Here is a 55,513-nt window from a genome sequence, read left to right as displayed (position 1 = left end):
CGGTATATCTTGCCGTCGCGCATGAGTTCGCCAACGACTGGAACCCGTGCATCGCTAGGAATATCCGCATTTGCAAACGGCGCGACGTGCAGATGAAAGCCGCTGGTTGGGGCGAGCAATTCCATTCGCCGAGTAGGCCGCACGGCATCAAAGTTCCCGCAGCCGCCGACCAAAGCCACGGCCACGCAGACCCCTACCGCCCTTGCGATTGTTGATATTTCCATCTTGGATTTCCCCTGTTGACGCGCTCAATGCGCGGCCGAATCGTACCACTGCGCCGCTGTGGCGGCGTAGGACTTTGGTGCATTCCGATGTAGGTGTTTCCTACACCTATGCCTTGCGGAAGCGTTTCTCTGTGCGCTGCCGAAGGATGATGCTTGCTGCTGCAAGGCAGATAAAAGCCATACCGCATGCGACGGTAACCGTTTCACTCTGCCCGCGCGACCCGGCAAGAATGGCTGCACCGAACGAGAGCCATGCGGCATAGGTGGCGATGCCGGCGCGCAGCATGCCACGTTGGTAGAGGGCGAACTTCTCGGCGAATTGGCGCGGGAAAGATTCAAGCGGCGATGGTGTGGCGGTTGGCATGGCGACGATCTCACGGTGCAGTTGCCGCAATAGAACAAGCTCCTCGGGCGGATGAAGAAAGCGCCAAAACTCTGACGTTACAACGCCCCCAAGCCAGCCAAGGACCAAGCCGACGGTATCCTTAGTTTCCCAAATCATACGCGCCCCGCAAGGTAATCAATCTTCAAGCGCACGCTGAAATTGCACGTATCCGTCTCGCAATCGGGCGGCGGGAACACCTGGAACTGATCCCCGCTGACTTCACCATAAGACTTGAGTCTGCGACAGCCCGCGCAGTGGTTTGAGTTTCAGTACGTCATGCACGAATCGGATGCGCCACTGCTCGACTTGTGTTTGTTCGCGTATGGCTTGGGGCAGACAGTGGCGACCATAGGTGAACGTCGCGTGCAATAGTGCAACGTGCGCGCTTCGAGCGGCTTGTCGCGCCCGTGATCCGTCAGATCGTCGAATGCCTTGCGCGACATGAAGGCATTCGCGCGAAGCCCAAGTGCTTGCTTTTCGTCTCTGGATAGCTGCTCGCCCTCTTTGCGGTAGGCGGTACAAATCTTCTTCGGATGCTCGACAGGGATATCTTGCAGCATCGCAATCAACGCAGTTTCTGCGCTTGCCTTGATGTATCCAAGCGCCGCGATCGCCTTGCGCACGGCGCGGGATTGGGTGGAGTCCATTCTACAATCCCTTCGTTCCTTTCCGCTCGACAACCTTGCCGAGAACCGTGAATCCTTCCACATCGAACTCGACGAACTCGTCCGGGTAAAGCGTCTTATCCGGGTTGTCGCTGACGATACGCACGCGGCCATCCGCAAGCCGAAATAGACGTTTCATGCGCTCCTAATTGGCGCACTCAGTTCTTGAACATCCCGCGCAGCACCGCGCCCGCAATGCCGCCGGCGATGCCGGTTTCGACGTTCTCCGCCGCGGTTTCGCCGCCGAGGTACGGCGCCAGCGCGTGCGCGAGGTTCGGCACGGTCAGCGTCTGCAGCCAGACCTTGCCCGGCCCGGTCAGGCGCGCGATGAACAGGCCGTCGCCGCCGAACACGGCGTTGGCGAAGCCGCGCATCAGGGTGACGTCGAAGTCGACGGTGCCGGCGATCATGCCGACGTGACCGGGATGGACCTTGAGGGTTTCGCCCGGCGCCAGATCGTAGACGACCGCTTCGCCGCCGAGTTCGATCCAGGCCGTGCACGGCCCGGTCAGTTTCTGCATGACGAAGCCGTTGCCGCCGAAGATGCCGGCGCCGAGCGAGCGCTGGAAGCCGGTCGCGAGGGTGACGCCCTCGGTCGCGCAGAGAAAGCCGTGGCGATGGATCAGGTACGACTCGCCCGCGCGCACGTCGACCTGCTCGATCGTGCCGGGCACCTTGGCCGCGAATGCGATCACGCCGCGGCCACCCGGCGCGGAATATTCGGTCATGAACAGGCCGCCGCCCGAGAACGCGCGGCCGAGCGCGCCCCAGATGCCCTTCGCGCCGGCGGTGAACGCCGTCGTGCGCATCTGCACCGCGTCGGTCATCCAGGAAAATTCGCCCGGTTCGGCGACGATCCGGTCGTTGCCTTCCAGACCGATCTCCAGCACCGGCATCGTCGTGCCCGTGATCTTCGCTTGCATGACATTCCCCTATCGTCGATTCGCGCGGAATGTAGGCCGCGCGGCGTTAAGACTTGCCAATTTCGCGGTCGGCGAGATCTTGCGCGATCCGGCCGGCCGGCTTTGCATAATCCCGCAGGACGCTCCAGCGTTCGAACTTCCCGGCGCGGGCGATCGAGGCATTGGCAGGGCTCGTCGAGGGCAGGGCGAGCACATCGATGCGCGCGCGCAAACCGGCATCGAGTCGCGGTTCGATGTGGCGGCGGAATCCTTCGGCCGCCTTGCCGCCGTTGAGCGCGATCGCGCGGATCGTCGCATGGCGTTCGAGCAGGCGCGGAATCGCGTTCGGCACTTCGCTGGCCTTGACGATGCTGCTGTCGAGGCTGCCGGGGCGCTCGACCTGCTTGTACACGTCCCAGATGCCGATGCCCCGCGCGTGGAGCCGCCTGATCCGTTCCGCATACGGCAGTTCGCGTCCCGCATCGAACAGCTCGCCCATGAAGGTCCAGAACAGGTTCTGCGCATGGCCGTAGGACTGGCGCAGTTCGAGCGAGCGCAGTGACGGAACGGTGCCGAGCACGAGCACGCGGCAGTCCTCGCCGACCTGGGGAGGAAAGCTCTTCACGCGGTGCGATGCGGGTGGAGTCATGCAGCAGTTTCAATGTAAAAGTATATTTTTATTTTTTTTCGGAACTCGTGAGTGGTCGCTTCATTTACATGAACCTCGCGCGAACGAGCGTCCGCCGTAACTTGCGATTAACTTCGATCCAACCGCGTTTTCACCCGCACGGCGTAGCCTTGTTCGCACGCCGATGCAGTCAGAGGGCATTAGCGTTTCATCCCCTCCAGGAAAACGACCATGAATCAAGACATCATCCAGGGCAAGTGGCAGCAGATCAAAGGCTCGCTGAAAGCGCAGTGGGGCAAGCTGACCGACGACGACCTCGGTCGCCTCGACGGCAACCGCGAATATCTCGCCGGGCGTTTGCGGGAGCGCTACGGCTGGCAGAAGGACAAGGCCGAGCAGGAGATCCGCAACTACGAACGGGCATTCCAGAACACGCAGGACAAGGCAAAGGCAGCCTGATTCCGCCGACCTTCACGACCCGGCGCGGAAACCATGTTTTCGGGGCTTGCGCGGTTTTCGCACCGGCTCGTGCCGGCACTCAGACGCCTTTCTTCAATGCCGCGAGGTCGGCCAGCACCTGCCCGGAATTCTCTTTCGGATCGACGTCCACGTAGTGTTTGACGACGTTGCCGGCCGGATCGATCAGGAACGTCTCGCGCTTGGCAAAAGTCATCTTGAACTTCTCGCTGTAGGTCAGCACGCCGTAAGCCTTCGCGGTGGTCTGCGTGTTGTCGGACAGCAGCGGAAACGGTACGTGGTATTTCTCGGCGAAGGCCGCGTGCGATTGGATGTCGTCGAGGCTGACGCCGAGCACCTCGGCGCCGGCCTTGTGCAGTTTGAGCACGTCGTCGCGGAACGTGCAGACCTCGGTCGTGCAGCCCGGCGTGTCGTCCTTCGGGTAGAAGTAGAGCACGACCCACTTGCCGCGGTACTGGTCGAGCGAGCGCCAGTAGCCCTTCTGGTCCTGCAGCTTGAATGCCGGCGCGGCCGAGCCGACGGCGGGCGCATCGGCACGCGCCGGAACCTGGAATGCCAGTGCGGCGACCGCGACGGCGAAGCGGAGATGGATTTTCATGAGCGACCTTCTGTATGGGAAACGTGACAGGGCAATAGACCCGAGGTGACCGTCATTTCTTGCGCGAATTCGATCCTTTTCCGGAACGGATCCTGTTTTCCTACTTCTTCTTCGTCGTGTTCGGCAGGTGCGACAGGTCGAGCCCGCCCGTTTCGAACACGAGCGTCTTCCTGCCGTCGCCGACGAGATTCACGTCGATCGCGACCTTCTTCGTCTTCAGCACGCGCGCGATGAACGCTTTGTCGTCGTCGATGAACAACGCCGGTTCCCCGGTCGGCGGGATCGTCGCCTTCCACTGCTTCGCAGGCTCGCCGTCGAAGCTCACCGGCAGCGTCTTGCAGCCCGATTTGCAGTTGAACTTGTCGTTGTCGAGCATGAGATAGACCGTCTGGCCCCACTCGGGGTGCTGGCGCAGGATCAGGTGCGCGTGCTTGGCGTCCCCGCCGGTCAGGCCCGGCGGCACCAGCGGCGGATTGTTCTCGATCGATGCGGCATACTGCGTGCCGCCCTTCACGGACGCGACCGTGTACGCCCATAGGCCGGCGAGACGGCGCTTCTCGCTTTCCTGCTTCGCCTGCGCGGTGACGTCGGCGAGCGTCTCCCTGACCTTGGCCGCCGCCGCGCTGTCGGGATATTTCGCCGCGGTTTCGGCGCCGATCTGCGCGGCGATGTCGAGACTGCCGTTCGCGCGCGCCTGCTCGTAGGCCTTCAGGCCCTTGTCGGCCTGCGCTTCGGCGTTCGCCTTGACTGTCGCGGCATTCTGCGCGGGTGCGGGAGCCGGCGCGCCAGGCGGATTCGAGCCCGAAGAACAGGCGGCGAGCGCGAGCGCGCCGCCCAGAACCGTGATCGCGAAAAACCGTTCCGACATGACCCACCTCGCTGCGGAAACCCTGCCGCAACAATACCCGACCGCGGCGCTTCGCGACAGACGACGCGCCGCGAACGTCATCGGCACGGATCGCGTCCGAGATTCTTGTCGTAGGTCGACACGTCCTCGTCGTGCTCGCGCCCGCGGCGGCTCGCGGCGCCCGCGCGGCGCATTTCGTGGCAGGCGTCCTCGCGCGAGACGCGCGTCGAGGTGACCGCGACCGACTTCGCCGCGGTGCCGGCAGCGCGGCCGCGATGCGTCGATATTCCCTGATCGACCGCGGCGACCGAACGCGGGCAGGCGCCGTGACGATAGAAAACCTGGCCATCGGCCGTGCGACATTCGTAGGAACCGGCGCCGGCCGATTCGGCGCGGCGCGGCGCCACACGGGCACGCGCGGCACGGCGCGCGCCGGGCGCGTCGGATCGGCCGGCGGCGGAGTAGGCCGGCGACGGCGAATAGGCCGGCGCAGGCGCGATCGCGAGGACGGTTTGCTCCGCGGCCGCGGCGCAGGGCCGGTCCTGGAACGTCGCCGCGCCGTCCGCGCCGATGCATTTGTATACTTCTCCGTGCGTGCCCGCGGCGTAGCCTGCCAACAGCAGCAAAATCAGCCATTCGTACCAGCGCAGCGGCCGCGGCGCGCGATATAGATCGAACATGTCCCGTTCTCCCCGAGCGAGGGCACATCGTGGCCCGCACCGCGTCCGCCCGCCATGCGCGAATGGCATCGCGCCGTGTAGGAAATCGCCGACGGCGAATTCCCGCATAATGCCGCCCCATGCCATCGAATCCTTCGACCCCCGACTCTCTGCGCGCGTACCCGGCCTTCATGCGCTACTGGTGCGCACGCGGGGCCGCCGCCTTCGGCTTCCAGATGCTCTCGGTCGCGGTCGGCTGGCAGGTCTACGAAATGACCCAGCGCGCATTCGATCTCGGCCTGATCGGCCTCGTGCAGTTCGTGCCGTCGGTATTGCTCGCGTTGCCGGCGGGGCATGTCGCCGACCAGTTCGAGCGGCGCCGCATCCTCATCGTCAGCCAGACCATCGTCACGGCCGCGATCGCGCTGCTCGCGGCCGGAACCTGGCTACGCTGGTTCAGCGAGGCCGGCATCTTCGCGATGCTGCTCGTGATCGGCGTGGCCAAGGCGTTCGAGTTTCCGACGACGCAGGCATTGCTGCCGACGCTCGTGCCGCCCGCGCTGTTCCCGCGCGCGACGGCGACGGCGACCACGGCGTCGCAGGCCGCAACGATCGTCGGCCCCGCGCTCGGCGGCCTCGTCTACGCGTTCGGCCCGCACGTGGTCTATGCGCTGTCGACCGTGCTGTATTTGTTCGCCGCCGTGCTGTTCGCGACACTGCGCAGCGAGCGCCCGCCGCCGCGACGCGAGCCGGCGACGCTGAAGACGCTGTTCGCCGGCGTGCATTTCATCCGCGAGCGCCCGGTCGTGCTCGGCGCGATTTCGCTCGACCTGTTCGCCGTGCTGTTCGGCGGCGCGACCGCGCTGCTGCCGATCTTCGCGCGCGACATCCTGCGCACCGGGCCGTTCGGCCTCGGCCTGCTGCGCCTGGCGCCTGCGGTCGGCGCGCTCGCGATGGGCGCGTGGCTCGGCCGGCACGCGTTGCGCCGCCGCGTCGGCGCGACGATGTTCGCGTCGGTGGCCGGCTTCGGCGTCGCGACGATCGCGTTCGCGCTGTCGACCTCGTTCGCGCTGTCGCTGGCCGCGCTGTGCGCGCTCGGCGCGTTCGACATGATCAGCATGGTGATCCGCAATTCGCTCGTGCAGCTCGAAACGCCCGACGCGATGCGCGGCCGCGTCAGCGCGGTGAATTCCATTTTCATCAACACCTCCAACCAGCTCGGCGAATTCGAGTCGGGCGTGACCGCGGCATGGTTCGGCGCGGTGCCGGCGACCGTGATCGGCGGCGTCGGCACGCTCGCCGTCGTCGCGCTGTGGATGGGCTGGTTCCCCGACCTGCGCCGGCGCGAACGGCTGCACTGCGATCCGGCCGTCGCCGACGAGCAGATCGAGCGTGCCGCCGAAACGGCCTGACGCCCTCTCCCGCGCGCAGCGGGAGAAACGGTTTCAATAGAATGCGCGCATGCGCAAGATCGTGCACATCGACATGGACGCGTTCTATGCCTCGGTCGAGCAGCGCGACGACGCGAGCCTGCGCGGCAAGCCGGTCGTCGTCGCCTGGCGCGGCGCGCGCTCGGTCGTCTGCGCGGCCTCGTACGAAGCGCGCAAGTTCGGCGTGCGCTCGGCGATGCCGGCGTTGCGCGCGGCGCGCTTGTGCCCGCAGGCGATCTTCGTGCCGCCCGACTTCTCGCGCTATCGCGCCGTGTCGAAACAGGTGCGCGAAATTTTTCTCAAGCATACCGACCTCGTCGAGCCGCTGTCGCTCGACGAGGCCTATCTCGACGTTACCGAACCGAAGACGGATTTTTCTTCCGCCACCGCGATCGCAAAAGCGATCCGCGCCGAGATTTTCGCGACGACGCGGCTCACCGCCTCGGCCGGCATCGCGCCGAACAAATTCCTCGCCAAGATCGCCTCGGACTGGCGCAAGCCGGACGGCCTGTTCGTGATCAAGCCCGAACAGGCCGAGGCGTTTCTCGCGCCGCTGGACGTGGCCAGGATTCCCGGCGTCGGCAAGGTGATGAACGCGAAGCTCGAAGCGCTCGGCGTGCACACCTGCGCCGACCTGCGCGCGTTCGATGCGCGCGAACTCGAACGCCGCTTCGGGCGCTACGGCCTGCGCCTGCGCGAGTTGAGCCTCGGCATCGACGAGCGGCGCGTGAATCCCGACCAGAGCGTGCAGTCGATTTCGTCCGAGGACACGTTCGCGCACGACGTGCTGCTCGCCGAGATCGAACCGACGATCCGCCAGCTCGCGGCGAAGACCTGGGCGGCGGCGCGCAAGACGGATCGCGTCGGCCGCACCGTCGTGCTCAAGCTCAAGACCGCCGATTTCCACATCATCACGCGCAGCCACACACCGCCGCTGCCGCCGCAGACCGAAGAAAGTTTCGTTACGCACACGCTGGGCCTGTGCGCGCGCGTCGAACTGCCGCCGCGCACGCGCTATCGCCTCGTCGGCGTGGGCCTCGCCAATTTCATCGACGCCGAAGAATCCCTCGCGCAGTCGGAAATGTTCTAGCATCCGGTCTTCGCTTCCGGAATCGCAACCATGCGCAATCTCGATTTCAGTTCCCTGCCGGCGCTGCTCTCGACACTGTTCGGCTTGGCGCTGATCACGCTGATCGGCGTCGGCGTGCGCCTGCTCGCGATGCAGACCATCCAGCAGCGGCGCGAGCGCGAGAACCGCCAGATCAACGAACGCCTGCGCACGCTGATCGCCGCCTACAAGACGCTCGGCGGATCGTTCACCGGCAATCTCGCGGTCGATCCCACGCATCTGGGCGACCTGCGCCGGCGCGCTGCGTCGATCGATGCCGACGCGGCGGACGGCGGCGAGCCGAAGACGAATTCCGATCGCGCGCGGCGCGTGCGCGATGCGGTCGAGGCGGCGCTGTCCGACATCATCCTGCTCGGCACGGAGGAACAGGTGCGGCTGGCGGCGAAGGCGGCGGGCGAACTCGCCGCGGGGCGGCCGGTGCACACGCACGAGCTCGTCGTGACGCTGCGTGACTTCATCCGCCAGGTGCTCGATCTCGACGTGGTGCCGGGCGACGTGGCGATTCCGAAGCAGGGGCCGGCGCGTCCGTCCGCGTCGGGCGGGCGCGGCAAGGGCGACGGCGGTGCGAAAGACGACGCGCGCCAGGGCGGCGGCAAAGGCGGAGGCGGCATGGCCGCTGGCGCGGGCGGCCTGGGTTTCGGCGCGGGAGTCGGCAGCGGACTCGGCGTCGGATCGGCGGCCGACGACGAGTCCGAGCATCATCACTTCTAGGCGTCGATGCCCAAGGTCAGCGACGCGACGTAGCCGTTGGTGACGTCGCCGCTGATCGTGAGCATCTCGGTGGTGGTGCCATCGCTGAACACGTTGTCCTTGGCGAAACTCGACACCACCGTGTTCTGGCCGTGCGAGGTGTAATAGGTGGTGTTGTATACCGCCGTCGTGATGTCCTGCGGGAAGGCCAACTGCGTGGTGATCACCGCGGTGCCCTGCGTCAGCTTGTCGTTGAGGTAGGCCTGCACGTGGATGTGGGTGATGCGGCCGGTGTACCAGCCCGGATAGATCGTTTGGAACGTGACCTGCCCCTTCGCGTCGGTGACCTGGATGCCGCGCAGGAAGGTGTCGCCGACCGTGCTGATCTTGCTCTCCTGGTTGGCATAGCCCGAATAGTCGCCAAGCGCGTCGCAGTGCCAGATGTAGATCGCCGCGTTCGATATCGGCGCACAACTGTCGTTGACGTCGACGAGGGTCAGGGTCAGCGTGAGCGGTATGCCATCGTAGCCCTCGGTGATGTCGCTGCGCACGATGGCGCTGTTCGACAGGATCGAATACAGCGGATACGGGCCGTCGGTCTCGCTCGCAGTCAGCGCGCAGGTGCTCCCGAACACGCAGGCGGCCGGCGTCGCGCCCGTGCGTGTCAGCGCGATGCTGCCCGACTGGCTTGCGAGTTCGCCCGCGGTGAAGTCGTAGCTGAGCACAGCCGAGCCGCAGCTCGAATACGTCAGCGTCGCGGTGCCGACCTGAGTCGCGCTCACCTTCGTCGCCGACGAATTGAACGTGCCATTGGTGCCGATGTAGAGATTCAGGTTGATCGTGTCGTCGCCCGCCGCATAGTCCACGCTCTGCCCGGTCATCCAGCGGAATCCGGCATCGTCGTCGGTCGCGCCGTCCGCGGAGTAGGTGAACCAGCCGAAGAACACGTAGGGATATACCGAGTTCACCTCGATGACCAAGCCCTGGCCGCTGGTGTCGGCGTTGTACCACGCCCCCGACAGCGCGAAGTCGGCGACATCGGACGCCGCCGTGGTGTCGGCCGAAGTACAGGCCACGTTCTGCAGCAGGCGCGTGAGCGGAATCGTACCGGTGGTGCCATCGTCGAGCGTGAAGGCGAAGCTGCCCGACGTGCACGAGTCGAAGCTGAGCGTGGCGGTGCCGATTTCGATCGCGTAGGTTTTCGGCAGGCTATTGAACTTGCCGCCGCTGGACTTCCAGATCGTCAGCGTCGCGCTGTTCGCGCCGTCGCTGATCGTGCCGCCGAACGTGTACCAGCGCTGCGTGGTGACGTCGCCGGCCGTGGTGTCGTAGGTGAACCACGCGCCGAACAGGTACGACTCGTCGGGAATCACCTCGATCAGCATGCCTTGGCCGCTCGTGGTCGGATCGTACCAGGCGCCGGTCAGCCCTTGTTGATCGATGTTCGGCGCGGCGCTCCCAGTCGTGGCCGCCTGTGCGGTTTCGCCTTTCAGGCGAAGCACCCCGTCGCCAAGCAGCGGCAGCGCGGACAACGCGCCGAACGCGCTGAGCATGCGCCGGCGCGCGGGCATCGCGGGCGGTGATGGATCGTTCCGCTTCAACGGCGGAGGAAAAACGCTGGCCGGGGACAGGGGTTTGACGGGCATCGGCATGGCTGGCTCCTTCTTGGAATTGGCTGGGGCGTATGGACGGTGCTTGAATGGCACGCTGATTATTCCGTCCCGGCGATGAGCAAATGTGGATTTTTTCAGCATTCACGGTTCGCTAACGCGATCGCGAACGCAACCGCGACAACGGCGTATGCACATTGCCTGCGCATTGCGCGGCTTTGTGGAATCTTCGTGGATTCATTCGTTTTCAACGCCATCGCGCTGATCTATTCGCTACCCTGCGCTCGCCCTGTGGACCGCCTACCCGGACACAGGACAGCCGTCGCACCGGTGCGGTTTTCCGGGCGCACGATCGAAGACAGGCCGGCAGGCTCGTGCCGGCGCCGTGGTCCCGAGATCGGACGCGCCGGTGCACCGGTGCGATGGTTCCCTTCCCTTGCTTTCGGGCCTTCATCATGAAAACCAGACCGCTCTCCCTACTCCTCGCGTTGCCCCTCGTCGCGGTCGGGCAAACCTCCGCACAGGCCGCCACCGTACCCACCGCCGTCACCACCGCAGCCGCCGCGGTCAAGACCGCCTGCACGCAGGTGCGCGCGGACGAACTGCAATATCGCATCCAGGTCGCGCTCGGCGACACCAGCGCGGCGAGCGCCGCGCAGACGACGCTCAGCACCGATCACAGCACGCTGAAAACCGCCCAGCAGACGCTGCGCACGGCGGTCCAGTCTTATCTTTCCACCGACGAAACCGCGCTGAAAACCGCGCGCAGCAAACTCGACGGCGACTTCACCCAACTGAAGAGCGATGTCGCCGCCGCCAACGGCAACGCATCGACCGACCAGACCACGATCGCGACCGATGCGACCGCGGTGCAGACGGCGCAGACGCAGCTCGACGCCGATCATCTCGCGCTCGCCAATGCTGGCGCGATGCCGCATTGCGGCGGCGGTCCGGGTGGCCCAGGTGGTCCCGGCGGACCGGGTGGACCGGGCGCCGCTCCGGACCTCTGACCCTTGCGACACGATGACAGGAGCAGGCCGCGGCCTTCTCCTCGTTCATCCCGCAGACTTCGGGCATGCGGCAGCCCCTTCACGAAATGCCGTCAACGCCGCTTCGAGTTGCCCGCCGCGCCGCGCGCGAATTCCATCTTGCGCGAACCCATGCCGCGCTCAATCCATCCATCAACCGCGACCATGACCACGGCCCTTGACGATTGGCGCGGCCGGGCATGCCCGCGTCCCGGATTTCCCGCTACGCGAACCGATGGAGCTGCGCCGATTCCCTACACCTTGTCCCACGCATGCGCTATTCTCGATGTAATCGTTTTCAATTCTGCCTGCGCGAGAAATGCCCGGAATCACCCGACGCGTGCGGTTCCCCGCCAACTTCCTCTGGGGCGCGGCAACGAGCGCGTATCAAATCGAAGGCTCGCCGCTCGCCGACGGCGCGGGACCGAGCATCTGGCAACGCTTCACGCGCACGCCGGGCATGATGGCGAACGGCGATACGGGCGACGTGGCCTGCGACCACTACCGGCGCTGGAAGGACGACGTCGCGCTGATGAAGCGGTTGGGCCTGCGCGCCTATCGTTTCAGCATCGCTTGGGCGCGCGTGCTGCCCGAAGGGCGCGGCCGCGTCAATGCGAAAGGGCTGGACTTCTACAGCCGCCTCGTCGACGAGTTGTTGCGCAACGATATCGTGCCGCTACCGACGCTGTTCCACTGGGACCTCCCCGCGGCGCTCGACGACCGCGGCGGCTGGCTCAATCCCGACATCGCCGACTGGTTCGCCGATTATGCGAACCTCGTGTACGCGAAACTCGACGATCGCGTACGGCAGTGGGCGACGTTGAACGAGCCCTGGGTCGTCACCGACGGCGGCTATCTGCACGGCGCGCTCGCGCCGGGCCATCGCAGCAAGTTCGAGGCGCCGATCGCCGCGCACCATCTTTTGCGCGCGCACGGCGCGGCGGTGCAGGCGTACCACGCGAATGGAAAACATCGCATCGGCATCGTCGTCAACATCGAACCGAAGTATTCGGCGACGCAGGGTGCGGAGGACCTTGCCGCGACGAAGCGCGCCGAGGCGTACATGAACCGGCAATACCTCGATCCGGTTTTCCTCGGCGCGTATCCCGAGGAACTGCGGGAGATCTTCGACGAGGCATGGCCGGCCTGGCCGGATGCGGACATGGCCCTGATCCGCCAGCCGATCGACTGGCTCGGCGTCAACTACTACACGCGCAACGTCACCCGCTTCGACGCGAACGCCTATCCGTTGCGCGCCGCGCCGGTGAAGCAGGACGCGACCTGTACCGAAACCGGCTGGGAAGTGTTCGCGCAAGGCCTCACCGACACGCTGACATGGATCAAGCAGCGCTACGGCAATCCGCCCGTCTACGTCACCGAGAACGGCGCCGCGTTCTACGATCCGCCGCGCGCCGCGGACGGCCGCATCGACGACCCGCTGCGCGTGGACTATTTCAAGACGCATCTCGCCGCCGTATCGGAGGCGATCGCGCAAGGCTGCGACGTGCGCGGCTACATGGCCTGGTCGCTGCTCGACAACCTCGAATGGTCGCTCGGTTTCGCCAAGCGTTTCGGCATCGTGCACGTGGACTTCGCCACGCAAGTGCGCACGATCAAGAACAGCGGCAAGTTCTATGCCGATGTGATCGCAACCAACGGCGACGTGTTGAACGGGGCCTGATTTGCCCTTTGCTCGTCATTCCGGCGAAAGCCGGAATGACGGAGTTGCTACGGCAATTTTCCCGGCACCGGCCGCTTGCCCGTACCGACCCAGTCGACGAGCTCGTCGAACGCACGGGTCACCTCGGCCGGCTCGAACACGCAATGGCCTTCGCGGTTGACGTACTGCTGCACGAAATTGTCCGCATGCCCGGCGCGCTCGGCGATCAGCGCATACTCGAACGCATCCCCCGCGGGCACGAGCGGATCGCCCGTGTCGTGCAGCGTGAGCATGGGCCGCAGCAGCGCGCCGGTCGGCGTGTACCAGCGCGCGACATACGCCGCCGCCTGCGCATCGGCGCGATAGCGCCTGACGCCGTCGTTGAGCGCGTAATCGTCGCCCGAGCCCGTGTAGATCAGATCGGCGTTGCCGAACGGATTGCCGTGCGTGCGCTGCTGAAGTTCCTGCAGTACCTGGGTGACGAACGCGACGATGTCCGGAAAGCTCTTCGCGGTCGCCACGCCGGACAGACGCAGCAGCGCATCGCGCGCCGCGGGCCTGGCTTCCAGCGCGGTGGCGACGCGCTTCCTCATCGTCTCGAAGTCAGGCAGCGTGTCCGGCACCGGCACCAGCGGGCCGAGCAGGTCGGGGAAGTAGTAGTCGAACGCGGCGCGCATCGCGAACGCCTTGCCGAGGATGCGGTTCGACGGTTCGATCGCGCCGCATAGCGCCAGCGCGCCGGCGTAGACTTGCGGCCGCGTTTCCATCGTCAAAGCGGTCAGCGCTCCGCCCATCGAATCGCCCATCACCCAACTGCGCACGGGACGTCCGTAGGTCGCGACGAAGTCGCGGCGCAGCGCTTCCGTTTCCGCATAGGCCTGCTCCACCGCCCAACCGCCGCGCGAATAGCCGGACTGGATCACCGCATAGCCCTTGGCGAGCAGCGCGTCGACTGCCGGCCAGTTGCGCCGGCCTTTTTCGAAGACGATGGGCCGGGGCTGATATCCGTGGTAGTAGACGATCAGCTCGTGGTTCCAGTTCTTCGGAATATCGATGCGATACGACGCGCCGTCGCGCGCGCCGATCGCGTCGACCGGCAGCGCCGGCGCCTCGCGCACCGCTTTGGCGCAACCGCCGGTCAGCACCGCGACCGCCGCCACCGCGATGATGGCGATGCGAGAAATTGCGTTGGCTCTCATTTTGTTTTCTCCGTTGTCGGATTTCTTTGCGGAGGATCGTCGCCGCGATGCGCTACCGATGGCGGCAATGCGCCAGGCACGGGCCGCATGCCGGAATCGATCCATCCGACGAGTTGATCGAATGCGCGCGCGATTTCGTCCGGCGTGAAGACGCAATGACCCGAGCGATCGACGTACTGCTGCACGAAATTCCCGGCACGACCGGCGCGTTGCGCGGCCAGCGCGTAGGCGAACGCGCCCGCCGCGGGCACGAGCGGATCGCCGATGTCGTGCAAGGCGAGCATCGGCCGGATGAGCTTGCCGCTCGGCGTATACCAGCGCGCCAACCACGCAGCGGCGTTCGCGTCGGCGCGATAGCGGCGCACGCCGGCGTTGAGCGCGGCATCGTCGCCCGAGTTGACGTAGATCAGGTCGGCGTTGCCGAGCGGATTGCCGCCGGCGCGATGCTGCAAGTCGCGGAAATCGGTCGGCGTGTCGGCGATTATGTCCGGCAGCGATTGCGTATCCGCCGTGCCGTACCAGCGCAGCAGCAACTGTATCGCTGCGGGTTTCGTGGCGAGCGCAGCGGCGATTTTCTTCGTCATCGCCTCATCGGCGACGTAACCTGCGGGTACAGACGCGAGCGGCGGTAGCACGCCCGGAAAATAGAAATCGAATGCGGCCGCGAGAGCGAAGTCGCGATTGAACATGGCATCGCTGGGCTCGATCGCGCCGCACAGCGACAACGCGCCGGCGTAGACGTCGGGATGCTGCTCGATCGTCATCGCCGCTAGCGTGCCGCCCATCGACATGCCAGTGACGAGGAACTGCATCGGCAGGCCATGCTTTGCGACGAACAACTGGCGCAGGCGTTCGGTGTCCTGCGCGGCTTCTTCGAGCGCCCATCCGCCGGCCGAATAGCCCGACTGGATCACGGCGTATTTTCGCTGCAGCAACGGCGCGAACATCGGCGAAAGCGCTTCGCCCACACGGAAGGTCACCGGCGTTTCCGACGTGCCGTGGAAGAACACCACGACGCGATAGTTCCAGTCGGCGGGGATGTCGATGCGATAGGACGCGTGGGCAAGCGTGCCGATTTCGGTGGCGGTTTTGGTCTCGGCCCAAACCTGTGGAAATGAGAAAGGCGCGAATAGCAAGAAGAGCATTCTGCTCGTCATTCCCGCGAAGGCGGGAATCCAGTTCTTGTTTCTGAAAGCGTCAAAAGAAAAAACTGGATTGACTCGCCGCATCCGTGGCTCGCGCTTCGCGCCATCCGCTGCGCGAATGTTCGCTTCGGCATCCTGCCTCCGCAGTCCGCCTTCGCGGGAATGACGGCAAAGAAAGGTCATCCCTTCACACTCCCGAGCAACAACCCCTGCAAATACTGCCGCTGCAGCACGAGGAACAACAGCAGCACCGGCAGCACGGTCACCACGGAGCCCGCCATCATCAGCTCGTTGTCCTGCACGTGCTCGCGCGACAGGCCGGCGAGCGCGACGGGCGCGGTCTGCCAGGCCTGATCGCTGAGCACGATCAGCGGCCACATGAAATCGTTCCAGCTGGCGAGGAAGGTCAGCACGGCCAGCGTGACGATCATCGGCTTGAGCAGCGGCAGCACGATGCGCAGGAAGATCGTCCACTCGCCGGCGCCGTCGATGCGCGCGGCTTCGATGAGGTCGTCGGGAATCGAGCGCGCGTACTGGCGCACGAGGTAGATGCCGAGCGCGGTGGCCAGCGCCGGCACGATCACACCGCCGTAGCTGTTGACCAGGTGCAGCCATTTCATCAGCAGGAACAGCGGCATCATCGCGACCTGCAATGGAATCAATACCGCGGCGAGCACGGCCTGGAACAAACGATCGCGCTCCTTGAAGCGCAGCTTGGCGAACGCATAGCCCGCGCTCAGGTTGAAGGCGAGGGAGAACAGCGTGATCGCGCTCGCAATCAGGAAACTGTTGAACAGATAGCGGCCCATGCCGGCGCGTTCGAACAGCTCGCGGTAATTGGCGAACGTGGGATGCGCGGGCAGCAAGGGCGGCGGATAGTGGCTGGCCTCGCCCGGCTGCATGAACGACGCCGACAGCATCCACAACAGTGGCAGCAAGGTCAGCGCGCTGCCGGCGGCCAGCAGGCCATTGACCGCCCATTTCGCCGCACGCGGATTCATGCTCATGCCGCGTCGTCCTTCGCGCGCGCGAGGCGCAGCAGCCCGCGCGCGACGACGAGGATCAGCGCGAACAGCAGGAATGCGATCGCGCAGGCGCGGCCGAGATTCCACCAGCGGAAACCTTCCTCGTACATGTAGTACATCACGCTGACCGTGGATTGCAGCGGGTCGCCGCGCGTCATCACGTAGGGTTCGGCGAACAGCTGGAAATAGCCGGCGATCGTGATGATCGCGACGAGCAGCAGCACCGGCCGCAGGCCCGGCAGGGTGATGTGCCAGAACTGGCGGCCGCGCGAGGCGCCGTCGATGCGCGCGGCTTCGTAGAGATCCGCGGGATCGCCTGCAGGCCGGCGAGCAGGATGATCATGTTGTAGCCGAAATTCTTCCACACGGCGAAGACCACGATTGCGGGCATCGCCCAGTGCGGATCGCCGAGCCAGTCGATCGGACCGATGCCGAGGAAGCCGAGCGCGTAGTTGATCAGCCCGTAGCGCGTATGGAACAGGTAGCGCCAGATCACCGCGACCGCGACGACGGTCGTCACCACGGGCGCGAATAGCGCGGTGCGGTGCAGCCCCTTGAAGCGCGCGAGCGGCGAGTTGAGCAGCAGCGCCGCGCCGAGCGAGGTCGCGAGCGACAGCGGCAGCGCGAGCGCGACGAACCAGATCGTGTTGGCCAGCGCCTTCCAGAACAGCGGCGTCTTCAACGTGTCGAGGTAGTTGCCCAGACCGACGAAACGCAGGTTGTCGAGGTTGGCCAGCGCGTAGATGTCGAAATCGGTGAAGCTCAACAGCAGCGCCGCGGCGATCGGCAGGACGAGGAAGACGCCGAGCACGAACAGGGCAGGAGCGACGAAGGTCCAGGCGGCGCGTTCGCCATTCATTGTCCAGCGCCCTCTTCTTCCCTTCTCCCACCGGGAGAAGGTGGCGCGGCAGCGCCGGATAAGGGAGAAGCCTTGCACAGGATTGCGTCGTTGCAAACTGGCAAAACTCTTCCCTCATCCGCCCTTCGGGCACCTTCTCCCGGTGGGAGAAGGAAAGCACGCGCGTTCATCGCTGCACCTCTTTTGCAAGCAACGATCGCCGCTTGGCGAGGATCACGTCGTCGACTTTCGTATCCAGCGCGCGCGAGGCCGTCTCCGCGGATTCGCCGCCGCGCACGACGCGCTCCGCCGCCAGCTGCATCTCGTTCGCGATGCGTTCCCATTCGGGCACTTTCGGCGTCGGCTTGACGAGTTCGAGCTGGGTGCGGAAGGCCTGCGCGTACTCGTCGTCGGTGAGTCCCGCGGCGTCCCACGCGCTGCGCCGCGCGGGCAGGTCGCCGGTCAGCGCGTAGAAGCGTTGCTGCTGCTTCGTCGCGGAGAGGAATTCGATCAGCTCCCACACAAGCTGTTTGTTCTTCGACGTGCGGAAGATCGCCAGGCTCGATCCGCCTGCCGCGCCGCCGCCCGGTCCGCTGGCGCCGGGCAGCGGCGCCGTGCCCCATTGTCCTTGCACGTCGGCGGGTAGCCGATGCCTGAACTCGCCGATGTTCCACGGCCCGGTGATGTAGAACGCGAAAAAACCCTTGCCGAACTCGTCCCAGACGTTCGCGATCTGCGTGTTGCTCATCGGCGGCGCCCAGCGCTCGCGGAACGCTTCGACGTAGAAATCGAGCGCACGGCGGAATCCCGCGCTTTCGAAATTGCCGCGCGTGCCCCCGTCGCGCAGCAACGGATCGCGTTGCTGGATGGCGAGATTGAGCAGCGGCTCGAATTCGTTGAGCGGCAGGAAGATCGCGTACCTGTCGGCACCCTGATTTTTCTTGATCGCCGCCATCGCTCGGCGCCACTCGTCCCAGTCGCGCGGCGCATGATCGAAGCCTGCGGTGGCGAGCAGGTCCTTGCGGTAAAACAAGAGGCGCGTGTCGACGTACCACGAGACGCCGTAGAGCTTGCCGTCGACGACGTTCGTGTCCCAGATGCCGGGAAAGTAGTCCTCGGGATGGATGGAGCTTTTATCGAGAAGTCCGGCAGGGATGCCGGTCCGTTCATTGCCGCCGGGGACGGCGGCTGAAGACAATTCCTCCAGCGCGCCAAGCACGGCGAATTCGGGAATCCACGTGTTGCCGAGCTGGCACAGGTCCGGCAACGCATCGCCGGCAAAGGCGGTCAGCAGCTTCTCGTGCATCGCGGTCAGCGGCAGATTCTGCGCGACCACGCGCACGCCCGGATGCGCTTGCTCGAACTCGCGCAGCAATCCGCCGACGGCCTCGCCTTCGGGGCCGAAGGTCCAGAACTTCAGCGTCGTTTCGTTCGACGCCGGCGCGCAGGCACACAGGGCGAACAGGGACGCCCATGCAACGATCCGCGCGAATCCCGCCATCCCGCGTGACGACACGACACCTCCGAAAGGCGGCTTCGGCGCCCGCCGTGCCGCCCGCTTATTTCTCGATCGACTTGCCGAGCCAGCCGCCGCTGAATCCGGCGCGCTTCAGGCCTTCGCGAATATACGGATTCTTGCGCATGATTTTCCAGACGAAGCCGCTGCGGTAGTTCTCGAGCATGAGCAGGATCGGCCCCTGATCGACGCCCAGATACAGGTTGTCGAACCAGCCCTTGTCCGGCACGACCTTGCCCGTGCGCACCGGGCGGTCGGTGAAGGTGAAACTCGGATTGAACGCGTCGACGAAGCCGTACTGAGTATACAAGTCATCGCCGTAGCGGTTCTTCATTTCCTCGATTGCAGGAATCACGATCTGCGGCGTGAACGCGATCGATGCGGCCGCGGCGGTCGGCGCGATCGTGCCGTCGTCGACCGCCGCACGCGACAGGCCGGCGCCGCGTTCGATGTAGCCGTAGAACGGCTTCGAATCATTCTTGTAGCGATCGGGCTCACCCGGCTGCGTATGCCCACGCGGACCGTTACTCGCGGTCAGACCCCAGACGTCGGCGCCGTAGTCCTTCCACTGCAGCGGATTGTGGATCGCGTACTCGCGCTGCGCGAGCGCGGCGCGCTGGCTGTTGGTGAAATAGTCGATGCCCTTGCCGCGCATGTACTCGTCCTGGATGCCGCGGAAATCGACCCAGGAATGCGCCCACTGGTGCCAGAACGACGGGCTGCCGGCGAGATAGGTCTGGCCCTGGAATTCACCCCAGATCTTGTCGTTGATCTGCGTCCAGCGCTTCCACGTCGCGGAAGTCAGGCCGTAGGTGGGCGAGCCGAGCGCGAGCACGTACAGACCGATCGCCTCGCTGAAGCCGCGGTAGTAGTTGTAGTCGAAGCCGTTCTCGGGCGTCCAGCCGCCCTGCACGAGCAGATTGCCATCGCTGAACCATTTCCAGTCGACGCGGCAATAGATGCTGTCGGCGAGCTGGCGGATTTCTTTTTCGTCCTTGTTGTTCTTGTCGTAGTACGACTGCGCGAACAACACGCCATAGAGCAGCCACGCCGTATCGACCGACGACAGCTCGACCCACGGCTCCGACCCGAACCGCGCGCCGTTGTGCATGTCGAGGAAGTGGTAGAAGAAACCGTGCGCGCCGCTCGCGTCCCTGTCTTCGCTCTGCTTGGCCGCGGCGAAAAAGCGCAGCGTTGCGAGCGTGCGCTTCACCGCTTCCTCGCGCTTGATCCAGCCGCGCTCGGCGCCGACGCCGTAGGCGGTCAGGCCGAAGCCAACCGCGGCGATCGAGGAGAAGAACGAGGGATCGCTCTCTTGCCCCGGCGCCCAGTGGTCGGGCACCTGGCCGTTGTCGGGGTTCGCGCTGGCGAGGAAGAAATCGAACGTGCGCTTCTCCAGATCGTCGAGCATCGCCTGCCGCTCTTTCGGCAGCGACTGGAACGTGGTGATCGGCGCACCGCCGACCGCTAGCGGTGTCGGCGCTTTCGCAAACAGCGGGCCGCATGCGCCCGCGGCGATCACGAACAGGAAGCTGAAAACGTTTACACGCAGGCGACGCAATGGCTTGCTCGGACTCATGAAGGCTACTCGATCAAAGGAGAAGGAAGCGGCGCGGCGAACGCATCGTGCGCCCTTGCGACGTGCATAGCGACGCCGGTGTGACATCATGGCGGCGCGAACGTTCCCGGCTCACGGCTTCGGCGCCTTGCAGTAGCGATCGATGAAGGCCTGGTGCGAGGGCATCACCTCGACGCAATTCGCCAATACCTTCTTCACGCCGCCGACGAGTTCCTCGAGCTCCGCCTGCGGCATCTGGTCGACCATAGGATGCCAGCGTTCGGGCAGGATGCGCTGGCCGACCATCACTTCGACCCAGCTCGGCTGCGCGAACATTTCCTCGGCGTTGCGATAGAAACGGCCCGAGTCGCGGAACAGGCGGATGTTGTCGCTCAGTTCCTTCGGTACCGACATCGTACGGCAATAGTTCCAGAACGGCGTGTCGTCGCGCTCGGTCGCGCAGTAGTGCAGGATGATGAAATCGCGGATGCGTTCGATCTCGAACGCGGCCTGTGCGTTGTAGCGCTCGCGGATCACCTCGCTGAACCCCTCGTCGGGAAACAGGTTGATGATGCGCGCGATCGCCGACTGGATCAGGAAAATGCTGGTCGATTCCAGCGGTTCGAGGAAGCCGCTCGACAACCCGACCGCGACCACGTTCTTGTCCCAGCACTTCCTGCGCTGCCCCGGCGTGAAGCGCAGCACGCGCGGATTGCCGAGCGCGCGACCGTCGAGCCAGCCGAGCAGGTTCGACGCGGCCTCGTCGTCGCTGATGTATTTGTTCGAATACACGTAGCCGTTGCCGGTGCGATGCTGCAGCGGAATGCGCCAGGTCCAGCCGGCAGGGCGCGCGGTGCAGCGCACGAACGGCGTCGGCGGGCCGACGTTCTCGCACGGCGCGGCGACCGCGCTGTTGCACGGCAGCCAGTGCGACCAGTCCTCGTAGCCGGCCTTCAACGTCTGCTCGATCAGCAGGCCGCGGAAACCGGAGCAGTCGACGAACAGATCGCCTTCGATGCGCTCGCCGCTTTCCATCACCACCGCATCGATGTAGCCGTCCGCGGGGCGCTGGACGACTTGCGTCACCTTGCCCTCGGTACGGCGCACGCCGCGCTGCTCGGCGTAGTTGCGCAGGTACTTCGCGTACAGGCCCGCGTCGAAATGGTACGCGTAGGCGATGTTGGCGAGCGGCGAGTGCTCCTTCACGTCGCGCGCCGAGACCATGAACTTGCCCTTCAACGACGCCACCGCGTTGAGCGAATAGTCGTCGAGGCTCGTCGCCTTGCCCTGCCTATGCGCCTTGACCCAGTACTGGTGGAACGGCAACAGGCCGTAGTCGTGGCCGATCTGGCCGAAGCCGTGAATGTAGCGGTCGCCTATCCGCGCCCAGTCGACGAACTCGATGCCGAGCTTGAACGTGCCCTGGGTCTGCTTGATGAACTCGGTCTCGTCGATTTCCAGCGTCTGGTTGTAGAGCTTGAGGTGCGGCACCGTCGCCTCGCCCACGCCGATCGTGCCGATCTCCTCGGACTCGATCAGGCGGATCGAACAGGCGCCGTCGAACACTTTCGCGAACGCTGCGGCCGCCATCCAGCCCGCGGTACCGCCGCCGACGATGACGATGTTCTTGATGCGGCTGTCGGTCATGCTGTCATTTCCCCCTCGATCACGGCGAAGGTACGGCGCGATACCGTCCGCCATCGCCATGTATGCGCCAATCGAATGCCGTGCGGCGCACGCGCGCGAAAATGCCGCGCGCCGCCGGATCGGCCAAGCCTATTGGGCCGGCCCGCGGTTCGCAACTTCCGGCCGGGGGCGCGGCGGCAAAAGCCGATACGAACTTTTGCCCTGCGCCAAGGTAAAGTAGTGCCATGTATCTGGAGTTCTACGGCCTCAAGGAAGCCCCGTTCTCGATCACGCCCGATCCGCGCTACGTGTTCCTCAGCGAGCGCCATCGGGACGCGCTTGCGCACCTGCTGTACGGCATCGGCAAGGGCGGCGGCGGCGGCTTCGTGCAGCTGACCGGCGAGGTCGGCACCGGCAAGACCACGTTGTGCCGGCTGCTGCTCGAACAGTTGCCCGAAAACACGCGCGTGGCGCTCGTGCTCAATCCGAAGCTGTCGCCGGTCGAACTGCTCGAATCGATCTGCGACGAACTCAAGATCGACACGGCCGCGCGCAAGGGCAGCCTGAAGGCCCTCGTCGACGCGCTCAACGCCTACCTGCTCGACGCCTATGCGCAGGGCCTGCGCGTGGTGCTGATCGTCGACGAGGCGCAGAACCTCTCGACCGAATCGCTCGAACAGGTGCGCCTGCTCACGAATCTCGAAACGCCGACGCAGAAGCTACTGCAGATCATCCTGCTCGGCCAACCCGAACTGCGCGACAAGCTCAACGACCCGGAACTGCGCCAGCTCGCCCAGCGCATCACCGCGCGCTACCATTTGACCCCGCTCGACCGCGACGAAACGGAAGCCTACGTGCGCCACCGCCTCGCCGTCGCCGGTGCGCCGCGCTCGCCGTTCTCGCGCCTCGGCCTGCGCGCGCTGTACAAGCGCTCGGGCGGCGTGCCGCGCCTGATCAACGTCATCGGCGACCGCGCGCTGATGGCCGGCTACGCGCGCGAGCAGAATTCGATCGGCGAACGCCTCGTCGACCGCGCCGCCGACGAGACCCTGCCCGGCACGACGCGCTATCGCCTGCGCCACTACGGCCCGTGGGCCGCCGCCGCGTGCGCGGTGATCGCGCTCGGCGCGGCGGCGTATTTCCTCCAGCCGCAGAAACCCCCGCCGGTTGCGCCTGCAGCGCCCGCACCAGGTACGACGACGACCGCGGCCGCGGAACCCGCAGCGCCAAAACCGCAGCAGAATCCGGCCGAAGAGAAACTCTCCGCGCTCGCCGGCAACCCGGCCGATTCCGAACTGACTGCGTGGACGCAACTGCTCGCGCGCTGGCAGGTGACGTCGGCCGAGACCACGGTGCGCGACGCCGCGCACTGCCGCAGCGTCGTCTTCCCCGGCATGAACTGCCTGCGCGGGCACGGCTCGATCGCACAGCTCGCGCGTTTCGACCGGCCGCTGATCCTGCCGCTCAAATGGCAGGACGCGAACGCCTGGGCGCTGCTGCAGGGCGCCAGCGACGACCAGGTGCAATTGAATCTGGCCGGCGAGAGTCTCCACGTCGGCAAGAACGATCTTGCCGACGTCTGGGACGGCGAATTCTTCGCGCTGTTCCGCCTGCCCGACGACGTCCCGACCACGTTGCACGGCGGCGACGCCGGTCCCGGCGTGGCCTGGGTCAAGGCCCAGCTCGCGCGCATGGACGGCGGCGCGGGCGATGCCGGCCCCGCATTCTTCGACGACGCCCTCGCCGAGCGCGTGCGCAAGTTGCAGAACGCCTACGGCATCAAGCCCGACGGCATCGTCGGCCCGGAAACGCTGTTCGCGTTGTCCGCGCTCGACCCGGCCGGCCCGCATCTCACCCGCAACGTGCAATGAGCGCATGCGGCATTTTGCGCAAACCGGAAAAGTATACTCGTTGACGAATCCATGTCGCTGATCCTCGAAGCCTTGAAGAAATCCGAAGCGCAGCGCCGCCTCGGCGAAATGCCGGATCTCGGCACGCCGATCACGACGACGCGACGCCGGCGCAGCCCGCTGCCGTGGCTGTCGTTCGCCGTCGTCGTCGCACTCGCCGCGGCAGGCGCGTGGTACTGGCTGCGCCCGTCGGCGCCGCAGACGGGCGGCGAGCAGGCAACGACCAAGGCCGGCGACGCACCCGGAGTGTCTCCGCACGCCGCGCCGCCGCCGCGGCGAACGATGCCGAAGCCGGTTGCGCCACCGCCGCCCACCAGCACAGGCGCGCCCGTCGCGTCCTCTCCGACTGCACCGACGCCGGCACCGCGCACTCCCGCTGCGCCGGCGCGAACGCAAACGGCAGCGCCCGCACCGGCAATGCCACCGGTCGTGCCCGCGCCGCCGCCGGTCGCTGCGCCGGCTCCCTCCCCTCCGGCAACGCCAGCGCAAGTGGCCCCCGCCGGCGCATCCGTGCCGCCCGCCGTTCCCGCGGACGACGTGCCCTCCATCGACGAGTTGCCGCCCGACGTGCGCGCCGCGCTGCCCGCCCTGCCGATCACCATGCAGGTGTATTCGCCCGATCCGAAGCGCCGCTTCGTCATCATCGACGGCGCACGCGTGGTCGAGGGCGACGAAGTGCGCGGAGTGACCGTGCGGGAAATCCGCCAATCCGGCCTGGTGCTGGAATTCCACGGCCACCGCGCGCTGCTGCGGCCGGGCCCCTGACCGCGCAGGCCGGGCGTGTTCGTCACCGTCGACAGGCAACGCAAGCCCTCCCTGCCCTGGGCCACGTTGATGATCGTCGTGGCTTGTGCAAGCCTGTTCCTCTGGCTCGTGCTTGCGCCCGACGTCGAACGCGGGCAGTTCTTGCGTCAGTGGGGCACGGTCCCGACGCGGCTGTTCGACGTCAATGCGCCGCTGTCGCAGCAGTTCGTCGAACTGCGCTGGCTGCGGCTGTTCACCGGCCTGTTCATCCATCTCGGCTGGCTGCACCTGGTCGGCAACCTGCTGTTCCTGATGATCTTCGGCGTGCCGGCCGAGCGCGCGCTCGGACCATGGCGATTTCTTCTGCTGTTCCTGATCGGCGGCGCGCTGGCCAATCTCGCCGAGGCGGTGATGCTGCCGCTGGCGGACGCGGGCAGGCCGATCGTCGGCTCGAGCGGTGCGGTGTCGGTGATCATCGGCGCCTATCTGAGCCTGTTCCCGCGCGCGCGCCTCGGCCTCGTGCTGCCGCTGGGCATGTTCCTGGAATTCGTGCGCATCCCCGCACCGCTGCTGATCGGCTTCTGGTTCCTGCTGCAGATCGCCTTCACTTTCGTCGGCCCGGCGTTCGGCGCGGTGGCCTGGTGGGCGCACATCGCCGGCTTCGCGGCCGGGTTGCTGTTCGCGCTCGTGTCGAAGCCCGCGATCGCGCGCCGGCTGCGCGCGTAGAGTACGTTTTGCTTTCGCTCGCGAAACGTTATTGATTTTCTTTCGCGCGAGACGCGCGAACGACGCACCTCGACGCCTGTCGTGCGAGAATGCCCGCATGAAAAGCAAGAAGCTGTACAAGGTCACTTTCCTGAGCCAGGGCAAGACGCTGGAGCTTTACGCGCACCAGGTCGCGTCGAGCGCGCTGTGGGGTTTCACCGAGGTCGGCGAGATCGTGTTCGACAGCCAGGGCGAGGGCGTCGTCATCGATCCGACCGAGGAGCGCCTGCGCGAGGAATTCGGCAACACGCGCGTGCTGCACCTGCCGATCCAGTGCATCCTGCGCGTGGAGGAAGTCGACAGGCGCGCGCCGCTCGCGATCCGCGACGCGACCAGCGGCGAGAAGGTCGTCACTCCGTTTCCGATCGCGCCGCCGCTGCGCAAGCCGTAGAACAAAAAACCCCGCTTTCGCGGGGTCTTTTTTCTTTCCGGAAGCGGATTCGGTCAGGCGACCTGCACCTGGTCCGCCTGCAGTCCCTTGGGGCCTTGCACGGTCACGAAAGTGACCTTCTGGCCTTCCTGCAGGGTCTTGAAACCCGAGCCCTGGATAGAGCGGAAATGCACGAACAGGTCGGCGCCCGATTCCGGGGTGATGAAGCCGAAGCCCTTGGCGTCGTTGAACCATTTCACGGTGCCGCTTTGACGGTCAGCCATGTCTAACTCCTTGCGATGACGAAACGAAAGTGCGCGATCCTCGGGAGACCCGCAGGATCGAGACTGGAATGCGAAAGGAGAACACGGGCGAAACGTGAAGCGGTTCGTTGGAAGCCCCAACGGCCACGGTGCACAGTGACCTTGAGCAAACGCAGTGCGCGCACGATACAGACAAATCCCGCGAAAAGCCATACCCGAAAGGCTGCGCAAGCCGCGCGCGACCTGTCACAATCGCGCAAACGGCGGAGGGGAAAACATGCAATCGTACGGATCGCCATGCGCGGCGGCGCTCGCCGCTCTCGTGCTCGCAGCGTGCGCGGGCGTGCCGACGAAGGTTCCGCGCGAGCAGGCACGGCGCGAGGTCGAGGCGACCGAGCGCGCGTTCGCGAAGACGATGGCCGACCGCGATCATCCGGCTTTCGCGGGCTTTCTCGCGGAGGATGCCGTCTTCTTCGGCGGCAAGGAGCCGTTGCGCGGCAAGGCGCAGGTCGCCGCGGCGTGGAAGAAGTATTTCGCGGAACCCGCCGCGCCGTTCTCGTGGGAGCCGGCGCAGGTCGAAGCGCTCGAATCGGGCACGCTTGCGCTGAGCACCGGGCCGGTGCGCGACGCGGACGGCAGGATCATCGCCACGTTCAATTCGATCTGGCAGCGCCAGTCCTCGGGCGCATGGCGCATCGTGTTCGACAAAGGCAGCGAGGTGTGCGGTGGCGTAGGGGCGCGATTCATCGCGCCTGTCGGGCCGCAAATGGCTGAGGCAAATTATGACCAATGATGCGGCGGTTTTGCGCGGAACGGATGTCGCCGCGGTGAATTCCAAATGGCGTGTGCTGACGGCGAGCCTCGCCGGCACGACGATCGAGTTCTTCGACTTCTACATCTATCTGCAAGCCACGGTGCTCGTTTTCCCGAAGCTGTTCTTTCCGGCCAGCGATCCGCTCACGCAGCAGTTGGCTTCGTTCGCCACGTTCGCCGTCGCGTTCTTCACGCGGCCGATCGGCTCCGCGCTGTTCGGCCATTTCGGCGATCGCGTCGGGCGCAAGGCGACCTTGGTCGCCGCGCTGCTGACGATGGGCATTTCCACGATCGTCATCGGCTTCCTGCCGACCTATGCGCAGATCGGCATCGCCGCGCCCGTCCTGCTCACACTGTGCCGCGTCGGCCAGGGCCTCGGCCTCGGCGGCGAGTGGGGCGGCGCGATCCTGCTCGCGACCGAGAACGCGCCGCCGGGCCAGCGCGCCTGGTACGGCATGTTTCCGCAGCTCGGCGCGCCGCTCGGGTTCACCCTGTCGAGCGGCATCTTCCTGGTCCTGAGCGACGTCCTGAGCGACGGGCAATTCCTGTCGTTCGGCTGGCGCATCCCGTTCCTGCTCAGCGCGCTGCTCGTCGTCGTCGGCTTGTACGTGCGCCTGAAGATCGCGGAGACGCCCGCCTTCCGGCGCACGCTCGAGAACGACGAACGCGTGCACGTGCCGATCGGCAACGTGTTCGCGCAGCATGGCCGGGCTCTGCTGCTGGGGGTGTTCGCCTGCGTGGCGACCTTCGTGCTGTTCTACCTGCTGGTCGGCTTCACGCCGAGCTGGGGCATCGGCCAGCTCAAGTATCCGAAGGTACAGTTCCTGATCATGCAGATCGTCGCGATGGTTTTCTTCGCCGTCGGCATCGTGATCTCGGCGTGGTGGGCGAAGGATCACGGCGCACGCCGGATGCTCGTCATTGCGACGGTGCTGATCATCGCATTCGGTTTTCTGTTCAAGCCGATGCTCGTCGCGGACAGCGCCGGACTCGTGCTGGCGTTCATGTCGCTCGGCCTGTTCCTGATGGGCCTGACCTACGGCCCGCTCGGCACCGCAATGGCCGAGTTGTTCCCGACCGCGGTGCGCTACACCGGTTCATCGCTGGCGTTCAACATCGGCGGCCTGAGCGCCTCGCTCACGCCGTTTTTCGCCACCTCGCTCGCGAGCGGCCACGGCGTCGTCGCCGTGGGCTGGTACCTGGCCGGCGCGGCGTTGCTGACCTTGCTCGCACTGCTGGCGATGAAGCCGGGCAATATCCACGACTGAGCGCGTGGCGGCAGCGTCAAGGTGGGATGGGCAGATGCTTGCTTGCGTTCCAGATAATGGCGCTCCACGGCGCATTGCAGCTTGGGCTCAACCAGAACGGCCATCGAGCCGCAGCGCCAACCAGCGCCGCCCTGCATCCGTCAGTCGAAAACGCTGCTTGCTGCTGCGGGGTTTGTCCGGCAACGTCTTTCCAGCAGCCCCGATGCCAGGGCGGGCCGCAGGCAGGCTTTGCGGAAGTGATCTTCGCTCTTGAGGCCAAGCGCACTCTGGATTTGCTCGCGGGTCATCTCGCTGACCACGGCGTGGAGCAGACGCTGGACTTCATCTGCGACTTCCGGGTGAGGATACGGACGATCTGTTCTTTGAAAAAGCGCAACTTCTTCATGTAGAGCTCCTTGACGGGAAAACTCTACTTCCATCTGGGTCAAATTAACTAGGGGACTTCAAGTCGCTCTGATCCTTTGCGGTGATGATCAAGCCAGATTGGAAAATGCCCCAGAGGTGATTCTCTGGGGCTGAAAATGTCTCATAAACGTGTTGGGAAATCGATTCCAGAATAACTGAGAACTCTCAATGCGAGTCCTTAAGGTTGAATTGCAGTAAAGGTGGCGCGGACGCTTCCGTTGCTGATTCCCTCGTTCTTATCCGAGCCATCTGCTCTGACCAAGCCGCCGACATACGGATTTACGTTTGTGAACCGCCCCGGGTTTGTCGGAGGCTCCCACTCTTGAGAGGATGGAGCAATGACAAACACGAAGTATTCTGCGGAAGTGAGAGAGCGAGCGATGCGGATGGTGCGCGAGCACCAAGCCGAATACGGCTCGGAATGGGCGACGATCGCCTCGGTGGCCGGCAAGCTGGGCTGCACGTCGGAGACGTTGCGGCGCTGGGTGCGGCAGGCGCAGGTCGATGAAGGCCGGCGCGAGGGGTTGAGTACGTCCGAGCGTGATCGGCTCAAGGCGCAGGAGCGAGAGATTCGCGAACTGCGCCAAGCGAACGAGATCTTGCGCAAGGCGTCGGCGTATTTTGCCCAGGCGGAGCTCGACCGCCGGTTCAAGCCATGATCGCGTTCATCGACGATCACCGAGCCATCCATGGAGTCGAGCCGATCTGCCGCGTGCTGCCGATCGCTCCGTCGACGTACCGCCGCCACGCGCGGGAACGTCGCCATCCGGATCGACGTTCGGCGCGGGCGCGCCGGGACGAGGACTTGTGCCAAGCGATCCGGCGCGTGTTCGCCGAGAACCTGCAGGTGTACGGCGCGCGCAAGGTATGGCGGCAATTACTGCGTGAGGGCGTGCGCGTGGCGCGCTGCACGGTCGAGCGGCTGATGCGCAGGCTGGGCCTGCAAGGCGTGATCCGCGGCAAGCCGGTGAAGACCACAGTCAGCGACAAGGCCACGCCGTGCCCGCTGGATCGCGTCAACCGGCAGTTCCACGCCGACCGTCCGAACGCGCTGTGGGTCAGCGACTTCACCTACGTGTCGACGTGGGCTGGCTTCGTCTACGTGGCCTTCGTGATCGACGTGTTCGCTCGTCGTATCATTGGCTGGAAGGTGTCGCGGTCGGCGCGCACGGACTGCCGTTGCGGCATTCCAAGGCAAATTGACGCCGATTACTCCGGCATTCGTTTGCAGCACGGCGTTCAAGGCGGCAAAGTTGTTCTGAGTGAAATAGTCCAGAGAGCCAGCAAGAGTTACGCCTTTTCGCAAAACGGGAGCGGCGTGGCCGCCCGTGGGCAACGCAAGTAGCATCAGAATGTCCAGCACTGACGCTGAGCCTAAACGACGAAGCGCATTCATTGTTTGCAACCTCCCAAGCAACGCGTCTCATAACGCCTCTGATAGGACGAGGAAGTCGTGCTGATCCTCCAGCAAGGTAGCGGGCAGAACCGATTCCTGTGACGTGGATCACGGCATTGCTTGGGTAGAGACCGAGTTGCGATTGTTCATGGCGGCGAGAAGCGCCCATCGAATGGCTCGTGCTCATGTCGAGCGCTCGCAAGACGGTAAATTCGAGCCGCGTTCGCCGCAAACAACTTGTCGCGCTCGCCGTCGGTGAAGCCCGCCGTCAGTGTCGAGTAGACAGACATGATGCGTTCAAAGCTTGCATGCAGTTTGTCGGTATCCGCGGACATTTACGATGGCGAAGTGTACGACGCCCGCGACGAAACGCCGGGATGGGATTCTCCAGGATTTCGCGCTCAAGCGTGGCTGCCCTCCCGGACGGCAGAGAAGCCCGCGACAACAATCTGCCCGCAAGCCAGCCCTCCCATCCGGGCCGTGGCAACGATGGCGCCGGTTTCCGCGCGGCAAGTCGAGCCGGGCGTACACGTTTTCGATTTCGGCCAGAACTTTGCCGGATGGTGCAGGCTGCGCGCACGTGCACCTGCGGGCTCCATGGTCGAGATGAAGTTTGCGGAAAGACTTCTCGAGTCGGGCCGCGTCGATCAATCGAATCTGCGATCTGCACTGGGCAGGGTTTTGTATACCTTCAGCGGCAAAGACACCCCTGAAGAGTACCAGCCGACTTTCACCTACTTTGGCTTCCGCTACGTCGAGATCACGGGTCTCTCCGGTGACCCGCCTGCAGACCTGCTCGAAGGTGTCGTCATCAGCACCGACTTGCCGGTGGTCGGCGCGTTCAGCAGCTCCAGTCCGCTTCTGAATCGGATATGGGCGAACACCTACTGGAGTCAACGGTCGAATTTCGTCGGCATTCCCACGGATTGTCCGCAACGCGACGAACGTTTGGGTTGGATGGGCGATGCCCAGGTGTTTTGGGATTCCTCGGCACCCCTCACGCTTTGGATGTGTTGGCCGATGCCGGCAATGTCGATCTGGTAGCGAATCTTCTGATGCGCCAAGCCTATCCATCCTGGGGGTACATGGTCTCCAAGGGGGCCACGACAGTGTGGGAGCGATGGAATGGAGACGTCGGCGATGTGTCGATGAATTCGTTCAACCACTACGCGCTCGGCGCGGTAACGGGCTTTCTGTATCGACGCCTGGCGGGCATCGATGCGGATGAGCCGGGATTCAAGCGGATTCGAATCGCCCCGCTGGTCATCCCCGGACTTTCCGGCTGCAGGGCAAGCTTCAGGAGTCCGTACGGTGACGTCTCCGTTTCGTGGACCCATTCTGCGGAAGGACACGTCCCCATCGATGTCGTCATTCCAGCCAATACCACGGCGAAGGTCCACCTGCCGACACGCAAGGATGACCGCATTCGATATTTCGGCAGGACATTGGCAACGAACCGCAATGTTCGTCTTCTGCAAAGAACAGAAAGAGAAACCATTGTCGAGTGCGATGCGGGAGAACATCGATTCGTCGGTTTCTCATGACGATGCAGCTCGCCGTTGGGTTTGACTTGGCGTCGTCCAAGAATTTTATCTGCTGTGGCGAAAAGGATTGATTGATGCAAGTTTTTCTTGGCGTCTTGTACCACTTCATCGGCGGCGTCGCGTCGGGAAGCTTCTACCTGCCGTACAACAAGGTGCGTCAGTGGTCCTGGGAGAGCTATTGGATGGTGGGAGGAATCTTTTCCTGGCTATTCGTGCCGTGGATTGCTGTGGAACTCACGGTTCCGGGCTATCAGCAGATTCTTCACGATACCTCCTGGCAGACACTGTGCTGGACCTATCTCATGGGACTGCTATGGGGCATTGGCGGACTGACTTTCGGTCTGACCATGAGGTACTTGGGGTTGTCGCTGGGCATGTCGGTTGTCCTCGGCTTTTGCTCGGCTTTCGGCGCCTTGATTCCTCCCCTCTACCGAGACATCGCTGGCGGGGATGGAGAGACATTCGTTTCGATGCTGCACAGCGTGAAAGGCGGAATGGTGCTGCTCGGCATTCTCGTCTGCCTGTTGGGAATCGGCGTGTGCGGCCAAGCCGGGAGATGGAAAGAACGAGAGCTGAGCGTGGAAAAGCAGAAAGAGACGGTTCGGGAGTTCAACTTGCCACTCGGTCTGATGGTGGCAACAGTTTCAGGCATTTTGAGTGCCTGCTTCAATTTCGGGATCGAAGCGGGTCAGTCCATGGCCCATTTGGCGGTGGTTCGGGGTACCAATGCGCTTTTCCAGAACAACGTGGTGTTTCTCGTCATCTTGTGGGGCGGACTGACCACCAACTTGCTCTGGTGCATCTTTCTCAATATTCGCAACAAAACCTATGCCGACTATGCGGACGGAAAGGCTCCGCTCGTCAACAACTACCTGTTCAGTGCTCTGGCTGGAACCGTCTGGTTCCTGCAGTTCTTTTTTTACGGAATGGGCGCCAGTAAACTGAGCAATGGTGCGAGCTCGTGGATTCTGCATATGGCCTTCATCATCTTGGTGGCCAACCTGTGGGGTTTTCTACTCAAGGAATGGAGCGGCGTGAGCACAAAAACGGTTCGCCTGCTGTCGGCCGGTACCGCCACGATTCTGATCTCGGTCGTGCTCGTAGGACTGGGAAATGCATCTGCGCAGTGAGTAGGCTGGGCCTATGGTCAGAACAGCTCGCATGCCAGTGGAAACGCTGAGTCTCAGGGCAGTGCGTTGTCAACAAAGGCAGTTCAAGCAGAGCGTGATTATTGATCTGGCCAAATGAAGTTTGAATTCGTTCGGGCTGCGCGTAGCGAAGCGAAGTCGAAGTCCTCTGGCGCTTCGGCACTTCGACTTCGCCGCTGCGCGGCTACGCTCAGTGCGAACGGATTGAAAGTCCAAACTTCAACAGACCGAATCAACAGGGAGGCTTATCGCGGGTGAGAAACGGTGACCAGTCCAAATGTTGGTTTGCCATCATTCCCGCGAAAGCGGGATTGCGAAGGCAGGATGCCGAAGCGAATGGCCCGAAGGGCAAACTGCGGATGCAGTTTGTAATCCAGTTTCTTCTTTTACTATTTTGGGCGAAAATGCAATATCAAAATGGATTCCCGCCTTCGCGGGAATGACGAGCAAAAGCTTTCGGCGCGGCGGACACGGCGACCTTGAGCGCGCGCAGCTCGTCCTTTTCCCCTGCGCTGAGGCTCGCGATGCCGCCACTGCGCACACGTGCGTCGAGTTCGTCGCGGCGCTGGATTTGGGTCTGCCGGTCCAACTGGCGCAGCGCATCGAAAAACTCCGCGCGCCAGGCGTCTTCGCCGCCCGGGAATTCCATTACCGCGAGTTTCTGCAAGGCGCGGCCTTCTTCGCGTTCGGCATAGAAATCGACGATCGCTGCGGTGGAAATTTCCGGCCGCTCACGGCACAGCGCGATCAGTTCGACCAACAACGGAATGCCCGGCTGGCGCAGCGCAGAGAACGTGTGTGGCGGTTCGATGTCGGCGGCGAAACCGGGATTCTGCAGCAGCAGGGCGACGGCGATGCGCACGAGCGAGCGTTCCTGCGGGCGCGCGGGCCTGCGCGGCGCATCGGCCGCGGGTGCGTCGATGCGCAGGGTCACGTTCGCGCGCTTGTCGAGTTCGGCGAGCATCAGGTCGCGGAACGCGCCGTCGGGAATCTGCGTCAGCAGCGGCCGCGCGCGCTCGGCGAGGCGCGCCTTGCCGTCGAGACTGGCGAGGTTCACGTCGCCGCTCAGGTTCGCGAAGAAGAATTCGCTCAAAGGCGTCGCCGCTTTCAGCCGTTCCTCGAAGCCGCCCTGTCCTTCGCTGCGCACGAGCGAATCGGGGTCCTCGCCTTCGGGCAGGAACAGGAAGAACGCCTGCCTTCCGTCTCGCATGCGCGGCAGCACCGACTCGACCGCCTTCCAAGCGGCGCCGCGGCCCGCGCGGTCGCCGTCGAAGCAAAAGTATACATCTGCACAATTGCGAAATAGCAGTTCGGCGTGGTCGCGCGTCGTCGCCGTGCCGAGCGTGGCGACGGCCTGCGTCACGCCGTGCTGGAACAGCGAAATCACGTCCATGTAGCCTTCGACGACGATCAAATGCGGAATCTTCGAATGCACCTGGCGCACCTGCCAGAGCGCGAACAACTGCTGGCCCTTGTGGAACAGCGCCGTCTCCGGCGAATTCAAATACTTCGGACCAGAGTCTTCGGTTTTCTCCAGAATCCTTCCGCCGAACGCGATGGTGCGTCCACGGCGGTCGGCGATCGGAAACATCACGCGATTGCGGAAATACTCGTATTTGCCGCGCTCGCCGCTTTTGACGAGACCGGTTTTCTCGAGCAGCGACATGCGTTGCGGGGAAGTGCCCAGCGCGGACTTCAACGCATCCCACTGATCCGGAGCGTAGCCGAGGCCGAAGCGTTCGATCGTCGCCGCATCGAGACCGCGCGAATCGAAATACGCACGCGCCTTCACGCTCTTGCCCAATTCGCGTTGATAAAACTTCGCCGCCTGATCGAGCAGCGCGTACAGGTCGGTCGAATCCTCGACCGGCCGCTTGCCGCCGCCTTCGTAAGGCACTTTGAGGCCGGCGCGCGCGGCCAATTCCTCGACCGCATCGGGAAACTCCATGCGGTCGTAGTTCATCAAAAACCCGATCGCGCTGCCGTGCGCGCCGCAGCCGAAGCAATGGTAGAACTGCTTGCTCGGCACCACCGTGAACGAGGGCGAGCGTTCGTCGTGGAACGGGCAGCGCGCCGTCCAATCCTTGCCCGCCTTGCGCAGCGGCACGCGCTGCTCGATCACCTCGACGATGTCGACACGCGCGAGCAGCTCGTCGATGAATTTTTCGGGGATGCGGCCGGGCATGGTCCGGCTAGTGTATCGGACGAATCGAGGCAGCCTGTGGTCCACGAGCGCTTGAGCTTGGGCGGCGCACTGGCGCGCCACCCGGGGCAATCCCCGCGCCGACGCTTTCGGAAAAGATCAGCCCAGCGCCGCGAGCTTGGCCTTGACGAGTTCCGACAGCTTGCCCATGTCGGTGCGGCCAGCCACTTTCGGCTTGACCAGGCCCATCACCTTGCCCATGTCCTTGGCCGACGTCGCACCCGATTCGGCGATCGCGGCGGCGATGGCCGCGCCGACTTCCTCGGCCGTTAGTTGCGCCGGCAGGTAGTGCTGGATCACCACGACTTCGGCCTTTTCCTTGTTAGCCAGGTCGTTGCGGTTCGCGGCCTCGAACTGCGAGATCGAGTCGCGGCGCTGCTTGAGCATCTTTTCGAGCACGGCCAGCACGGCCACGTCGTCGAGGACGATGCGCTCGTCGACCTCGCGCTGCTTGATCGCGGCGTTGATGAGGCGGATTACGCCGAGGCGATCCTTGTCGCCGGACTTCATCGCGGTTTTCATGTCTTCGGTGAGTTGCGCTTTGAGGCTCATGGCGGGCTCCGGTGGAATTCTTCCCTTCTCCCACCGGGAGAAGGTGGCGCGGAGCGCCGGATGAGGGAAGAGCCTTGCACAAAGCAGGTCGACGTCATGCGACCTGCGAAGCTTTTCCCTCATCCGCCCCTTCGGGGCACCTTCTCCCGACGGGAGAAGGGAAGCAAAAACGGCCGGTGCGCTCGCGCGACCGGCCGTTGCTTGTTTGAAAAGTCCGGCGGGGATGGCCGGGCTCCAGCAAAAGGATGTGCGATCAGTACAAACGCTGACGCTTGGTCACGTCGCGCGAGACGCGGCGCAGGTGACGCTTGACGGCCGCGGCGGCCTTGCGCTTGCGCTCCTGGGTCGGCTTTTCGTAGAACTCGCGCTTGCGGGTCTCGGCGAGGACGCCGGCCTTTTCGCAGGTGCGCTTGAAGCGGCGCAGGGCGAACTCGAAAGGCTCGTTTTCGCGGACTTTGACGGAAGGCATGCAGACTCCAGAACAGAACGTTGCTCGGCTTTCGGGCCGGTGAGCCGTGTATTCTAGCGCGATGACCCAGTCGATTGCAATTGCCCCGGGCTCCGAAACCGCAGGCACGGGACCCGTGCTCGGCGTGGAGACCTCGTGCGACGAAACCGGCGTGGCCGTCTACGACGTGGGCCGGGGCCTTCTCGCGCATACGCTCTACAGCCAGATCAAAATGCACGCCGATTACGGCGGCGTCGTGCCGGAACTGGCCAGCCGCGACCACGTGCGCAAGCTGCTGCCGCTGATCCGAGAAACCCTGCGCGAAGCCGGCATGGCCACGCGCGACCTCGCCGGCGTGGCCTACACCTGCGGCCCCGGCCTGGTCGGCGCCTTGCTCGTCGGCGCCGCCTGCGCGCGGTCGCTCGCCTGGGCGCTGGACGTACCCGCGATCGGCGTGCATCACATGGAAGGCCACCTGCTCGCGCCGATGCTCGAAGCCGATCCGCCCGAACCGCCGTACGTGGCCCTGCTCGTGTCCGGCGGCCATTCGATGCTGATCGAGGTGGCCGGCGTCGGCCGCTACCGCCTGCTCGGCGACACGCTCGACGACGCGGCCGGCGAAGCGTTCGACAAGACCGCCAAACTCATGGGCTTGCCGTATCCCGGCGGCCCGGCCCTGGCGAAGTTGGCCGAGTCGGGGGAACCGGGGCGATTCAAGTTCTCGCGGCCGATGACCGACCGCCCCGGCCTCGATTTCAGTTTTTCCGGCCTGAAGACGCAGGTATTGCTGGCCTATCAGGCCAATGCCGACGCGCCGAACGTGAAGGCCGACATCGCGCGCGGCTTCGAGGAGGCGATCGTCGACACGCTCGCGATCAAATGCCGCCGTGCGCTGGCGCAGACCGGCGCGCGCAAGCTCGTCATTGCCGGCGGCGTCGGCGCGAACAGGTGCCTGCGCGCGCAACTGGCCCAGGCGGCCGGGCGCGAGGGCTTTCGCGTCTACTTTCCGCGTCCGGAGTTCTGCACCGACAACGGCGCGATGATCGCGCTCGCCGGCGCGCTGCGCTTGCAGGCGGGATTGCACGACGATGCGGCGATTCGCGTTTTGCCGCGGTGGGATTCTGGAAAGCCTCGCCGCAATCGGATAGCGCTTTCGCTCTTCATTCCCGCGAAAGCGGGAATCCAGCGCCTTGGCTCTTCGAGAGCGCTAGAACCAAGAGCAAAGTCGTTGGATTCCCGCTGGAAGCACGCGGGAATGACGAACGTGTAAGCTTTCCCAATTCCCAATTCCCAATTCCCAATTCCCAATTCCCGATTCCCGGCCCTGTCATGGATATCGTTTTCATCGAAGACCTGCGCATCGAAACCGTCATCGGCATCTATGATTGGGAGCGCCGCATCCGCCAGGTCGTCGCGCTCGACCTCGAAATGGCCTTCGACAACCGCAAGCCCGCGTCGACCGACCGCATCGAGGACACGCTCGACTACAAGGCCGTGTCGAAGCGACTGATTGCGTTCGTCGAAGCCTCCCACTTCGAACTCGTGGAGACGCTGGCCGAGCGCTGCGCGGAAATCGTTCTCGGCGAATTCCATGTGCCATGGCTGCGCCTGAAGTTGGCCAAGCCCGGCGCGGTGCGCGGATCGAAATCGGTCGGCGTCGTCATCGAGCGCGGAACCCCGCCGGTCGCATGAGCCGCGCCTACCTGAGCCTGGGCTCGAACCTCGAACCGGAAAAGCATCTGCGCGCCGCGCTTGCCGAGTTGCGCGCGCGCTTCGGTATCATCGTCGTCTCGCCGGTCTACCGCTGCAAGGCGGTCGGTTTCGACGGGCCGGATTTCCTCAACCTCGCGGTTGCGATCGACACCGACCTCGAACCCGCCGCGCTCGACGACTGGCTGCATGCGCTCGAAGACCGCCACGGCCGGCGTCGCGACGTGCCGCGCTTTTCCAGCCGCACGCTCGACATCGATATCGTGCTCTACGACGATCTCGTGATGCGGGGCGAGGGCCATCTCGAACTGCCGCGGCCGGAACTGAAGCACGCCTTCGTGCTCAAGCCGCTGGCCGATATCGCACCGGCCGTGCGTGAACCGTGCAGCGGCAAGACGCTGGCGCAGCTATGGTTGGACCACCCGGACCGCGATCGCTTCGGGCCGGCGGCGGAGTTCGACGCCGGCGTCAGATGACGAGTTCGCGTCCGCCGTCGACATTCAGCACTTGTCCGGTAGTGAACTTCGCGTCGCGCAGCAGGAACAGCACGGCGGCGGCGACATCCTCGGGCGTGCCCGTGCGCGCCAGCGGCGTGCGCGCGGTCAGCTCGGCCCGGTCGGTGTAGGCCTTGCCCGATTCGGGCCAGAGAATTGCGCCCGGCGCGATCGCGTTCACGCGCACCTCCGGCGCGAGTTCGATGGCGAGCGCGCGCGTCATCGCCACGAGCGCGGCCTTGGCCATCGAGTAGACCGGATGGCGCGCGAGCGGGTGCCGCGCATAGATGTCGGCGATGCTGACGATGCTGCCGTGCGCCGTTTTCAAAAGCGGCGCGGCCGTCTGGGCGAGGAAAAACGGCGCCTGCGCATTGCTCGCGAACAGCTCGTTCCATTGCTGCAACGTGACCGTGCCGATCGGCGTCGGATAGAACGCCGAGGCGTTGTTGACGAGGCCGTCGAGGCGGCCGTAACGCGCGATGCAGGCATCGACCAGGCGCGGCAGTTCGTCGACGTCGGCCAATTCGGCTTGCACCGCGAGCGTGCTGCGCGCGCGTTTCGCTTCGAGATCGGCAACGAGGGCGTCCATCTCGCCGCGTGAGTGGCGATGATGGAGGACGAGATCGTAGCCGGCGTCGTGCAACGTGCGCGCGATCGCCGCGCCGATGCGTTTGGCCGCGCCGGTGATCAGCACGACGGGGCGTTCGTTTTTCGCTTCGCTCATGCGCAAATCCTGTCGCGTAGTCGGTATGCTTGGATTTTCCCTTCTCCCACCGGGAGAAGGTGGCGCGAAGCGCCGGATGAGGGAAAGACGTCGCAGGTTGGATCGGCCCCGCATCCGTGCAAGGCTTTTCCCATCGCCCTGCGGCACCCACCCCGTTCGGCATCCTGCCTCACCCTCAGCCCGCTGTCGCGGGCTTCGACCCGGTGGGAGAAGGAAAGCAACGCGCCGTCTCGACTTTCCAACTTCGATTCTTCCATACCCCAGCATGCGCGTCGAATTGCCCGAACCTTCCGCCGACGAGCGCGCGCACAGCGAGCGCCTTGCGGCGCTGATCCGCGCGGAAATCGCGCAGGCCGGCGGCGCGCTCGATTTCGCGCGCCACATGGAACTCGCGCTGTATGCGCCGGGACTCGGCTACTACAGCGCCGGCGCGACCAAGTTCGGCGCTGCCGGCGATTTCGTCACCGCGCCGGAACTCGGCTTCGTCTTCGCGCGCTGCCTCGCGCGCGCGCTCGCGCCCGAACTCGAAGGCGGCGCCGCCGATCGTGGACGCGAGGTCGTCGAACTCGGCCCCGGCAGCGGCTCGCTCGCCGCAGAGCTGTTGCTCGAACTCGAACGTCTCGACGCATTGCCGGCGCGCTACCGCCTGCTCGAACGCAGCGCCGATCTGCGCGCGCGCCAGCGCGAGACCCTGCAAGCGCGATGCACGCATCTGTTCGATCGGATCGACTGGCTCGACGCGCCGCCGGCGGCGTCGTGGCAGGGCGTACTCGTCGCCAACGAAGTGATCGACGCGCTGCCGGTGCGCGCATTCGCGCTGCGCGAGGAAGGATTGTTTGCGCGTTGCGTCGGAGTCGATGAGCGAGGCGGATTTCTCTGGATCGAGCGCCCTGCGGATGCGCAACTGAGCACGGCCGTCGAACAAATCAAAGCCCTCTCCCCCAACAGCTTCATCGTTGGGGGAGAGGGTTGGGTGAGGGGGCGCTCTGCCTACTGTTCCGAAGTCTGCACCCTGCTCTCGCCGTGGCTGGCCGAAGTGACGCGCACGCTCGAGCGCGGCAGCGCCTGGTTCATCGACTACGGCTACGCGCACGGCGAGTACTACGCTCCAGCGCGCTCTGCCGGCACGCTGCGCTGCCATTGGCGCCATCGCGCGCACGACGATCCGCTGATCCTGCCCGGCTTGCAGGACATCACGGCCTGGGTCGATTTCGACGCGCTCGCGTGCGCAGGCGAGGCAGCGGGATTGACCGTCGCCGCGCATGCGACGCAGGCGCAATTCCTGATCGAGAACGGACTCGACGAAGTGTTCGCGCGGGCCCACTCGCAGGCCGGCGGCGAAGCCGCGCGCTATGCGCTCGCGCAGCAGATCAAGCGGCTGACCTTGCCAAGTGAGATGGGCGAACGGTTTCGCGTCATGAAGCTGGCGCGCAAAGACGGCGCCGCCGGCTGACCCCCTTTTCCGCATTTGCCGGTCCCGCAAAGACGCCTTGCGCCGGGCCGATGTCGCTACGCCCAGCGCGGATCCTGCTTCAAACCGAAGCGTGCCCGCCAGTCGATCATGGAAAGCTGCGCGAGGGAGATCGCATATGCCAGGGCGACGCCGGCGCTCACCGCGCCCATCCTGTTCGCCGGGAACAGATGCCAGACGGAAAGGACGAATACGATGCGCAGGCCGAGATGGACGAAGCCGACCGGATGCCCGAGCGTCCAGGAAAACACAATCCAGTGCAGGGCGAAGGCGATCCCGACCGTGAGCGGAAAAAGCGTGGGCGCGTAGAGCCAGACCGGAATGTGGATGGCCCAGGTCGCCAGCGCCATCACGCGCGCCTTGGCGGAGAGGTCGAACAGCGGGTTGTCCGCGCGCGAGCGCATCTCCTCGCCGCGAAGGCGGCCGAGCAGAAGTCCGACGGGCAGGATGGCCCAGAAGCAGATCGTGAGGACGAGGTTGTGCAGGCGGGCGTCGACGAACAGGCTGGCGACGGCCGCCGCCGTGTAGACGATCATGCCCGTGAGCGGAAGGGCCAGTGACCCTTTGCGGCGCACGATGAAGTCCTTCTGCATTTCTTCGAAAGTCATGCGTCCGTCCGGTTTGTGCTTGGGAAAGGTCGCGGCGATTATATCGGATCGGCCGCGCGCTCTACGCGACGCCGTAGGCAGATCCGCTCGCCGCGTCGGCGGATCGGCATCGCGTCATCGCGGGATCGCGCTGACCGCTTCGATGCGCGCCTTGCGCATCGCCTCGCCGATCGCCGGGCCGTGCAGGCCGCGCTCGACGAATTCCTTCGCGCCGATTGCGCTCGCCGCAGCAAACGCGCGGCGCAGGTGGTCGGCCTGCGGATAAGCGGATTCACTTTGCCCGAGGCGCCCGCGCTTGTCGGCTTCGCAGACGGTCAGAAATGATTCGACGCGCTCGGGCCGGCGGAACGCGTCGAGCTGTTCGAACAGGCCGAGTACGGTCGCGGGTCTCAGTTCGAGCGCGGTGTGCGCGAGCAGGTGCAGCTTGCAGACGAGTAGCGCGAGTGCGGCGTACTCGGCGGGGACCTTGTAGCGCGTGCTGACGGTTTCGACCGGCGCGAGGCCGCGATGCTCGTGGCCGACGTGCCGCGGCAGCACGTCCTTCGGCGTCAGCGCCTTGCCGAGATCGTGCACGAGCGCGCAATAGCCGACCAGCGTGTCGCCCGGCGCGATACGTGCGGCCATGTCGACGACCATTTCGGTATGGACGCCGCTGTCGATTTCGGGATGAAACTCGGCGCGCTGCGGCACGCCGTAGAGCGCGTCGATCTCGGCAAACAGCACGCGCAGCGCGCCGCATTCGCGCAGCGCGCGCACGAACGCGCTCGGCGTCTTCTCGGCCAGCGCCTTTTGCGTCTCGGCCCAGACGCGCTCTGGCACGAGATGATCGACCTCGCCGTCGGCGACCATGCCGCGCATCAGCGCGAGCGTTTCTTCGGCGATGCGGAAGCCGCGATCGGCATAGCGCGCGGCAAAGCGCGCCACGCGCAGCACGCGCACCGGATCCTCGGCGAACGCGGGCGAGACGTGACGCAGGACCTTCGCTTCGAGGTCGCGCACGCCGCCGAACGGATCGATCAACGTGCCGTGCTCGTCCTCGGCGATCGCGTTAATAGTCAGATCGCGCCGGCGCAAGTCGTCTTCGAGCGTCACGCCGGGATCGGTGTGAAACGCAAAAGCGTGATAGCCGCGTCCGGTCTTGCGCTCGGTGCGCGCGAGCGCGTATTCCTCGTGCGTCTGCGGATGCAGGAACACGGGGAAATCCTTGCCGACCGGCTTGTAGCCGGCGTGCAGCATTTCCTCCGGCGTGGCGCCGACGACGACGTAGTCGCGGTCCTTCACCGCGATGCCGAGCAGGCGATCGCGCACGGCCCCGCCGACGAGATAGGTCTTCATGCGCGCATTATGCCTTGCTTGCCTTCTCCCACCGGGAGAAGGTGCCCGAAGGGCGGATGAGGGAAAAGCGCTTCGACTTGCAAAAGTAGCGTAGAAGTCACGAGGCTCTTCCCTCATCCGGCGCTCCGCGCCACCTTCTCCCGGTGGGAGAAGGGAAGAAGATCAATTCGTCGCGATCTTTGCGGGCAAGACCGGACACGTCACCGCCTTGCGCGCGGCCTTGTCGCCCGGCGGCTCGTAGGCCTGCCCGATGCGCGGCAGGCGCGAGGAGATCGGCAGCGTCGAGCCGTTGAGGCGCCAGTCGTAGATCACGCTGAAGGCGAGCACGCGCGAGACGTATTCGCGCGTTTCCTTGTACGGGATCGTTTCGATGAAGAAATCCGGATCGAGCGTATCGCGCGCGGCCACCCATTTGTCGACCGCCGCGGGCCCGGCGTTGTAGGCGGCGCTGCCGAGCCACGGGCTGCCGTCGAAGCGCGCAGCGACTTCGCCGAGATAGAGCGTGCCGAGTTTGGTGTTCGTGTCCGCATCGAACAGGTCGCTGGCGCCGCCGTAATCGATGCCGTTGGCCTTGGCGACGCGCGCCGCGGTGCCGGGCAGCAGTTGCATCAGGCCATAGGCGTTGGCGCCGGATTTCGCGTCGGTGGTCCACGCGCTCTCGGCGCGGATGATCGCGTAGGCCCAGGCGGGTTCGACGCCACCGTCTTTCGCGTCGCGCAGCAGTTCGTCCTTGCGCGCCAGCGGGAAGCGCAAAGTATACAAACGCATGTCCTCGCCCTGGTTGAAGGCGTAAACGGGGCGGTCGATCCAGCCCTGCTTCGCGGCGAGCGCGATCGCCGCACGGCGCTGGTTCGCATCAAGGCCACCCTGGGCGAAATCCCATTCGCGGCGCGCTTCGGCGAGACGATCGATCGCGAAGAACTCGAATGCGCGGGCGAGGTTTTTGTCGCGCAGCGCGGCGGCTTGCGCGGTGGCATCGGAGGGCAGTTCGGTGCTGCAGATCGTATAGCCGGCGTCGATCTGGTCGGCGGCGAGAAAGCCGAAGAAATTCGCCTCACCGGAGAGCGTGCGGAACAGCGCAGCCGCTTCGTCCTTGCGCCCGAGCTTGGCGAGCACGCGAGCGCGCAGGTAGCGCCAGCGCGCGTCGTCGCGCTGCGGCGACGGCATGGCGTCGAGCGCGGCCAGCGTGGCCTTGAAGTCGCCCGCGGCCAGCGCCGAGCGCACGCGCCATTCGCGCGTGGCGTCGTCGGCGAACTCGGCGGGCAGCGCGGTCAGGCGAGCGAGCGCGTCGGACGAATAGCTCGACGCACGGTACAGCGCGATCGCGCGCAGCGCGCGGCCCTGCTGGTCCTTGTCGAAATGGAATTGCGCGCGCAGCGCATCCCAGTTCGCCGCAGCCGCATCGGCGTCGCGCTTGGCCAAGCGTTCAACGGCGATGACGGCCGCGTCGCGCGATCGCGGCGTGTCGGGCCAGCCGATCGCCTGCTTGAGCGCGGCGGCCGGATCGCGCAGGGCGAGCGCGATGTGTTCGGCGGCGGTCTTGTCCGCGCCGGCGAGCTGGGTCGCGAGCGCGGCGACGACGCCGGCGTGCGCGGCTTTGGTCGAGGCGAGGTCGATGCGCTGCCAGATCAGCGCCGGCGTCAGTTTGCCTTCGCTGCGCGCCCAGCTCGCCGCAGCGTCGCATGCATCGGGCATATCGCCCGCGCTGAGCCAGATCGACTCGAAATCCCGGGCGAAATCGATCTTCTGGCCGAGCGCGAGCTTCCCCTGCAATGCGTTGCAGCGCAGCTCGCGGTTCTTCGTGCCATCGTCGTAGATCGCAAGATAGCTCTTCCAGTCCTGCCGCTTCGCGAGTTCCGGCAGGAACGCCTCGCGCAGCAGCGTCGCCGGCAGCGAATCCGGCCATGCCTCGAGAAACGCCTCGGCCTCTTCGGGTTTCGCGTCCTTGATGCGCCGCTGCAGCGAAGCGAGGCCGAGGTAGGGATACAGCGGATAGGTTTCGAGGCCGGCGGCGAGCTTGATCCAGCTTTCGGTCGGATCGCGCTTGGCCAGTTCCCACACGACGGGAAATTGCTCGCGCTGGCGCGTCAGTCCCGTGCCGTCGGCATGTGCAACGGCGGCGATGGAAAGAACGGCCGCGAGCAACGGGCGGACGAACGTCTTCATCGCGCACCCGATTGCGCGCGGGACAGGCGCAGCGGCGCCGGCAGCAGGATTTCCGCAGCCAGCGGCAGGTGGTCGGAAACGATGTGCGGCAGGGTATACAAATTCTCTATTTCCATTCTTTCCGAAACGAGGATGTGGTCGATCGCGCGGCGCGGGCGCCAGCTCGGGAACGTCGGCGGCGGCGCGTCGTGCGCCGGAACGAGGCCGGTGCGGCGCAGCAGCCGCGACATCCCGGCGCTGTCGAGCGCGCAGTTGAAATCGCCCATCAGCACCACGTGCGGGCTGGACCAGATCAGGTCGGCAATGAAATCGAGCTGGCGCGCGCGCGCCTGCGCGCCGAGCGAGAGGTGGACGACGACGATGATCAATTCCTCGCCGCCGAGGTCGAAACGCACCCACATCGCGCCGCGGCCGGGGATGCGGCTCGGCAGCGCGTAGTCGCGCACCTCGGCCGGCCTGAGCCGCGCGAGCAGGCCGTTGCTCGACGCGGCGAACTGCGCGATCTTGCGGTTCGGCTGATGGCTCCAGTATGGGAAACCCGCGCCTTCGGCGAGATATTCGGTCTGGTTGAGAAAGCCCGAACGCAGCGAACCGGCGTCCGCTTCCTGCAGGCCGACGACGTCGAAGTCCGCCAGCAACGCGGCCAGGCTGTCGAGGTTCGCGCGTTTGCTGCGCACCGGCAGCACCTGCTTCCAGCCTTCGGTGACGTAGTGGCGGTACTTGCGCACGCTGCCGCCGGCCAGAATATTGCAACTCAGCAGGCGCAGGCGCGAGCCGGCAACGGATTTCTCGGCGAGGTGGTCGGCGATGGCGGACACGTTGCGAGCCTACGGCGCAGGCATGAGGACCGCAAGCAGGCTCCTGGCCTTCGACCCGCGAAAAGCGGGTTCTTGGATCGAATCCCTACTTCGCACTTTCCTGCTTGACCAGCATCAGCGCGATGTCGAGCGCCTCGTTCGGGCCGATGTGCCTTTCGGCGCTCATCTCGACGCGGTATTTGCCGTTGACCACGAGCGTCGGCGTCGAGGTAACGCCGTAGTTCTTGACGAGATCGTTGCCGTTCGCGATCTTGCTGTCGGTGACGAAGGAGTTGGCGGTGGCGAGGAACGATTTCGGATCGGCGCCGTAGTTCGCGTAGAAGCCGGCCAGCGATTCGATCGAATACAGCGGCTGGTGCTGCGTGTGCAGCGCCTCGAACAGCGCGGCGTGGGTCTTGTCGAGCAGGCCGAGCGAGCGAGCGGTGTAGAACGCGCGGGCGAACGGCTCCCACTGCGGATTGAACACGGCCGGCACGAGCACGATCTGCGCGTTCGCCGGCAGTTGCGCCTTCAGTCGTTCCATCACCGGCTGGAAGTGCGCGCAGTGCGGGCAGGCGTAGGAGAACACCTCGGCGACTTCGACCTTGTCGCCGGTCGTGGTCGGCACGCGCGGGTCGATGAGGAAATAGTCGGCGCCGAGCTGCCAGTCGCGCGCGGGCGCGGCGGCAGGCGCGGATGTCGCGGCAGCCGTTGCGGAGTTCGCGGGGGCGGCGGCGGTCGCCGCCTTGTCGCCGGTGCAGGCGGAAACCGCAAATGCGGCAAGGAACAGGGTGGCGAGGCGCTTGAACATGGCGGCTCCGGGCGGGGCGTACGGGAATGCGGCGCAGGATTATTTGCCGCCCGCGGCGAGCTGGATCAGATAGAGCGTGAGCGGCACGACCTTGTCCTCGCCGCCCGCCGAGTTCGGGTTGAAACGATATTTGCCGCCGACGACGATGGTCGGCGTCGATTCCGTCTGCGTCGCCTTGAGGAAGGCGTCGGCGCGCTTCATCTTCGCGTTGATCGCGAACGAGTTCGCCGTGGCGACGAAATCCTCGGCCTTGACGCCGTAATGCTCGGCATACCATTTCGCCGCGTCCTCGAGCGAGGGCAGCGGCTTCTTCAGCGTGCGGCCGTCGGGATTCATCGTCGCGAGCGGGGCGTTGGGCTTCCACACCGCGTCGAACATCGCATCGTGCGACTTGTCGGCGATGCCGAGCGCCTGCGCGGCAAGATAGGCGCGCTGGAACATCGGCCAGTCTTCGTTCGCGTTGAACGATGCCGGCACGTAGCGCATCACCGCGTTGGCGGGCAGCGCCTTCCTGAGCTTGTCGATCGCCGGATAGAAGAAATTGCAGGCCGGGCAGCCGTAGGAGAATACCTCGGCGACCTCGACCTTGCCGTCGTCCGATTCGCTCGGTACCGCGGGCTCGACGAGGAAGTAGTGCGTGCCCTCCTTCCAGGGCGCGGGGCCCGCGAGGGCCTGGGCCTGGACGGCGAGCGGCGCCAGGAGCGCGGCGGCGAACGTGCTGATCAAGAGACGCGCGAACATGAAAATTCCTTTGCAGCAACACGAAAACGGCACCGCCGACAGGGACCTGCGGTGCGACGGATTACTGACGCTTGCCGGCGCGGAAAGTTTCCATGTTGGGATGACTTCCGACTTACGCCGGACAAGTCACTTGGCGATTTCCGCCGCCTTCGCCGTCACGGCGTGCAGGCCTTCGATGTAGCTCGCGAGCGCGGTGATGTCGGCATCGGTCAGCGGCTTGGCCACCGTGGTCATGATCTTGGCGTGCTCGTCGTAACTGAAGCCCTGGCCGTCACGGAACGCCTTGAGCTTGGCCGCGGTGTAGTCGGCGTATTGGCCGGCGAGCTGCGGGTAGACCGCACCCGGATTGCCGCGGCCGTCCGGGCCGTGGCAGGCCATACAGGCCGGCGTATGGGTGTCGGCGCTGCCGCCGCGGTACAGCGCTTGGCCGCGCGCGACGAGCGCCGTGTCGGCGACGCCGGGCAGCGAGACCTTGCTTGCGTAGAACGCGCCGATGTCGTGCATGTCCTGCGCGCTGAGGTTGGCGATGAAGCCCATCATCACCGCGTTCTGGCGCTTGCCGCTCTTCATCAGGTCGACCTGGCGCGCGGTGTAGGCTTCGTTCTGGCCGGCCAGCTTCGGATACTGCGAGGAGGCCGGATTGCCGTCCGCGCCGTGGCAGGCGCCGCAGGTGGCGGCCTTGGCGGCGCCGGCGGTGGTGTCGCCCACGATGGGTTTGTCTACGGCCTGCGCCAGGCCCGCGCCGAAGAGGACCGCCATGCCCATCACGTACCGAAAGCTCATACCGTTCACTCCGAGAGAATCGCAACGTCTGCCGCCGGGCAGCCATTCGCACGCCGGCTGCGGCACAATCGGCAAATTATCTCAGCCGCGCTTGGCAACGGTCAAACCCGCCGGAACCGACCCGATGAAACACAATCCCTTCCGCAGCGCCGCTTTTCTCACGAGCGCCGCCGAACCGCGCAGGCTGCCCGCCGATACGGGCACCGAGATCGCGTTCGCCGGGCGCTCCAACGCGGGCAAGTCGAGCGCGCTCAACGCGATCTGCAACCAGTCGGGCCTGGCGCGCACCTCGAAGACGCCGGGGCGCACCCAACTCCTCAACGTCTTCGTCCTCGACGGCGGCCGCCGCCTGATCGATCTGCCCGGCTACGGCTACGCGAAGGTACCCGAGGCGATGCGCGAGCAATGGCGGCGCGCGATCGACACCTACCTGCGCGAGCGCGAATCGCTGCGCGGCGTGGTGCTCATCGTCGATGTGCGCCATCCGCTCAAGGAGTTCGACCGCCAGATGCTCGCCTACTGCCGCGACATCGGCCTCGCCTGCCACGTACTGCTGACCAAGGCCGACAAGCTCGCCCGCGGCGAGGCGGCCCGCACGCTCGCGCTGGTGCGCAACGAAATCGCGGCGGCCGGTTTCGATGCGAGCGTACAGTTGTTCTCTGCGCAGGCGAAAACCGGACTCGACGAGGCGCGCGGCGCACTGGCGGCGCTACTGTCACAATCTTGATACGCCGCGGCGTCAGTTTGTTGCGGCCATCGGGGTCTTTTGATCCGGGGCTTCGCCCCTATTTGTTTTTGCGATCATCCTTGATCGCGGAATCAAAAGGCGGCCATCCTTGGCCGCACTTCTCGAATTGTCCATCCAACGCACGCGAACCTCATGTCCGGACCCAGCGCGGTAGAAGACATCCCGATCGAACGCCGCGAGCAGCTCGTGGGCTATATCGCCTCCGGCGCACGCGCGCCGGAGGCATGGCGCATCGGCACCGAGCACGAGAAGTTCGGCTTCCGCCTCGACGATCTGCGCCCGCCGACCTACGAGGGCGAACGCGGCATCGGCAAACTGCTTCACGGACTGACGCGCTTCGGCTGGACCCCGATCAGCGAGACTGTGGACGGCGCGACCAACGTGATCGCGCTCGCGCGCGGCGACGGCTCGATCACGCTCGAACCCGCCGGCCAGCTCGAACTCTCGGGCGGCCAGTTGCGCACGATCCACGAGACCTGCGAGGAAGTCACCGGCCATCTGCGCGAGGTCAAGGCCGTCGCCGACGAATTGCAGCTCGGTTTCCTCGGCATGGGTTTCCAGCCGAAATGGCGGCGCGAGGACATGCCGTGGATGCCGAAAGGCCGCTACCGCATCATGCGCGATTACATGCCCAAGGTCGGCAAGCTCGGCCTCGACATGATGACGCGCACCTGCACGGTGCAGGTCAACCTCGACTTCGCGAACGAAGCGGACATGGTGAAGAAGTTCCGCGTCTCGCTCGCGCTGCAGCCGGTCGCGACCGCGCTGTTCGCCGACTCGCCGTTCACCGAGGGCCAGCCGAACGGATACTTGAGCTACCGCTCGCACATCTGGACCGACACCGACGCGGACCGCACCGGCATGCTCGACTTCGTCTTCGAGGACGGCTTCGGCTACGAGCGCTACGTCGATTACCTGCTCGACGTGCCGATGTATTTCAGCTACCGCGACGGCAAGTACGTCGACCTCGCCGGCAAGTCGTTCAAGAAATTCCTGGCCGGTGACCTGGCCGAATTGCCCGGCGCCAAGCCGACGATGAAGGACTGGGCCGATCACATGACCACGGCCTTCCCCGAGGTGCGGCTGAAGAAGTATCTGGAGATGCGCGGCGCCGACGGCGGTCGCTGGAGCCGCTTGTGCGCACTGCCCGCATTCTGGGTCGGCCTGCTCTACGACCAGACCGCGCTCGACGCCGCGTGGGATCTGGTCAAGGATTTCAGCATGGCCGAACGCCACGCGCTGCGCGACGGCGTGCCGAAGCACGCGCTGAAACTGCCGTTCCGCAACGGCAGCGTGCGCGATCTTGCGCGCGAGACGCTGAAGATTTCCGGCAACGGCCTCGCCCGCCGCGCCCATCTCAATGCGACCGGCGCGAGCGAAGCCGTCTTCATCGAGCCGCTGATCGAATATGTCGAGGCGAACCAGACTCCGGCCGAGCGCAAGCTCGAACTGTTCCATGGGCCGTGGCAGGGCAGCGTGGATCCGGTGTTCCGCGAATTCGCCTATTGAGCGAACGATTGGTCCGTTCAGAAAATTTCGCCGACGCAGCAACGCAGGCTGCCGCCGGCTTTTTCGATTTCGTCGAGCGGCACGACGCCGATCGCGAATCCCCATTCGGCGAGCGCCTTGCGTTGTTCCGGCGTCAATGACGATGCCGCGCGCGCACTCATCCACGCGCGCCCGGGCGACAGCGTGATGGCGTTGCCGGCGTAATCGCATTTTTGTCCGGGCGTGAGCACGATGGCGCGTCCCGCGTAGGCCTGGGCGATCGCATCCGGCACCGCCGCATCGGCGAAGCCGTCCGGCGCGAGGATCACCGCGCGGCCGGCCAGCGCGGCCAGCACGACATTGGTGTGGTATTCGCCTTCGGCGAGATCGAAGGCGAAGGTCAGGCGCAGGCCGAAGGCCGCGTGCATCGCGCGCGCGCCGGCCAGGTCGCAACGCTCGCTCAAGCCGCAGTAGCCGATGCGGCGCGCATGGTCGATGACGAGCGATCCGGTCAGTTCGGCGACGCAGTCCTCGCGCAGGGAAAGGTCGGTTTCCGCATAGCCGAGCGTGTCGCGGAAGAATCCGCGAATGTCGGAGCGCGCCGCTTCGCGCTGGCGCACCGGATGGCGCATGCGGCCGATAATCGACCGGCCCGGTGCGGTCGCGAACACGTTGTTCGGGAACATGGCGTCGGGCGTGGTCGGATCGCCGGGAAACGTGATCACGGGGACGTCCGCGCGAAGCGCTTGTGCGAGCACTGCGTGCTGGGCGAGGGCGCGCACGCCGTCGAAGCCCTGTTCCATGCGCATGTAGCGATTGTCGCGCGCGGATTCCGCGGCAAGCTCGGCGGCGGCGGGCGCGACGAGAAAGGCCGCCTTCGCTGTCGCGCGCGCGGTCGGGTGCGGCAGCAGTTGCGCGAAAGCCGCGAGGAATTCCGTGGGAGATGTGGTCAGCATGAACCTCGGGTTCCGCGGGCTATGTTCACGGCTTGCGCTTCGCCGACGCTTCTTTCAGTCCGCGCACTTCGAGCAGCGGCTCGACGCTCGGATCGCGGCCGCGCCAGGCGCGGTAGAGCGCGTCGGTTTCCTCGGTGCCGCCGCGCGAGAGCACCATGTCGCGGAAGCGCTGGCCGTTCTCGCGGTTCATGCCGCCGTGCTCCTTGAACCAGTAGAACGCGTCGTCGCGCAGCACGGCGGTCCACAGGTAGGCGTAGTAACCCGCGGCGTATCCGTTGCTCCAGATGTGGGCGAAGTAGCTGGTGCGGTAGCGCGGCGGCACGAGCGCGTAGTCGACGTCGTAGCGGCGCAGCGCGCTGCGTTCGAACGCGTCGACGTTGTCGACGATGGTCATCGAGCGCGGCAGCGTGTGCCAAGCCATGTCGAGCAGGGAAGCTTCAAGCTGCTCGGTCGTGGCGAAACCCTGGCCGTAGGTGCCAACCTCCCTGATCTTGTCGACGAGCACGGCCGGCATCGGCTCGCCGGTTTTGTAGTGTTTGGCGTAGTTGGCGAACACGCTCGGCTCGTCGGCCCAGTGTTCGTTGAACTGCGAAGGGAATTCGACGAAGTCGCGCGGCACGCTGGTGCCGCCGAGCAGCGGGTACTTCACGTTCGAGAACATCGCGTGCAGTGCATGGCCGAACTCGTGAAACATCGTGATCACGTCGTCGTGGCTGATCAGCGCGTGCTGGCCCGGCGCCGGCTTGGTGAAGTTGCAGGTGTTGGTGACGACGGGCTTCTGCCCGAGCAATCCCGATTGGCCGACGAACGAGGTGGACCACGCGCCGCCGGCCTTGTTGTCGCGCTTGAAGTAGTCGGCGTAGAACAGCGCGAGCGAGGAGCCGTCATGGTCGAACACCTCGAACACGCGCACGTCGCGCTGGTAGACCGGGATGTCGTGGCGTTCCTTGAACGTGAGGCCGTAGAGCTGGTTCGCGGCGAAGAACACGCCGTTCTGCAGCACGTTGTCGAGTTCGAAGTATTGCTTGACCTCCTCCGAATCGATCTGGAAACGGCTCTTGCGCACCTGCTCAGCGTAGTACTGCCAGTCCCACGGGCGCAGCGCGCCGCCTTCGGATCGAGCGCTCGGCGAGTAGTACTGCAGGTCCCAGGGCCTGAATTGGATGCCGTCCTTCTTCGCGAGCCTTTCCATCTCGCGCGCCTCGCCCTTCGCCTTGGCGATGGCGGCCAGCGCCATGTCGGTCATCAGCTCGATCGCGCGGTCGGGCGTCTTCGCCATCTGGTCGTCGAGCACGTAGGCGGCCCAGGTGTCGTAGCCGAGCAGCCGGGCCTTCTCGGCGCGCAATTCGGCGATGCGCGTGATCGTCGCGCGCGTGTCGTTGTCGTCGCGCAGTTCGGCGCGTGCGATCGAGGCGGTGAAGAGTTTTTCGCGCGTGTCGCGTCTCTGCAGCGAGGCGAGCGCGGGCTGCTGCGTGGTGTTCTGCAGCGGGATGACGTACTTGTCCGGCGTCATGCGCGCGCGCCCGGCTTCGAGCGCGGCGGCGAGATCGGCGTCGCTCAGGCCGGCCAGATCGCCTTTGTCGTCCGCGACGAGCGCGCCCGCCTTGGTCGCCGCGAGCAGCTTGCTGCGGAATTGCGCGGCGAGCGAGGACAGTTCCTTGTTGTGGCCGCGCAGCACTTCCTGGTCGCCGGCCGGGAGTTCCGCGCCGGCGCGCACGAACAAGCGGTAGTAACGCTCGGTCAAGCGCAGCGACTCGGCATCGAGGCCGAGGCTGTCGCGCTTGTCGTAGACCGATTTCACCCGTGCGAACAGCTTCGGGTTGAGGTAGATCGCATCTTGGTGCGCGGCGAGCTTCGGCGCTTCCTCCTTCTGCACGCGCTGCAGGATGTCGTCCGTGTTCGCCTGGGTCAGCGCGGAGAACACGCGGTTTACCCGCGTCAGCAGCGCGCCGCTCTTCTCCAGCGCGACCAGCGTGTTCTCGAACGTCGCCGGCGCCTTGTCGTTGGCGATGCGCTCGACTTCGGCGAGTTGGCGGCGCATGCCTTCCTCGAGCGCCGGTTGGAAATCGCCGTCGCGGATCCGATCGAACGGCGGGGCCTCGAACGGCAGCGTGCTCGGCTCGGCGAACGGATTGCCCGGTAGCGGGTCGGTGATCTCGCTCTTGGCGGCGGTTTCCTTCTCCGCGCCCACGGGTTCGGTCGGCGTCGTCGAGCAGGACGACGCCAGCACGACGGCCGTGACGACGAGAATCGGTCGGATACGCAACATGGACTGCCTCCTGCAAACCATCGTGCCGCAAAGCGGCGCGATGGAGTGGACTTGTCGATCGAAGTCTACTTTGACCTGGCCGTCTTCGCAGCTTTCAGCCCGCGCACTTCGAGCAGAGGCTCGACGCTCGGGTCGCGGCCGCGGAACGCGCGGTAGAGTTCGTCGGCCGGCTCGGTGCCGCCGCGCGAGAGGACCATGTCGCGGAAACGCTGACCGTTCGCGCGGGTCATGCCGCCGTGCTCCTTGAACCAGTAGAACGCGTCGTCGCGCAGCACCGCGGTCCACAGGTAGGCATAGTAACCGGCCGAGTAGCCGCCGCCCCAGATATGGGCAAAATAGCTCGTGCGGTAGCGCGGCGGCACCAGCGCGTAGTCGACGTGGTAGCGCTTGAGCGCCTGCGCTTCGAACGGGTCGACGTCCTGCTTGGCCTTGTCCGCGGGCAGGCTATGCCAGGCCTGGTCGAGCAGCGCCGCGCCGAGATATTCGGTCGTCGCGAAGCCCTGGCCGTAGGTGCCGGCTTTCTTGATCTTCTCCACGAGCGTCGCCGGCATCGGCGCGCCGGTCTGGTAGTGCTTGGCGTAGTTGGCGAATACCGAGGGCTCGTCGGCCCAGTGTTCATTGAACTGCGAAGGGAACTCGACGAAGTCGCGCGGCACGTTGGTGCCGGCGAGGTAGGGGTACTTCACGTTCGAGAACAGGCCGTGCAGCGCATGGCCGAACTCGTGGAACATCGTGATCACGTCATCGTGGCTGATCAACGCGGGCTGGCCCGGCGCCGGTTTGGTGAAGTTGCAGACGTTGAACACGACCGGATGCGTGCCGAGCAGCGTGTTCTGGTCGACGAAGCTGTCCATCCACGCGCCGCCGGACTTGTTGTCGCGCTTGAAGTAGTCGGCATAGAACAGCGCCATCGAGGAGCCGTCCTTGTCGAACACTTCGAACACGCGCACGTCGGACTGGTAGACCGGCAGGTCGTGGCGTTCCTTGAACGTGAGGCCATAGAGCTGGTTCGCGGCGAAGAACACGCCGTTCTTCAGCACGTTGTCGAGCTCGAAATACTGTTTGATCTCGTTCTGGTCGAGCTCGTACTTCTCCTTGCGCACCTGCTCGGAATAGAACTGCCAGTCCCACGGCGCGAGTTTGAAACCGCCCTTCTGCTTGTCGACGAGCGCCTGCATGCCGCGCGCCTCGTCCTTGGCCTTGGCCACCGCGGCGGGCACGATGCCGGTCATCAGCTTGATCGCGTTCTGCGGCGTCTTCGCCATCTGGTCGGCGAGGCTGTAGTCGGCATAGGTCTTGAAGCCGAGCAGGTTGGCCTTCTGCACGCGCAGTTCGGCGAGACGCTCGATCGTCGCGCGCGTGTCGTTCGCGTCGCCCTGTTCGGCACGGTCGATCGAGGCCTTGAACAACCGCTCGCGCGTCTTGCGGTCGGTCAGCGATTCATGCGCGGGCTGCTGCGTGGTGTTCTGCAGCGCGATCACGTACTTGCCGTCAAGCTTGCGTGCCTTGCCCGCTTCGAGCGCCGCGGCGAGGTCGCCGTCGCTGAAGCCGGCGAGCTGCGACTTGTCGTCGATCACGAGCGCACCGTCCTTGGTCGCGGCGAGCAGCTTCTGCTGGAACGCGGTCTGCAGCGAGGATTCTTCCTTGTTGAGGTCCTTGAGCTTGGCCTGGTCGGTCGCCGTCAGCTCCGCGCCCGCGCGCACGAAGGCGAGATGGTAGCGGTCGAGCAGGCGTGCGGATTCGGCGTCGAGACCGAGCGAGGCGCGCTCGGCGTAAAGCTTCTTCACGCGCGCGTAGAGCTTGGCGTTGAGGAAGATCGCATCCTGGTGCGCGGCGAGCTTCGGCGCGTAATCCTCCTGGATCTTCTGGATCTCGTCGTCCGTATTCGCCTGTGCCAGCGCGAAGAACACCTTCGACACACGCGTCAACACCGCGCCGGTGCGCTCGAGCGCGACGATCGTGTTGTCGAAGGTCGGTGCGTCGGCCTGGTTCGCGATGCTGTCGACTTCGGCGAGCTGCTGCTTCATGCCCTCGTCGAAGGCGGGCGCGTAGTCGGCATCGTGGATCTTGTCGAACGGCGGCGCCTGGTATTGCAGCGCGCTGGCGGCGAAGAACGGGTTGACCGCTTTCGCGGCTTCGGCGGCTTTGGCCGGTTCGGTGGTCTTGTGCGGCGTTTGCGCGCAGGCGGCGAGAGTGATGCTCATGGCGAGAACGATCGGTCGGAGTCGAAGCATGGTGGAATGTCTCCGGACAAGGTGGCGATGAAGGGAAAAATACGCGCGCACGCGCGCTTCGAACGCGCAGCGTAGCGATGGTGCGGTATGGCTGGCATGTGCCGTTTGGCCTACGGACTCGTCATGTCGGCGAAGCTGACATTCGATTTATCTTTTGCACTGCCTACGCCGCGCTCACATCGCGCAGCGTCCAGTTCGACCCGATCAGCAATCCGAGCCGGTGCTTGAGCACCGCATGCGGCAACAAAGTCGTGATCTTCGCATCGCAGTGCAGGTCGGATTGATGCGCCTCGACCGTGGCCTGCGCGTCGCTCGCGCCGAGCAGCGGATCGACGGCGTCGGGATCGGGCTGCATCGAGCGCCAGCGCTCCCACAGGGTCGGCTCGCGCAGCGCGGCCTGCAGTTGCGCGGCGAAGCTTTCGGCGGAGTGGCCGCTGTAGGACAGCGAAGGAACCTGCCCGCGCGCTTTCGCGAGATCGGGCACGACGATGAAGAACGTCTGCTTCGAAT

The 55,513-nt window shown here is 65.4% G+C and carries 55 protein-coding genes, 2 pseudogenes and 1 other annotated feature (2 of these 58 running past the window's edge); of the genes and pseudogenes, 22 read left to right on the top strand and 35 right to left on the bottom strand.

Annotation, left to right across the window (positions count from 1 at the left end):
- The 6 genes from QM741_RS06945 to QM741_RS06920 all read right to left on the bottom strand — a co-directional run.
- Positions 1-125 carry the start of a hypothetical protein gene (locus tag QM741_RS06945; protein ID WP_415206991.1) on the bottom strand. 544 nt of this gene lie to the left of the window's left edge, so only the first 125 of its 669 coding nucleotides appear in the window; its start codon is at positions 123-125; its stop codon lies off the left edge, out of view.
- Positions 126-330: 205 nt separating this feature from the next.
- Complete coding sequence (locus tag QM741_RS06940) at positions 331-696, bottom strand: hypothetical protein (protein WP_415206990.1); 366 nt, start codon at positions 694-696, stop codon at positions 331-333.
- A 179-nt stretch (positions 697-875) separates the two neighbouring features.
- On the bottom strand, positions 876-1,256 hold the full coding sequence (locus tag QM741_RS06935; RefSeq protein WP_415206989.1) for a hypothetical protein: 381 nt from the start codon (positions 1,254-1,256) through the stop codon (positions 876-878).
- Position 1,257: 1 nt separating this feature from the next.
- On the bottom strand, positions 1,258-1,413 hold the full coding sequence (locus tag QM741_RS06930; RefSeq protein ID WP_415206988.1) for a hypothetical protein: 156 nt from the start codon (positions 1,411-1,413) through the stop codon (positions 1,258-1,260).
- Between the two features lie 19 nt (positions 1,414-1,432).
- Positions 1,433-2,197, bottom strand: coding sequence for an AIM24 family protein (locus tag QM741_RS06925; RefSeq protein WP_415206987.1), 765 nt, complete (start codon positions 2,195-2,197; stop codon positions 1,433-1,435).
- Positions 2,198-2,243: 46 nt separating this feature from the next.
- A complete protein-coding gene (locus QM741_RS06920; protein ID WP_415206986.1) occupies positions 2,244-2,825 on the bottom strand; it encodes a DNA-deoxyinosine glycosylase in 582 nt (193 codons plus the stop codon).
- A gap of 210 nt (positions 2,826-3,035) precedes the next feature.
- On the opposite strand from QM741_RS06920, the gene QM741_RS06915 reads away from it, so the two are divergent.
- Complete coding sequence (locus QM741_RS06915; RefSeq protein WP_415206985.1) at positions 3,036-3,263, top strand: CsbD family protein; 228 nt, start codon at positions 3,036-3,038, stop codon at positions 3,261-3,263.
- 79 nt (positions 3,264-3,342) lie between these two features.
- On the opposite strand, the gene QM741_RS06910 is transcribed toward QM741_RS06915, so the two are convergent.
- The 3 genes from QM741_RS06910 to QM741_RS06900 all read right to left on the bottom strand — a co-directional run bounded on the left by QM741_RS06910 (position 3,343) and on the right by QM741_RS06900 (position 5,406).
- The gene (locus QM741_RS06910; RefSeq protein WP_415206984.1) at positions 3,343-3,879 is read right to left on the bottom strand and encodes a peroxiredoxin; all 537 of its coding nucleotides are present in this window, start codon (positions 3,877-3,879) and stop codon (positions 3,343-3,345) included.
- A 100-nt stretch (positions 3,880-3,979) separates the two neighbouring features.
- Positions 3,980-4,747, bottom strand: a complete 768-nt coding sequence (locus tag QM741_RS06905; RefSeq protein WP_415206983.1) for a hypothetical protein — start codon at positions 4,745-4,747, stop codon at positions 3,980-3,982.
- A 77-nt stretch (positions 4,748-4,824) separates the two neighbouring features.
- Positions 4,825-5,406, bottom strand: coding sequence for a DUF4124 domain-containing protein (locus QM741_RS06900; protein ID WP_415206982.1), 582 nt, complete (start codon positions 5,404-5,406; stop codon positions 4,825-4,827).
- Positions 5,407-5,525: 119 nt separating this feature from the next.
- Between QM741_RS06900 and QM741_RS06895 the strand changes: the two genes are divergently transcribed.
- The 3 genes from QM741_RS06895 to QM741_RS06885 are packed head-to-tail and all read left to right on the top strand — an operon-like array spanning position 5,526 to position 8,655.
- Positions 5,526-6,797 (top strand): MFS transporter, encoded by a 1,272-nt coding sequence (locus QM741_RS06895; protein ID WP_415206981.1) that lies wholly within the window; start codon positions 5,526-5,528, stop codon positions 6,795-6,797.
- A gap of 49 nt (positions 6,798-6,846) precedes the next feature.
- Complete coding sequence (gene dinB, locus QM741_RS06890; RefSeq protein WP_415206980.1) at positions 6,847-7,905, top strand: DNA polymerase IV; 1,059 nt, start codon at positions 6,847-6,849, stop codon at positions 7,903-7,905.
- Positions 7,906-7,935: 30 nt separating this feature from the next.
- Positions 7,936-8,655: a hypothetical protein gene (locus tag QM741_RS06885; protein WP_415206979.1), complete on the top strand. Its 720-nt coding sequence runs from the start codon at positions 7,936-7,938 to the stop codon at positions 8,653-8,655.
- On the opposite strand, the gene QM741_RS06880 is transcribed toward QM741_RS06885, so the two are convergent.
- A complete protein-coding gene (locus QM741_RS06880; protein ID WP_415206978.1) occupies positions 8,652-10,286 on the bottom strand; it encodes an intradiol ring-cleavage dioxygenase in 1,635 nt (544 codons plus the stop codon). The genes QM741_RS06885 and QM741_RS06880 overlap by 4 nt on opposite strands.
- 413 nt (positions 10,287-10,699) lie before the next feature.
- Between QM741_RS06880 and QM741_RS06875 the strand changes: the two genes are divergently transcribed.
- Positions 10,700-11,254, top strand: coding sequence for a hypothetical protein (locus tag QM741_RS06875; protein ID WP_415206977.1), 555 nt, complete (start codon positions 10,700-10,702; stop codon positions 11,252-11,254).
- A gap of 337 nt (positions 11,255-11,591) precedes the next feature.
- Positions 11,592-12,953 (top strand): GH1 family beta-glucosidase, encoded by a 1,362-nt coding sequence (locus tag QM741_RS06870; RefSeq protein ID WP_415206976.1) that lies wholly within the window; start codon positions 11,592-11,594, stop codon positions 12,951-12,953.
- Positions 12,954-13,000: 47 nt separating this feature from the next.
- Here QM741_RS06870 and QM741_RS06865 read toward each other — a convergent pair whose 3' ends face one another.
- The 7 genes and pseudogenes from QM741_RS06865 to QM741_RS06835 form a co-directional block, all read right to left on the bottom strand.
- Complete coding sequence (locus tag QM741_RS06865; protein WP_415206975.1) at positions 13,001-14,131, bottom strand: alpha/beta hydrolase; 1,131 nt, start codon at positions 14,129-14,131, stop codon at positions 13,001-13,003.
- Positions 14,128-15,267, bottom strand: coding sequence for an alpha/beta hydrolase family protein (locus tag QM741_RS06860; protein ID WP_415206974.1), 1,140 nt, complete (start codon positions 15,265-15,267; stop codon positions 14,128-14,130). Before QM741_RS06860 ends, QM741_RS06865 begins: the two co-directional genes overlap by 4 nt.
- A gap of 188 nt (positions 15,268-15,455) precedes the next feature.
- Positions 15,456-16,277, bottom strand: coding sequence for a carbohydrate ABC transporter permease (locus tag QM741_RS06855; RefSeq protein WP_415209088.1), 822 nt, complete (start codon positions 16,275-16,277; stop codon positions 15,456-15,458).
- Between the two features lie 2 nt (positions 16,278-16,279).
- Positions 16,280-17,160: pseudogene (locus QM741_RS06850) on the bottom strand (carbohydrate ABC transporter permease).
- 166 nt (positions 17,161-17,326) lie between these two features.
- Positions 17,327-18,640 carry an extracellular solute-binding protein gene (locus tag QM741_RS06845; protein ID WP_415209087.1) on the bottom strand — a complete coding sequence of 438 codons (1,314 nt, stop codon included), beginning with the start codon at positions 18,638-18,640 and terminating at the stop codon, positions 17,327-17,329.
- A 58-nt stretch (positions 18,641-18,698) separates the two neighbouring features.
- Positions 18,699-20,234 carry a glucoamylase family protein gene (locus QM741_RS06840; protein ID WP_415206973.1) on the bottom strand — a complete coding sequence of 512 codons (1,536 nt, stop codon included), beginning with the start codon at positions 20,232-20,234 and terminating at the stop codon, positions 18,699-18,701.
- Positions 20,235-20,345: 111 nt separating this feature from the next.
- Positions 20,346-21,860, bottom strand: coding sequence for a tryptophan halogenase family protein (locus QM741_RS06835; protein WP_415206972.1), 1,515 nt, complete (start codon positions 21,858-21,860; stop codon positions 20,346-20,348).
- A gap of 224 nt (positions 21,861-22,084) precedes the next feature.
- Here QM741_RS06835 and QM741_RS06830 point away from each other — a divergent pair, with 224 nt between their 5' ends.
- The 4 genes from QM741_RS06830 to QM741_RS06815 all read left to right on the top strand — a co-directional run bounded on the left by QM741_RS06830 (position 22,085) and on the right by QM741_RS06815 (position 25,649).
- The gene (locus tag QM741_RS06830; protein ID WP_415206971.1) at positions 22,085-23,710 is read left to right on the top strand and encodes an AAA family ATPase; all 1,626 of its coding nucleotides are present in this window, start codon (positions 22,085-22,087) and stop codon (positions 23,708-23,710) included.
- A gap of 51 nt (positions 23,711-23,761) precedes the next feature.
- A complete protein-coding gene (locus QM741_RS06825) occupies positions 23,762-24,514 on the top strand; it encodes a general secretion pathway protein GspB (RefSeq protein ID WP_415206970.1) in 753 nt (250 codons plus the stop codon).
- Between the two features lie 15 nt (positions 24,515-24,529).
- Positions 24,530-25,219 (top strand): rhomboid family intramembrane serine protease, encoded by a 690-nt coding sequence (locus QM741_RS06820; RefSeq protein ID WP_415206969.1) that lies wholly within the window; start codon positions 24,530-24,532, stop codon positions 25,217-25,219.
- Between the two features lie 97 nt (positions 25,220-25,316).
- Entirely contained in the window at positions 25,317-25,649 is a 333-nt protein-coding gene (locus QM741_RS06815; RefSeq protein ID WP_415206968.1) for a DUF1820 family protein, read from the top strand.
- A gap of 53 nt (positions 25,650-25,702) precedes the next feature.
- Here the strand turns inward: QM741_RS06815 and QM741_RS06810 are convergent, their stop codons facing one another.
- On the bottom strand, positions 25,703-25,912 hold the full coding sequence (locus QM741_RS06810; RefSeq protein WP_415206967.1) for a cold-shock protein: 210 nt from the start codon (positions 25,910-25,912) through the stop codon (positions 25,703-25,705).
- 256 nt (positions 25,913-26,168) lie between these two features.
- On the opposite strand from QM741_RS06810, the gene QM741_RS06805 reads away from it, so the two are divergent.
- Both QM741_RS06805 and QM741_RS06800 read left to right on the top strand, forming a co-directional pair.
- Positions 26,169-26,684, top strand: a complete 516-nt coding sequence (locus tag QM741_RS06805; RefSeq protein ID WP_415206966.1) for a YybH family protein — start codon at positions 26,169-26,171, stop codon at positions 26,682-26,684.
- Positions 26,674-27,972: an MFS transporter gene (locus tag QM741_RS06800; protein WP_415206965.1), complete on the top strand. Its 1,299-nt coding sequence runs from the start codon at positions 26,674-26,676 to the stop codon at positions 27,970-27,972. The genes QM741_RS06805 and QM741_RS06800 overlap by 11 nt, the downstream gene beginning before the upstream one ends.
- Before the next feature lie 140 nt (positions 27,973-28,112).
- Here QM741_RS06800 and QM741_RS06795 read toward each other — a convergent pair whose 3' ends face one another.
- A complete protein-coding gene (locus tag QM741_RS06795; protein WP_415209086.1) occupies positions 28,113-28,259 on the bottom strand; it encodes a Fic family protein in 147 nt (48 codons plus the stop codon).
- Between the two features lie 456 nt (positions 28,260-28,715).
- Here QM741_RS06795 and QM741_RS06790 point away from each other — a divergent pair.
- Positions 28,716-29,551: pseudogene (locus QM741_RS06790) on the top strand (IS3 family transposase); the annotation flags it as partial.
- Positions 28,991-29,107, top strand: a sequence feature (AL1L pseudoknot). It overlaps the preceding pseudogene by 117 nt.
- Positions 29,552-29,919: 368 nt before the next feature.
- On the opposite strand, the gene QM741_RS06785 reads toward QM741_RS06790, so the two are convergent.
- On the bottom strand, positions 29,920-30,108 hold the full coding sequence (locus tag QM741_RS06785; protein WP_415206964.1) for a hypothetical protein: 189 nt from the start codon (positions 30,106-30,108) through the stop codon (positions 29,920-29,922).
- Positions 30,109-30,121: 13 nt separating this feature from the next.
- On the opposite strand from QM741_RS06785, the gene QM741_RS06780 reads away from it, so the two are divergent.
- From QM741_RS06780 to rhaT, 3 genes are all read left to right on the top strand, one after another.
- The gene (locus QM741_RS06780; RefSeq protein WP_415206963.1) at positions 30,122-30,817 is read left to right on the top strand and encodes a family 78 glycoside hydrolase catalytic domain; all 696 of its coding nucleotides are present in this window, start codon (positions 30,122-30,124) and stop codon (positions 30,815-30,817) included.
- Positions 30,784-31,317: an alpha-L-rhamnosidase C-terminal domain-containing protein gene (locus QM741_RS06775; RefSeq protein ID WP_415206962.1), complete on the top strand. Its 534-nt coding sequence runs from the start codon at positions 30,784-30,786 to the stop codon at positions 31,315-31,317. The genes QM741_RS06780 and QM741_RS06775 overlap by 34 nt, the downstream gene beginning before the upstream one ends.
- 74 nt (positions 31,318-31,391) lie before the next feature.
- Positions 31,392-32,447: an L-rhamnose/proton symporter RhaT gene (gene rhaT, locus QM741_RS06770; RefSeq protein ID WP_415206961.1), complete on the top strand. Its 1,056-nt coding sequence runs from the start codon at positions 31,392-31,394 to the stop codon at positions 32,445-32,447.
- 430 nt (positions 32,448-32,877) lie between these two features.
- On the opposite strand, the gene dnaG is transcribed toward rhaT, so the two are convergent.
- From dnaG to rpsU, 3 genes are all read right to left on the bottom strand, one after another.
- On the bottom strand, positions 32,878-34,650 hold the full coding sequence (gene dnaG / locus QM741_RS06765; protein WP_415206960.1) for a DNA primase: 1,773 nt from the start codon (positions 34,648-34,650) through the stop codon (positions 32,878-32,880).
- Between the two features lie 117 nt (positions 34,651-34,767).
- Entirely contained in the window at positions 34,768-35,220 is a 453-nt protein-coding gene (locus QM741_RS06760) for a GatB/YqeY domain-containing protein (protein ID WP_415206959.1), read from the bottom strand.
- Between the two features lie 253 nt (positions 35,221-35,473).
- Entirely contained in the window at positions 35,474-35,689 is a 216-nt protein-coding gene (rpsU, locus tag QM741_RS06755) for a 30S ribosomal protein S21 (protein ID WP_137912178.1), read from the bottom strand.
- Between the two features lie 61 nt (positions 35,690-35,750).
- Between rpsU and tsaD the strand changes: the two genes are divergently transcribed.
- From tsaD to folK, 3 genes are read left to right on the top strand one after another with little or no spacing between them, the layout of a single operon-like run.
- Complete coding sequence (gene tsaD, locus QM741_RS06750) at positions 35,751-36,938, top strand: tRNA (adenosine(37)-N6)-threonylcarbamoyltransferase complex transferase subunit TsaD (RefSeq protein WP_415206958.1); 1,188 nt, start codon at positions 35,751-35,753, stop codon at positions 36,936-36,938.
- Between the two features lie 59 nt (positions 36,939-36,997).
- Positions 36,998-37,360: a dihydroneopterin aldolase gene (gene folB, locus QM741_RS06745; RefSeq protein WP_415206957.1), complete on the top strand. Its 363-nt coding sequence runs from the start codon at positions 36,998-37,000 to the stop codon at positions 37,358-37,360.
- Positions 37,357-37,854 carry a 2-amino-4-hydroxy-6-hydroxymethyldihydropteridine diphosphokinase gene (folK, locus tag QM741_RS06740; RefSeq protein WP_415206956.1) on the top strand — a complete coding sequence of 166 codons (498 nt, stop codon included), beginning with the start codon at positions 37,357-37,359 and terminating at the stop codon, positions 37,852-37,854. Before folB ends, folK begins: the two co-directional genes overlap by 4 nt.
- Here folK and QM741_RS06735 read toward each other — a convergent pair.
- Positions 37,847-38,596: a pteridine reductase gene (locus QM741_RS06735; protein WP_415206955.1), complete on the bottom strand. Its 750-nt coding sequence runs from the start codon at positions 38,594-38,596 to the stop codon at positions 37,847-37,849. The genes folK and QM741_RS06735 overlap by 8 nt on opposite strands.
- A gap of 265 nt (positions 38,597-38,861) precedes the next feature.
- Between QM741_RS06735 and QM741_RS06730 the strand changes: the two genes are divergently transcribed.
- Positions 38,862-40,049, top strand: a complete 1,188-nt coding sequence (locus QM741_RS06730) for a class I SAM-dependent methyltransferase (protein WP_415206954.1) — start codon at positions 38,862-38,864, stop codon at positions 40,047-40,049.
- A 56-nt stretch (positions 40,050-40,105) separates the two neighbouring features.
- Here QM741_RS06730 and QM741_RS06725 read toward each other — a convergent pair whose 3' ends face one another.
- From QM741_RS06725 to QM741_RS06695, 7 genes are all read right to left on the bottom strand, one after another.
- Positions 40,106-40,675, bottom strand: coding sequence for a DUF7010 family protein (locus tag QM741_RS06725; RefSeq protein ID WP_415206953.1), 570 nt, complete (start codon positions 40,673-40,675; stop codon positions 40,106-40,108).
- Positions 40,676-40,789: 114 nt separating this feature from the next.
- The gene (locus tag QM741_RS06720) at positions 40,790-42,010 is read right to left on the bottom strand and encodes a multifunctional CCA addition/repair protein (RefSeq protein ID WP_415206952.1); all 1,221 of its coding nucleotides are present in this window, start codon (positions 42,008-42,010) and stop codon (positions 40,790-40,792) included.
- Positions 42,011-42,172: 162 nt separating this feature from the next.
- Complete coding sequence (locus QM741_RS06715; protein ID WP_415206951.1) at positions 42,173-44,176, bottom strand: transglycosylase SLT domain-containing protein; 2,004 nt, start codon at positions 44,174-44,176, stop codon at positions 42,173-42,175.
- Positions 44,173-44,994, bottom strand: coding sequence for an endonuclease/exonuclease/phosphatase family protein (locus tag QM741_RS06710; RefSeq protein ID WP_415206950.1), 822 nt, complete (start codon positions 44,992-44,994; stop codon positions 44,173-44,175). The genes QM741_RS06715 and QM741_RS06710 overlap by 4 nt, the downstream gene beginning before the upstream one ends.
- A gap of 85 nt (positions 44,995-45,079) precedes the next feature.
- A complete protein-coding gene (locus QM741_RS06705) occupies positions 45,080-45,784 on the bottom strand; it encodes a thiol:disulfide interchange protein DsbA/DsbL (RefSeq protein WP_415206949.1) in 705 nt (234 codons plus the stop codon).
- Between the two features lie 39 nt (positions 45,785-45,823).
- On the bottom strand, positions 45,824-46,525 hold the full coding sequence (locus QM741_RS06700) for a thiol:disulfide interchange protein DsbA/DsbL (protein WP_415206948.1): 702 nt from the start codon (positions 46,523-46,525) through the stop codon (positions 45,824-45,826).
- Between the two features lie 126 nt (positions 46,526-46,651).
- Positions 46,652-47,308, bottom strand: coding sequence for a c-type cytochrome (locus tag QM741_RS06695; protein ID WP_415206947.1), 657 nt, complete (start codon positions 47,306-47,308; stop codon positions 46,652-46,654).
- 124 nt (positions 47,309-47,432) lie between these two features.
- Here QM741_RS06695 and yihA point away from each other — a divergent pair, with 124 nt between their 5' ends.
- Entirely contained in the window at positions 47,433-48,035 is a 603-nt protein-coding gene (gene yihA / locus QM741_RS06690; protein WP_415206946.1) for a ribosome biogenesis GTP-binding protein YihA/YsxC, read from the top strand.
- A gap of 153 nt (positions 48,036-48,188) precedes the next feature.
- The gene (locus QM741_RS06685; RefSeq protein ID WP_415206945.1) at positions 48,189-49,565 is read left to right on the top strand and encodes a glutamate--cysteine ligase; all 1,377 of its coding nucleotides are present in this window, start codon (positions 48,189-48,191) and stop codon (positions 49,563-49,565) included.
- A 17-nt stretch (positions 49,566-49,582) separates the two neighbouring features.
- Here QM741_RS06685 and QM741_RS06680 read toward each other — a convergent pair whose 3' ends face one another.
- The 4 genes from QM741_RS06680 to QM741_RS06665 all read right to left on the bottom strand — a co-directional run.
- Positions 49,583-50,500, bottom strand: a complete 918-nt coding sequence (locus QM741_RS06680) for an arginine deiminase-related protein (RefSeq protein ID WP_415206944.1) — start codon at positions 50,498-50,500, stop codon at positions 49,583-49,585.
- Between the two features lie 25 nt (positions 50,501-50,525).
- Positions 50,526-52,769 carry a M3 family metallopeptidase gene (locus QM741_RS06675; protein ID WP_415206943.1) on the bottom strand — a complete coding sequence of 748 codons (2,244 nt, stop codon included), beginning with the start codon at positions 52,767-52,769 and terminating at the stop codon, positions 50,526-50,528.
- Between the two features lie 65 nt (positions 52,770-52,834).
- Entirely contained in the window at positions 52,835-55,003 is a 2,169-nt protein-coding gene (gene dcp, locus QM741_RS06670; RefSeq protein WP_415206942.1) for a peptidyl-dipeptidase Dcp, read from the bottom strand.
- Positions 55,004-55,166: 163 nt separating this feature from the next.
- Positions 55,167-55,513 carry the 3' portion of a hypothetical protein gene (locus tag QM741_RS06665; RefSeq protein WP_415206941.1) on the bottom strand. The gene runs 7 nt beyond the window's last position, so only the last 347 of its 354 coding nucleotides appear in the window; the start codon falls outside the window, past its right edge; it ends in the stop codon at positions 55,167-55,169.

The organism is Rudaea sp. (assembly GCF_047601565.1).
Lineage (GTDB): Bacteria > Pseudomonadota > Gammaproteobacteria > Xanthomonadales > Rhodanobacteraceae > Rudaea.
Note: the sequence above shows the minus strand (reverse complement) of the source record. Positions and strands in the feature narration are given on the sequence as shown.

Bases quoted from the DNA above. Each gene is read 5' to 3' on its own strand.
- QM741_RS06935 (WP_415206989.1), bottom strand. From the start codon at position 1,256: ATGGACTCCACCCAATCCCGCGCCGTGCGCAAGGCGATCGCGGCGCTT.
- QM741_RS06930 (WP_415206988.1), bottom strand. From the start codon at position 1,413: ATGAAACGTCTATTTCGGCTTGCGGATGGCCGCGTGCGTATCGTCAGC.
- QM741_RS06925 (WP_415206987.1), bottom strand. From the start codon at position 2,197: ATGCAAGCGAAGATCACGGGCACGACGATGCCGGTGCTGGAGATCGGT.
- QM741_RS06920 (WP_415206986.1), bottom strand. From the start codon at position 2,825: ATGACTCCACCCGCATCGCACCGCGTGAAGAGCTTTCCTCCCCAGGTC.
- QM741_RS06915 (WP_415206985.1), top strand. From the start codon at position 3,036: ATGAATCAAGACATCATCCAGGGCAAGTGGCAGCAGATCAAAGGCTCG.
- QM741_RS06910 (WP_415206984.1), bottom strand. From the start codon at position 3,879: ATGAAAATCCATCTCCGCTTCGCCGTCGCGGTCGCCGCACTGGCATTC.
- QM741_RS06905 (WP_415206983.1), bottom strand. From the start codon at position 4,747: ATGTCGGAACGGTTTTTCGCGATCACGGTTCTGGGCGGCGCGCTCGCG.
- QM741_RS06900 (WP_415206982.1), bottom strand. From the start codon at position 5,406: ATGTTCGATCTATATCGCGCGCCGCGGCCGCTGCGCTGGTACGAATGG.
- QM741_RS06895 (WP_415206981.1), top strand. From the start codon at position 5,526: ATGCCATCGAATCCTTCGACCCCCGACTCTCTGCGCGCGTACCCGGCC.
- dinB (WP_415206980.1), top strand. From the start codon at position 6,847: ATGCGCAAGATCGTGCACATCGACATGGACGCGTTCTATGCCTCGGTC.
- QM741_RS06885 (WP_415206979.1), top strand. From the start codon at position 7,936: ATGCGCAATCTCGATTTCAGTTCCCTGCCGGCGCTGCTCTCGACACTG.
- QM741_RS06880 (WP_415206978.1), bottom strand. From the start codon at position 10,286: ATGCCGATGCCCGTCAAACCCCTGTCCCCGGCCAGCGTTTTTCCTCCG.
- QM741_RS06875 (WP_415206977.1), top strand. From the start codon at position 10,700: ATGAAAACCAGACCGCTCTCCCTACTCCTCGCGTTGCCCCTCGTCGCG.
- QM741_RS06870 (WP_415206976.1), top strand. From the start codon at position 11,592: ATGCCCGGAATCACCCGACGCGTGCGGTTCCCCGCCAACTTCCTCTGG.
- QM741_RS06865 (WP_415206975.1), bottom strand. From the start codon at position 14,131: ATGAGAGCCAACGCAATTTCTCGCATCGCCATCATCGCGGTGGCGGCG.
- QM741_RS06855 (WP_415209088.1), bottom strand. From the start codon at position 16,277: ATGAATCCGCGTGCGGCGAAATGGGCGGTCAATGGCCTGCTGGCCGCC.
- QM741_RS06845 (WP_415209087.1), bottom strand. From the start codon at position 18,640: ATGGCGGGATTCGCGCGGATCGTTGCATGGGCGTCCCTGTTCGCCCTG.
- QM741_RS06840 (WP_415206973.1), bottom strand. From the start codon at position 20,234: ATGAGTCCGAGCAAGCCATTGCGTCGCCTGCGTGTAAACGTTTTCAGC.
- QM741_RS06835 (WP_415206972.1), bottom strand. From the start codon at position 21,860: ATGACCGACAGCCGCATCAAGAACATCGTCATCGTCGGCGGCGGTACC.
- QM741_RS06830 (WP_415206971.1), top strand. From the start codon at position 22,085: ATGTATCTGGAGTTCTACGGCCTCAAGGAAGCCCCGTTCTCGATCACG.
- QM741_RS06825 (WP_415206970.1), top strand. From the start codon at position 23,762: ATGTCGCTGATCCTCGAAGCCTTGAAGAAATCCGAAGCGCAGCGCCGC.
- QM741_RS06815 (WP_415206968.1), top strand. From the start codon at position 25,317: ATGAAAAGCAAGAAGCTGTACAAGGTCACTTTCCTGAGCCAGGGCAAG.
- QM741_RS06810 (WP_415206967.1), bottom strand. From the start codon at position 25,912: ATGGCTGACCGTCAAAGCGGCACCGTGAAATGGTTCAACGACGCCAAG.
- QM741_RS06805 (WP_415206966.1), top strand. From the start codon at position 26,169: ATGCAATCGTACGGATCGCCATGCGCGGCGGCGCTCGCCGCTCTCGTG.
- QM741_RS06800 (WP_415206965.1), top strand. From the start codon at position 26,674: ATGACCAATGATGCGGCGGTTTTGCGCGGAACGGATGTCGCCGCGGTG.
- QM741_RS06795 (WP_415209086.1), bottom strand. From the start codon at position 28,259: ATGACCCGCGAGCAAATCCAGAGTGCGCTTGGCCTCAAGAGCGAAGAT.
- QM741_RS06785 (WP_415206964.1), bottom strand. From the start codon at position 30,108: ATGTCCGCGGATACCGACAAACTGCATGCAAGCTTTGAACGCATCATG.
- rhaT (WP_415206961.1), top strand. From the start codon at position 31,392: ATGCAAGTTTTTCTTGGCGTCTTGTACCACTTCATCGGCGGCGTCGCG.
- dnaG (WP_415206960.1), bottom strand. From the start codon at position 34,650: ATGCCCGGCCGCATCCCCGAAAAATTCATCGACGAGCTGCTCGCGCGT.
- QM741_RS06760 (WP_415206959.1), bottom strand. From the start codon at position 35,220: ATGAGCCTCAAAGCGCAACTCACCGAAGACATGAAAACCGCGATGAAG.
- rpsU (WP_137912178.1), bottom strand. From the start codon at position 35,689: ATGCCTTCCGTCAAAGTCCGCGAAAACGAGCCTTTCGAGTTCGCCCTG.
- tsaD (WP_415206958.1), top strand. From the start codon at position 35,751: ATGACCCAGTCGATTGCAATTGCCCCGGGCTCCGAAACCGCAGGCACG.
- folB (WP_415206957.1), top strand. From the start codon at position 36,998: ATGGATATCGTTTTCATCGAAGACCTGCGCATCGAAACCGTCATCGGC.
- folK (WP_415206956.1), top strand. From the start codon at position 37,357: ATGAGCCGCGCCTACCTGAGCCTGGGCTCGAACCTCGAACCGGAAAAG.
- QM741_RS06735 (WP_415206955.1), bottom strand. From the start codon at position 38,596: ATGAGCGAAGCGAAAAACGAACGCCCCGTCGTGCTGATCACCGGCGCG.
- QM741_RS06730 (WP_415206954.1), top strand. From the start codon at position 38,862: ATGCGCGTCGAATTGCCCGAACCTTCCGCCGACGAGCGCGCGCACAGC.
- QM741_RS06725 (WP_415206953.1), bottom strand. From the start codon at position 40,675: ATGACTTTCGAAGAAATGCAGAAGGACTTCATCGTGCGCCGCAAAGGG.
- QM741_RS06720 (WP_415206952.1), bottom strand. From the start codon at position 42,010: ATGAAGACCTATCTCGTCGGCGGGGCCGTGCGCGATCGCCTGCTCGGC.
- QM741_RS06715 (WP_415206951.1), bottom strand. From the start codon at position 44,176: ATGAAGACGTTCGTCCGCCCGTTGCTCGCGGCCGTTCTTTCCATCGCC.
- QM741_RS06705 (WP_415206949.1), bottom strand. From the start codon at position 45,784: ATGTTCAAGCGCCTCGCCACCCTGTTCCTTGCCGCATTTGCGGTTTCC.
- QM741_RS06700 (WP_415206948.1), bottom strand. From the start codon at position 46,525: ATGTTCGCGCGTCTCTTGATCAGCACGTTCGCCGCCGCGCTCCTGGCG.
- QM741_RS06695 (WP_415206947.1), bottom strand. From the start codon at position 47,308: ATGAGCTTTCGGTACGTGATGGGCATGGCGGTCCTCTTCGGCGCGGGC.
- yihA (WP_415206946.1), top strand. From the start codon at position 47,433: ATGAAACACAATCCCTTCCGCAGCGCCGCTTTTCTCACGAGCGCCGCC.
- QM741_RS06685 (WP_415206945.1), top strand. From the start codon at position 48,189: ATGTCCGGACCCAGCGCGGTAGAAGACATCCCGATCGAACGCCGCGAG.
- QM741_RS06680 (WP_415206944.1), bottom strand. From the start codon at position 50,500: ATGCTGACCACATCTCCCACGGAATTCCTCGCGGCTTTCGCGCAACTG.
- QM741_RS06675 (WP_415206943.1), bottom strand. From the start codon at position 52,769: ATGTTGCGTATCCGACCGATTCTCGTCGTCACGGCCGTCGTGCTGGCG.
- dcp (WP_415206942.1), bottom strand. From the start codon at position 55,003: ATGCTTCGACTCCGACCGATCGTTCTCGCCATGAGCATCACTCTCGCC.